The organism is Pseudomonas sp. NFACC05-1, assembly GCF_900100135.1.
Lineage (GTDB): Bacteria > Pseudomonadota > Gammaproteobacteria > Pseudomonadales > Pseudomonadaceae > Aquipseudomonas > Aquipseudomonas fluorescens_Q.
Genome location: NZ_FMTR01000018.1, coordinates 1 through 57,671, shown reverse-complemented (window position 1 = coordinate 57,671; position 57,671 = coordinate 1). Strand labels below are relative to the sequence as shown.

Below are 57,671 nucleotides of genomic sequence, written 5' to 3'. Positions count from 1 at the left end.
GCGCGGCAGCGGCGGCCGGTGCGGAGGTCGCTACGGGTTTGGGCTTCGGTGCTTCGACGTCACGCCCCTCACCGCATCCTGCCAGCACCAATACCGCAATAACCCAAGCCAATTTGCGCACAACGTTTCCCCCGGAAGACATGAGGCACGGATTTTAGCACCCGTGCCCTTCAAGATCGCCGCAAACAGTGCTCAAAACACGAGAATCCTGCCCGGCGTCTCTGTATAGTCGCACCCTGGGAATTAATGCTGCGTCTGCGCGTCAGAAAGAGGCACCCACATTGTGACACTTAGCACTAATCTATAAGCAGTACCGACATCTGCACTGTCTGAATCAGGTGCCCTATAAAGTAATCAAGGAGAACACCATGCTGATACTCACCCGCAAAGTCGGTGAAAGCATAAACATTGGTGACGACATCACGATCACCATTCTGGGCGTTAGCGGCCAACAAGTCCGGATCGGCATCAACGCCCCGAAAAACGTTGCGGTGCATCGTGAAGAGATTTATCAGCGTATTCAGGCAGGCCTTACCGCCCCTGACAAACCGCAAACTCCCTGAGCCTTGCTGCAGTCCGTAGCCAGCCCGTTTGCATCGTCGCAATGGCTGGCTAAAGATTCTGGTCGACCGTGCCTCACCCTGCCCCCATCTTTTTTCGTCCAGCCCGTTGAACCGATACTAATGACATGGCGCTTAGCATGGCTGTCAGACGTTTCGTTTTAATGATGACGAAGCAGGCGTTCGCGGCCGGTCAACCCAGGCTCACGCCGCGCGCCATGCCCGTGGCGGCGATCACCATCAGGATCAGCAACAAAGCTTCGATGTGACTGATCCGTGCAAACCGGCCGGCTTTCGAGGGATCGATCGCAGCCCCTTTGCCCAGCGCCATCCGCCATTTGATCAGGGCGATCATTGGCGCGATTTCAAGTAACAGGATCAGCAGGAACAAAGTCATCTTCAGGTGAAACAGCGGTTGGTGCAGGTAATAATCCGTGCCCTTTTCGTACCCCGCAAAAGCGCGCATCCCACCGGTCACCAGCAGCACCAGCGCCGACAGCCCCCACAGGTTGTCCGCCATCAGCACATTTCGAACCGCATCCACACCACCCGCCAGGCGTCGTAGCGCCGTGCCGCGCGTCAGCACCGCCCAGAACCCGAGGGCGAACGCCAAAAGATGTATTGCCGCCAGAGACCAATGAGCCAACATGGAAGAGCCCTGTCAGAGAACGTCGAATCGACCTGACAGTACTAGCTCATAAAGGAATGATTGCCAGGCTAAGCACAAAAAATTGTGGGAGCGAGCTTGCTCGCGATGGCAATCTTTCAGCCAACATGATTGTTGACTGATCCGACGCTATCGCGAGCAAGCTCGCTCCCACAGGGGTACGGCGAGCTTTAGAAGATCTAGTCCGCCAGGCGCCAGGTCGTCCCGCCCTTGCCGTCTTCCAGCACCACGCCCATGGCGGTGAGCTGGTCGCGGATGCGGTCGGATTCGGCCCAATCCTTGTTGGCGCGTGCAGTCAGGCGCGCCTGGATCAACGTCTCGACTTCGGCGGCGTCCACGCGGCCTTCGGCACCGGCCTGCAGGAAGTCATCGGCTTCGAGCTGCAACACACCCAGTACACTGGCCAGTTCTTTCAGGCGAGCCGCCAGACCGGCCGCCGCATTGAGATCACTCTCACGCAGGCGATTGATCTCACGCACCATCTCGAACAGCACCGCGCACGCTTCCGGTGTGCCGAAGTCGTCGTTCATCACTTCGGTAAACCGTGCAACGAACGCTTCGCCACCGGCCGGCGGCACGCTCGGCAGGCCTTTCAACGCATGATAGAAACGCTCCAAGGCACCCTTGGCGTCCTTGAGGTTGTCTTCCGAGTAGTTGATGGCGCTGCGGTAGTGGCTCGACACCAACAGGTAACGCACGACTTCCGGGTGGTACTTGTCGAGCACGTCGCGGATGGTGAAGAAGTTGTTCAAGGACTTGGACATCTTCTCGCCGTTGATCCGGATCATGCCGCAATGCATCCACGCATTGGCGTAGGTCTTGCCGGTGGCCGCTTCGCTCTGGGCGATTTCGTTTTCGTGGTGCGGAAATTCCAGGTCACTGCCGCCGCCATGAATGTCGAAGGTCTCGCCCAGGCAGCAGGTGGACATCACCGAGCATTCGATGTGCCAGCCCGGACGCCCGGCGCCCCACGGCGACTCCCAGCTCGGCTCACCCGGCTTGGCGCCCTTCCACAGCACGAAGTCCAGCGGGTCTTCTTTCGACTCGTCGACTTCGATACGCGCGCCGATGCGCAGGTCTTCGATCTTCTTGCGCGACAGCTTGCCGTAGCCCATGAACTTGGCAACGCGGTAGTACACGTCGCCATTGCCCGGTGCGTAGGCGTAGCCCTTGTCGATCAAGGTCTGGATCATGCTCAACATGCCAGGGATGTGGTCCGTGGCACGGGGCTCCAGGTCCGGCTTGAGGATATTGAGGCGCGCCTCATCCTCGTGCATGGCCTTGATCATGCGCTCGGTCAGCGCATCGTAAGGCTCGCCGTTTTCGCGGGCACGGTTGATGATCTTGTCTTCGATGTCGGTGATGTTGCGCACGTAGGTCAGGTCATAACCGCTGAACCGCAGCCAGCGGGTCACCAGGTCGAAGGCGACCATGCTGCGACCGTGACCAATGTGGCAGTAGTCGTACACGGTCATGCCGCAGACGTACATGCGGACCTTGTTGCCATCCAACGGCTTGAAGACTTCTTTGCTCTTGGTGAGCGTGTTGTAGATCGTAAGCACGGTGTTTCCTTAAGACTTGATCACTGGCCCCACGAATCACGCAGGGTCACGGTACGGTTGAATACCGGCTGACCTGGTTTCGAGTCCTTGATATCCGCGACGAAGTAGCCTTCGCGCTCGAACTGGAAACGGTCTTCCGGCTGTGCATTGCCCAACGAGGGTTCAGCACGACAACCGGTCAGCACTTGCAGTGAGTCAGGGTTGATGTTGTCCAGGAAACTCGCGCTGTCTTCGGCCTTCTCCGGGTTCGGAGAGCGGAACAGGCGATCGTACAGACGCACTTCGCACTCGACGCTGGCGGCGGCCGGCACCCAGTGGATCACGCCCTTGACCTTGCGACCTTCCGGGTTCTTGCCCAGGGTGTCGGGATCGTAGGAGCAACGCAGCTCGACGATGTTGCCGTCGGCGTCCTTGATCGCTTCGTCGGCGCGGATCACGTAGCTGCCGCGCAGACGCACTTCGCCGTTCGGCTCCAGGCGCTTGTAGCCTTTTGGCGGCTCTTCCATGAAGTCATCGTGGTCGATGTAGATTTCACGGGCGAACGGCAGTTTGCGCACGCCGAGTTCTTCTTTTTGCGGATGACGCGGCAGTTCGAGGTTTTCGACCTGGTCTTGCGGGTAGTTGGTGATCACGACCTTCAACGGACGCAACACGCACATGGCGCGCGGGGCATTCGCATCCAGATCCTGACGGATGCTGAACTCAAGCATGCCGAAATCGACCACACCGTCGGAACGGTTGGTGCCGATCATCTCGCAGAAGTTGCGGATCGACGCCGGCGTGTAGCCGCGACGACGGAAGCCCGACAGCGTCGACATGCGCGGGTCGTCCCAGCCGTTGACGTGCTTCTCGTCCACCAGTTGCTTGAGCTTGCGCTTGCTGGTGATGGTGTAGTTCAGGTTCAGGCGGCTGAATTCGTACTGGCGTGGGGTAGCCGGCACCGGCAGGTGCTTGAGGAACCACTCGTACAACGGACGATGGCTTTCGAACTCCAGGGTGCAGATTGAATGAGTGATGCCTTCGATGGCGTCCGACTGGCCGTGGGTGAAGTCATAGTTGGGGTAGATGCACCATTTGTCGCCAGTCTGGTGGTGATGGGCGTGGCGAATGCGGTACATGATCGGGTCGCGCAGGTTCATGTTCGGCGAAGCCATGTCGATCTTGGCGCGCAGCACCCGAGCGCCGTCCGGGAACTCGCCGGCGCGCATACGGGCGAACAGGTCGAGGTTCTCTTCCACGCTGCGATCACGGAACGGGCTGTTCTTGCCCGGCTCGGTCAGGCTGCCACGGTATTCCTTGGCCTGCTCGGGGGTCAGGTCGCACACATAGGCATTGCCGGCCTTGATCAGTTCCACGGCCCAGTCGTGCAACTGGTCGAAATATTGCGAGGCGTAGCGCACCTCACCGGACCATTGGAAACCCAGCCACTTGACGTCGCTTTCGATCGCGTCGATGTATTCCTGATCTTCCTTGGCCGGGTTGGTGTCGTCGAAACGCAGGTGCGTGACGCCGCCGAACTCCTGGGCCAGGCCGAAATTCACGCAGATCGACTTGGCATGGCCGATGTGCAGGTAGCCGTTGGGCTCTGGTGGGAAGCGAGTGACGATCTGTGTGTGCTTACCCGAGTCCAGGTCCGCCTGGATGATCGGGCGCAGGAAATTGACCGGCACGGCCGGGCCGGTCTTGGAATTCGAGGTAGGGTCGACAGTGGGCTTGCTCATAGGATCCTTGAACAGACAAGTGCGCGGCCGGGTGCGGCCTGATAAATCAAAGCCCGTATCATAGCCGATGCTGTCAAGCACCTGACAGGCCAGGCCGGCAAACGATTGAATTTAATCGACGGCCTGATGAAAAACAGCCTCGAAATTCGTGCCCGGCACGCTAAACTGCCCTGCCTGGCCGATTACAGCCAGACCGGTTGCGGGCAGTGACGCCCCGAAACCCACGAATTCCTTGAAAGAGTACCGACCATGAGCAAAGTCAAACTGACCACCAACCACGGTGACATCGTTCTGCAACTGAACGCCGAGAAGGCGCCGCTGACCGTGGCCAACTTCATCGAATACGTCAACGCCGGCCACTACGAAAACACCATATTCCACCGCGTCATCGGCAACTTCATGATCCAGGGCGGCGGTTTCGAGCCAGGCATGAAGGAAAAGAAAGACAAGCGCCCAAGCATCCAGAACGAAGCCGACAATGGCCTGCCGAACAAAAAGTACAGCGTTGCCATGGCCCGTACCATGGAGCCGCATTCGGCCTCCGCACAGTTCTTCATCAACGTGGCGGACAACAGCTTCCTCAACCACAGCAGCAAGACCACCCAGGGCTGGGGCTATGCAGTGTTCGGTGAAGTGATCGAAGGCACCGACGTGGTCGACAAGATCAAAGGCGTTTCCACCACGTCCAAGGCCGGCCACCAGGACGTCCCGGCAGAAGACGTGATCATCGAGAAAGCCGAGAAAATTGAGTGATATTGCTGATTTCAGACTTGCATCTGGAAGAGGAGCGCCCGGACATCACCCGGGCGTTTCTGGATTTACTCGCCACACGCGCCCGCTCGGCGCAAGCGTTGTACATCCTGGGCGATTTTTTCGAAGCCTGGATCGGCGACGATGCCATGACGCCGTTCCAGCGTTCCATCTGCCAGGCCCTGCGCGAATTGAGCGACAGCGGCACGGCCATCTTCCTGATGCACGGCAATCGCGACTTCATGCTGGGGCAGGCCTTTTGCAAAGCGGCCGGCTGCACCCTGCTCAAGGACCCGAGTGTCGTGCAGTTCAATGGCGAGCCGGTGCTGCTGATGCACGGCGACAGCCTCTGTACCCGCGACGAAGGCTACATGAAGCTGCGGCGCTGGCTGCGCAACCCGGTCACGCTGTTCGTCCTGCGGCACCTGCCCCTGGGCAGTCGCCAGAAACTGGCGCGCAAACTGCGCAGCGAAAGCCGCACGCAAACGCGGATGAAAGCCAATGACATCGTCGACGTCACGCCCGAAGAGATCCCGCGGATCATGCAGCAATACGGCGTGAAGACCTTGATCCACGGCCACACCCACCGCCCTGCCATCCACAAGCTGCAACTGGATGAACACGCCGCCCGGCGCATCGTGCTGGGGGATTGGGACAAGCAAGGCTGGGCGTTGCAGGTGGATGAACAAGGGTTTGCGTTGGCGCCGTTTGGGTTCGCCCCGCCGCCACTGCTGCCTGCGCCTCACCCAACCTGAATCCCCCCTGTGGCGAGGGAGCTTGCTCCCGCTTGAGTGCGAAGCACTCAAAAAAGGGACTGCTGCGCAGCCCAGCGGGAGCAAGCTCCCTCGCCACAGGGATTCGGGGGAATTTCAAGTGAACAGCATGCCCACACACTGCACTTCACTTCGTGATCAATGCCCCGCCGAAGCCGGCCCAGCCTTCGCCGCAAACGGCGGCTTCGCCAGCCACACCAGCACGATCAAGCCCATGAACGCCCAGCCCAACAGCGTGAAGTAATCCACGGTGGAAAGCATGTATGCCTGGCTGGTAAGGACCTGGTCAAGCCGGGCATAAGCCGGTGTGCTCGCGCCGCCAAGCTGGTTGAGTGCCTCGCGGGTGGCCGGCTCGAAGGTGCTGATGCTTTCGCTCAGGTAGGCATGGTGCAGGTCGGCCCGGCGGATCCAGATCCAGGTGGTCAAGGACGCGGCAAAGCTGCCGCCCAAGGTCCGCAAGAACGTCGCCAGGCCCGCGCCGTCGGCGATCTGGTGCGGCGGCAAGTCCGACATCAGGATGCTCAGGGTCGGCATGAAGAACAGTGCCACGCCGATGCCCATGAACAACTGCACCATCGCAATGTGCTGGAAATCCACCTCGTTGGTGAACCCGGCGCGCATGAAGCAGCTCAGGCCGATGGCCAGGAACGCCAGCCCGGCCAATACGCGCAGGTCGAACCGGTGGGCGTACTTGCCGACGAAGGGCGACATCAGCACCGGCAGGATGCCGATGGGGGCCACCGCCAGCCCGGCCCAGGTGGCGGTGTAGCCCATCTGGGTCTGCAACCACTGCGGCAGGATCAGGTTGATGCCGAAGAATCCGGCATACCCCCCCACCAGCACGATGGTGCCGATGCGAAAGTTGCGGTAGGCGAACAGGCGGAGATTGACCACCGGGTGGCGGTCGGTCATTTCCCAGATCACAAACACCGCCAGGGCAATGATCGAAATCAGCGCACCGATGATGATGAAGTTCGATTCGAACCAGTCCAGGTCATTGCCTTTGTCGAGAATCACCTGGAGCGCGCCGACGCCGATGATCAACGTGATCAAGCCCACGTAATCCATCGGTTGATGGCTGGTGACCACCGGTCGCGCCTTGAGCTGCTGTTGCACCACGAGCGCGGCGAAGACGCCGATGGGCACGTTGATGAAGAAGATCCACGGCCAGCTGTAGCTGTCGGTGATCCAACCGCCGAGGATCGGCCCGGCAATCGGCGCCACCACCGTGACCATCGCCAGCAACGCCAGGGCCATGCCGCGCCTGGCCGGCGGGTACACGGCAATCAGCAGGGTCTGGGTCATCGGGTACAACGGCCCGGCCACCAGCCCCTGAAGTACGCGAAAGCCAATCAGCTCCGGCATCGAGGTGGAAATACCACACAAGAACGACGCGAGCACGAACAGCATCGTCGCCCACAAAAACAGCTTCACCTCGCCAAACCGCCGGCTCAGCCAGCCAGTAAGCGGCAAGGCAATGGCGTTGCTCACCGCGAACGAGGTGATCACCCAGGTGCCCTGCTCCGAGCTAACGCCCAGGTTGCCGGAAATAGTCGGCAAGGCGACGTTGGCAATGGTGGTGTCGAGCACTTGCATGAACGTCGCCAGCGACAGCCCGATGGTGCTGAGCAACAGGCTGGGCGGCGTGAAAGACGCGTTATTGCTCATTGCGAAATCCTATGAAACGAAGGTGGCGAAATCGTTCGGGGCAAGGCACAGAACCTGTGGGAACACACTGCCGTTCATCAAGGTCGCTTGAACCACCGTGGCGAGGGAGCTTGCTCCCGTTGGCTGCGCAGCAGCCCTTTTTGTGAGCGCTTCGCACTCAAGCGGGAGCAAGCTCCCTCGCCACAGATTCAGTGGTTACCTTGAATGAACTGTGGTGGTGTGGGAGCGAGCCGCCCGGAGCAAGCTCGCTCCCACAGGTTCATGCCATGACTGGCTAGCGCTGCGCGGTCTTGCTCGCAGCCGCACTGTTGTCGTGGATCAGGCGCGCGATCATCGCGTCGGCATCGGTCAGTTGCTGATCGTAGACCTGGGTGCTGAACGAGGCTTTCTGCGGTGGTTGTTGGGCCAGTACCGGGCCGCTCTGGTCGTGCAGGTCGACGTTGACCAGGGTCGACAGGCCAATGCGCAGCGGATGCTTGGCCAGTTCCTGGGCATTGATGTGAATGCGCACCGGCACCCGCTGGACGATCTTGATCCAGTTACCGGTGGCGTTCTGCGCCGGTAGCAAGGCAAACGCGCTGCCGGTCCCGGCGCCAAGGCTGTCGATGGTGCCGCTGTACTTCACATCGCTGCCGTACAGGTCGGCTTCGATCTCCACCGGCTGGCCGATGCGCATGTCGCGCAGTTGGGTTTCCTTGAAGTTGGCGTCGATCCACAGCTGATCCAGCGGGATCACCGCCATCAACGCCGTGCCCGGCTGCACCCGTTGGCCGAGTTGCACGGTGCGCTTGGCGACGTAACCGGTGACGGGTGCGATCAAAGTACTGCGGGCGTTGGCCAGGAAGGCCTGGCGCAACTGCGCGGCGGCGGACTGCACGTCGGGATGAGACGACACCACGGTATCGTCGACCAAGGCGCTGGTGGTCTTGAGCTGTTGCCGGGCATTGGCCAAGGCGTTCTGCGCCGAGGTCAGGTCATCCCGGGCGTGAGACAGTTCCTCCTTGGAAATCGCCCCGCCGGCCGCCAGGTTCTTGCGTCGGCTGTAGTTTTCCTGGGCCTTCTGCACTTCGGCCTCTTGCGCATTGACCTGCGCGCGCATGCCATCGACGTTGCTGTACAAGCCACGCACCTGGCGCACGGTCCGTGCCAGGTTGGCCTGGGCACTTTGCAGCCCGACTTCGGCGTCGTTCGGGTCGAACTGCACCAGCACCTGGCCCTCACGCACCAGGTCGCCGTCGTCGGCCCCGATGCTCACCACGGTGCCGGTGACCAGCGGCGTGATTTCCACCACGTTGCCGTTCACATAGGCATCGTCAGTGCTTTCGCTCCAGCGACCATACAGTTCGTGCCAGGCCCAGACGCCCAGGCCCGAAAGAATGACCAGCAGCGTCAGTGTCAGCAGCATGACCTTGCGCTTGCGTGGATTGCCGTCTTGCGCATGTTCGGATTGAGTCGTTTCGGCAGTCGCCATGACAAGTACCTCGAATCAGTTATTTGGCGTGGTAGCGGCCGGGGTGGCCGCCGCCAGGGTCTGGGCCTCGAAACCGCCACCCAGGGCCTGCATCAGTTGGATCGACAAGTCGATCTGCTCGGCATTCAGGTTCGCCAGTTGGCGCTGGGCCTGGAGCAATTGCTGCTCGATGCTCAGCACGTCCAGGTAATTCCCGATGCCCGAGCCGTAGCGCTGGACCACCGTGTCGTAGGAGCTCTGTGCGATATCGGTGGCATGTTGCTGGGCACCGATCTGGCGAGCGATGTCACGCAATTGGTTGATGGTGTCGCTGACATCCCCAAGGGCCGTGACCAGGCTCTTGTTGTATTGCGCCACCGCCAGGTCGTAATCGGCGTCCCGGGCATCCAGGTCCGCCCGCAAGCGGCCGCCATCAAAGATCGGCAGCGACACCGTCGGCCCCACATTGAAGAAGCGGCTGGCCGAACCGAACATCGCATCGCCCAGCAACGACCGGGTTCCGGCGGCTGCGCTCAAGTTGAGATTGGGGTAGAAGTTGGTCTTGCCGGCCTCGATGTTCTTGCTCGCCGCCTCTACCCGCCAGCGTGCCGCGACCAGGTCCGGACGACGCCCCAGCAACTCGGCCGGCAGGTTCGACGGCAAGGCGACCGCGCTGGCTTGCAGCACGTTGGGCCGGGGGATTTCATGGCCGCGGTCCGGACCTTTGCCCAGCAACACCGCCAGGGCGATCTTGGCGCTTTGCAGGCGTTTCTCTGCGTCGATCAGGGTGGCGTCGGCGCTGGCTTCCAGGCTTTCGGTCTGTTGGAACTGATATTCGCTGTCGATCCCGGCAGTGAGGCGGCGCTTGCCCAGGTCGAGCATCTGCCGGGTGCGCTTGAGGTCCTCGGAGGCCAGGTCATAAATAATGTGGGCCTGGCCCAGGTCGCTGTAGGCCCGGGCCACGTCGGCGGCCAGGGTCAGTTGCGCGGCCTGGCGATCGATCTCGGCGGCGCGGGCCTGGCCGAGGGCGGCTTCCCAGGCGGCACGCTGGCCACCCCAGAGGTCGAAGTTGTAATTGAAGTCCACACCTAACGTGCGCAGGGTGCTGTACGCCCCGCCCTGCCCTTGCGGGTCCTGGTCACGGGACAGGCGCGAACGGCTGGCGCCGCCGCTGGCATCGAGAGTCGGCAGGCGCGCCGCGTTGGCAGCATAGGCCGCGGCACTGGCCTGATGCACCCGGGCGCTGGCGATCTGCATGTCCGGGCTATCGCGCAGGGCTTCACGGATCAGGCCGTCGAGTTGCGGGTCGCCGAGGCTCTTCCACCAATCGCTTTTCGGCCACGCGGCCTGCGACAGCGTGACACCGTTCAGGGATTGCCCGGCCTTGAGGCTCTGGGCCTCCAGGCTGACGCCTTCGGTCTTCAGGCCGCTGTAGCTGGCACAGCCCGCCAGGCTCATGGCCAAGACCACCAGGCTTAATCGGGTACGCAAGGTTTTACACTTCATTTTTCCCCCATTCGCGACACGGTGATGGGGTCACCGGCGGCGAGCAGAATTTTCTTGAGGATCTGTTCGAGGGTTTGCAGCTCCTCGGGGCTGATGGCGCTGGCCAACTGGTTCATGGCCTCGGCACCGATAAACGGCAGGCGATCGGCAAGGGCCTGGCCGGCTTCGGTCAGCACCAGGCGCACTTGCCGGCGGTCCTGGGCGGAGCGTTCACGGGCCAGGAAACCTTTCTGTTCCAGGCGATCGAGCATCCGCGTCATCGAGCCGCTGTCCAGGGACAGGTAGCGACACAGCTCGGCCGGCGTCTCGATGCCGTACTGGGCCATGATGATCAACACCTTGAACTGCGCGGCGGTGATGCCGACGGGTTCCATATGAGTGTCGATGATCCGGTCCTTGAGCAGCGCGGTACGGCCGAGCAGCATGCCGAGATGGCAATTGTGAAAGTTGTCTGGAGTGAAATGCTTCATCTGACCACCGTTTGCTGCCTAGGCAGTGAATGTATGTCGAGATATTACTGCTTAGGCAGCGAATGTCAAACAAATAGTTAGCTTGCTACGCACTAACAGCCAAAACGCAGATGAACCTGTGGGAAGACAAATGTGGGAGCAGCTTGCTCGCGATAGCGGTGTGTCAATCAACGAAGGTGTTGAATGTCATACCGCTATCGCGAGCAAGCTCGCTCCCACAGGGGGTTGGGGAAAGGTTAGAAATCGCGCTTGTAGAAGATGTCCAGCGAGCTGGCGACGCCGCTTGCGGCTTCGAGGTAGACCTTCTTGCTGAGCTTGTAGCGCAGGGCGATGGTGTTGGCCGGTTCGAACACGCCAACGCCGTAGCGCAGGCTGAGTTTTTCCGACAGGTTGCCGCTGGCGACCACGCTGGTGGCATTGCCGCTGCCCTGGGTGTCGAGCTGGAAATCCTCGATCCCCAGGTTATTGGCCAGGCTGGTGGTCACGCCCGAGCTGCCCATCAACCCCAGGCCCAACGCCGCCTGGGCGAGCATGTTGTTGTCCTCGCCGGTGGTGCTCAGTGGCCGGCCCAGCACCAAGTAGGACAATGCCTGCTCCTGGCTCATGGCCGGTTCCGAGAAGATTTGCGTGGTCGGTTGCTCGGCGCTGCCGCTCAAGCGGATGCCGGCGATCACGTCGTCGGTCTGGCGGATCGCTTCGATGTCCAGGTAGGGCTGGTCGATGGGCCCGGCGAACAGCAACCGCGCCCGTCGCACCGTCAGCCGTTGCCCGTAGGCCCGATAACGACCGTCGTTGAGCCAGAGCTCACCGCGGGTGTCCATGTTGTCGCCAATGTGAACCTGGCCCTGCACGTTGGCGGTCAGGCCGAATCCCGAGAACGCGAGTTTGTCCTGGCCGACGATCACGTCGATGTCCATCGCCATGGCCAGCGGTGCCTTGCCCTCTTCGATCTGGTGGCCGACGATCACCGTGTCATCCGACACCTTGACGGTGGACGGCGGCAGTTCGCGAATGGTGATCTCGCCTTTGGGCACCAGGACCTTACCGACAATGGCAAGCTGCTCACCGTGCAGGGTGATGTTGAGGTCGGGCGCCACGTCGAGCACCGCATAAGGCTCGACGGTGACCGGCAGTTGCGAGCCCTTGAGGGCCAGGTTCATGGTCAGGGCGTCGCCCCAGCCGATGTTGCCGTTCAGGCTGCCCTGCCCGCTCTTGCCGCTTTTCCAATTGCCATTGAGCTGCACCGCTTCGCCGGTAATCGTTGCCCGCATCTGCAAGGCTTCGAGGCTGACCGGCAGTTCCGGGCCAGACACTTCGCCGTCGCTGAGCACCAGGTTGCCGTTGACCTGGGGCGCGAGCAAACCACCGGACAAGGTCCCGCTGCCGTTCAGATGACCGGTGAGGGTTTCCACCATCGGCACGAATGGCCGGGCCACGGACAGGTCCAGGCCGGTCAGGCGGAACGAGCCGCTGATGGGTTTGCTGGCGAGCATGGGGTTGATTTGTGCCTGGAGCATCAGTTCGCCGAGCCTGGCGCCGGCGAAATTCAGGTCGGTGTCGATGCGCTTGGGGGTCAGGCGGCTGTTGAGCGTGAGGGTCTGGTACGGGAAGTCCAGCCATTGCGCCTTATCGCCCTCCTTGTCCCGAATCCGTAAAGTACCGCCGCTGGCGTCCACCAGGACCCGGCCGTTCGGGCCGCTGGCCGGCAGGTCCAATTGCAGGTCCGCGTTGAGCCGGCCCTGCCAGGCAAAATCCTTGGGCATCCACTGGGCCAGGCTTTCGATGGGGAATTGCTTGAGGTGATAGCGCAGCTTCGGCTCCGGCATCAGCCGCTGGTCTTCACCGCACAGGCTGGCATCAAAGGAACGCCAGCAATGAGCGCCGACGTTGAGCGTGCCATCGGCCAGGCGCTCCAGTTTCGCCGGAGCTTGCAGGCGCCAGGCTTGGCCGCCGGCCTGCACGTCGCCGCTGGCCAGGCGCCCGCGCCAGTTGCCCTGGTCGAGCGCGCCATCGAGGGCCAGGGTCGTGTCGAGCTGCGGCCCTTGCAGGTCCAGGTTGAGCTTCTGTTGTTTGATATCGCCCTGGCCGCTGACCGTCAGCACGCCCAGCGACGTTTCGCCGACGCGGATGCCGCTGGCCTTGAGGTCGAGCTTGCCACGCTGGGCGCTGTCGAGGGTCGCGTCCAGGTTCAGGCTTTGCAGGCGGTTGTCCTGGAAGGCCAGTTGCGTGCCTTGCAGGCCGAGCTTGCCTTGGGGGGCCTTGAGCGTGCCGGCCACGTCGACACGGCCAACGACTTGACCGCGCAATTGCGGCCAGAGTTGAGCCAGGCGTGCGAGCTTGATGTCGATCTGGCCGGTCAGTTTCTCTTGCAGGCTGGCACTGCCGTTGATGCGGTTATCCCCCAGGCGAATGTCCAGCGCGCTGAGCGTCCACTGCTCGCCAGCGCCGCTGGCCTTGGCCTGGAGCACCGCTGGCTGGCCGCGCAGTTTGCCCTTGAGGTCCAGGTCCGCGTCAAGATCGAGGCGGTCGTTCTTCATCGTCCCTTTGCTGCGCAATGGCCCGGCCAGGGTCCCGGGCAGTTCGCCAAGCCAATACGCCGGGTTGATGGCCGACAGTTGCAGCGCCGTGTCCCAGGCAATGCCATCGGCAAATTGCAGGCTCAGGTGCCCTTCGGCCTTGCCCTGCCCCGCCGCGAGCTTGAGCTGCGGCAAATGGATTTGCGTCAGGTCGCCGCTGAACGGGCCGCCCAGGCTGAAGGCCCCGGCGGGTCCGTCCAACGCGGCCTGGAAGTTGCCCAGGTATTGGCCATCGGTGTAAGAGACTTCGCCGTCAAAGCTGCGCAACGTCACCTGTGGCTCATCGATCAGCGGATAGAGGCGATGCCAGGGAAAATCCAGCCAGGCAACCTTCGCTTCGGCGCGCAGACCTTCGCGCCAGTCCAGTTGGCCGCTGAGTTTCAGGCTTTGCTGAGCGCCGGCATCCAGATCCAGGCCGGCGATCTGCGCGCCATTGGCGTCCACCGTGCCTTGCAGCAACAACGCCACCGACCCTTTTTCGGCGGGCAGCGTCGCTTTGCCGAGCAGTTGATAGCCGTTTTTCAGATCGCCTTCGCCGGTCAATTCCAGCTGATTGAGCACCAACGTGTCCGGCAGATCGGCACTGGCCTTGAAGCCGTCGGCGCTGATGCGCACCTTGGCGGGCAGGTTGTCCGCCAGCGGTTGCAGTTCACCGCTCAACTGGCCTTGCAGGTAACCGCTGCTGTCGGCCTTGAGGTTGAGGGTCTTGAGCAGGTTGCCGTCGACTTTCAGGTCCAGCGCCCAGGGCATGGTGCCCGGCGCCGGCAAGGTCAACCGGCCCTCGGCGCTCAACGGCCAGTCGCCTCCCGGTTTCAGCAGGCCGGAGAGTTTCAGGCTCAGTTCATCGCGCTGCAATTGCACCGAATCGATCTGCATGCCCTCGGCGGTCCAATGGGCAACCAATTGCAGCCCTTTGAGCTGCTCGCTGCCGTTGAACGACAGGCTGCCGACCTGCACATCGCCCAGTTCGATGGCGAGCGGCAAATCCAGGTCCGGCAAGCTGATCGGGCCGCTGCTCGGTTCATCGGCAGAGGCAGGCAATTGCAAGGCGACCTGGTCGGCCTTGAGCTGTTCGATGCACAGGGTCATGCGCGCCAGGCACAGCGGCGACCAGGCGAATATCAGCCGATCCACCTCCACCCGACTGGCGTCCTGCTGCCACAGCACATGATCGGCGCTCCACTGCCCGCCCAGCCGGCCCTGGAAGTTCTCCACGGTCAGCCCCGGCACCAGGCCAAGGGCCCAACGGCTGCCGAATGCGGTGCCCAGCACAACGCTCAAGGCCAGCACGACCGCCACCAGCACCCCGGCGAGCGCCAGCAGCGTTATCTTCAAACCACGCGTCACAGCTCAGGCCCCATGGAAAAGTGCAAGCGGATGCCGCCGTCGTCGTCCATCGCATGGGCCAGGTCGAGGCGGATCGGCCCCACCGGCGAAACCCAGCGCACGCCGACGCCCACGCCGGTCTTGAGGCTTGGCAGTTCCAGGCTGTTAAAAGAGTTGCCCTGGTCGATGAACGTCGCCACTCGCCATTTTTCCGCGATGGAATATTGATACTCGAGGCTGCCGGCGACCATGTAGCGACCACCGATACGGTCGCCTTCGGAGTTTTCCGGCGACAGGCTCTGGTAGTCGTAACCCCGTACGCTCTGGTCGCCACCGGCAAAAAAGCGCAGGGATGGCGGGATGGATTTGTAGCCATTGGTGGCGCTGCCGCCGATCTGCGCCCGCGCCAGCAAGCGATGCTTGTCGAATACCGTGGTCAGGCCCTTGACCATGGCGGTGCCATATAAAAGATTGTTGTCCGAGCCGAGCCCTTCCTTGGCGACCTTGGTGTCGAACTGCAAGCGGTAACCGTTATGTGGATCGATGCGGTTGTCGCTGCGCAGGTAGGAATAGCTGAGGCCCGGCATCAGCAATGTGCTCAGGCCCGCATCGTCGCCGAGGCGATATTCCTCGCGCTGCCACTTGAGCGACACCACCCGCTGCCAGCCGCTGGGCAACTTGCTGTGCCATTCCGGGCCCACGGTGAGCAGTTTGCTGAGGCTGTCGGTGCCGGCCAGTTCTTCATATTGATAACCGCCGGCGTAACGTATCTTGTCAGTCAGCGGCGGATCCAGCGGCACGTCGTACCACAAGCCGACGTTCTGCCGGGGCGCCGACACTTCCGCTTCCCAGCCATAACTGTGGCCCTGGGGATTGACCCAGTGGCGCGTCCAGTTGGCTTTGACCCGTGGGCCGACATCGGTGGAAAACCCCAGGCCCAGGCCCATGGTGCGCGGCTTGCGCGTATCAAGCTTGACCGCCACCGGGATCACGTTGTCGGTGGCCGTCGTCGGTGCGGCATCCACCCGGACACCTTCGAAATAACCGCTCGATTGCAGGGCCTGGTTGAGCTCTGCAATGAGTTCGGAGTCGTACGCCGTGCCGGCCTTGAACGGCACCATGCGCTGCAGCAGGTCTTCGTCGAACGGCGTGTCGCCCTCAAAACTCACCGGGCCCAAGGCATAGCGCGGGCCGCTGTCGTAAATCAGTTCGATGTCGGCGATGCCCGCCTGGGGGTCAACCAACAGCTTCTGCCGAGTGAAGCGCCCACTGAAAAAACCATAACGCGAAGCCTGGTTCTGGATGATTCGCTTGGCGTCTTCGTAGCGACCATGGTTGAGCACCGCGCCGGGCTTGAGGGCGGCGTTGCTGGGTACGCGAAAGGCTTTGAGCGATGCCGCCGGGCCATCAATGCGCACGGTGACGTTGCGCAAATGCACAGGCTCGCCGGGGTCGATGGTCAGCACCAGTCGTGGGTCCTTGCCGCCCTTGACCTCACTGTCGATCTGCGGCTGGTAGTAGCCCAGCGCCTGGGCGGCTTTGCGCGCCTGCTCCTCGGCACCACGGCTGAAGCGCAGCAAGGCCTCCTCGTCACGATCACCCACACCGCCGATGTAACCTTCTACGTTGGCCTTGAGTTCATCGTTGGACGGCTTGACCCGTACTTCCAATTCACTGTTTGCCAGCGCCACGCAGCTGAGGGACAGCAAGAGCGCGCCACTGGTCATTCTTCCTGGGAGGTTCATGGCGCGGATGCTATCACGAGCGTAGGTGCTTGATAGAGCCGGACATTTCGCAAAAGTTCGGCCGACTATGCCGTTGCGCTTTGCAGAACCTGCGGGTTGGCGTGGAAGAACACATGCTCGCGGATCGGTCCTACCGCCACTTCGCCGATTTCCTCATAACCCTGGCGTTTATAAAACTCAAGGTAACGTGGGTTGCCGGTGTCCAGCACCACGCCCTGGGAATGCTCGTCCACCGCACACCAGTTATGCACCGCCTCGAGCAACTGTTCACCGAAATGCTTGCCCTGGAACTGGGGATGCACACCTAGCAGAGGCAATACATGGACCGCATCCGACGGCAGGCAGGCCAGCACCGCCGCGTGGTATTCCAGGTAGCGCCGCGTGCAGCGAAAACCAGTACTCAGGACCATGCGCAGGCGCCAGGCCCAGCTTTCGGTGATGCCCAGGCGCCGCTGCGGCGGAGCGATCAGGGCGATGCCAATCAGGCGGTCGTTGACCAGCAAGCCGATGGCCGGCAAATCCTGGAGAAAATGCTGCTTGACCAGCTCACGCACCGTGGCCCGTACCCGCTGTTCATAACCGGGACGCTCGGATTCGAACAGGTAGCTGAAGGTCGGCTCGTGGCGATAGGCCTGATACAGCAACGAACGGGCTTCACGGGAATAACCACTGTCGAGCATATGGATGTCGGCGATGGCGGTGGCGGTTTCGGGCATGGCGTTGGATCTCCTGGGGCGAGGCTCGGTGAGGCCCTGCTCTTATTGAGTACGAACCCGATAGGGTCGTGATCGTTCCTACATGCAAAGGACATTAGCAGCGCATTTGTCCTACTGCCACGCTGGCTCCCTTCCCACATGTCAGCTAGCATCGCAGTTTTGCCAGGACAGCCGACCATGAAGATCGTCTCCTTCAACATCAACGGGCTGCGCGCCCGTCCCCATCAGTTGGCGGCGCTGATCGAGAAGCACCAGCCGGACGTGATCGGGCTGCAGGAAACCAAGGTCCACGACGAACAATTTCCCCTGGCCGAGGTGCAGGCCCTGGGCTACCACGTGCATTACCACGGGCAAAAGGGTCATTACGGCGTCGCCCTGCTCTCCCGCCAGGCGCCACTGAGCCTGTACAAGGGCTTCGAGGGCGACGACGAGGACGCCCAGCGGCGCTTCATCTGGGGCACCTTCGCCGATGCTAACGGCGTGCCGGTGACCATCATGAATGGTTATTTCCCACAAGGTGAAAGCCGCGACCACCCGACCAAATTCCCGGCCAAGGAACGTTTCTACAGCGATTTGCAGCAACTGCTGGAAAGCCGCTTCAGCAACGATCAGCCGGTGGTGGTGATGGGTGACGTGAACATTTCCCCGGAAGACTGCGACATCGGCATCGGCCCGGACAACATGAAGCGCTGGCTGAAAACCGGCAAATGCAGCTTCCTGCCGGAAGAACGTGAATGGATGGCGCGCCTGAAGAACTGGGGCCTGGTGGACAGCTTCCGCCACCTGAACCCGGACGTCACCGACCGCTTCAGCTGGTTCGACTACCGCAGCCGCGGTTTCGAGGACGAGCCCAAGCGCGGCCTGCGCATCGACCTGATCCTCACCTCCCACGGCCTGCTGCCACGGGTCAAGGATGCCGGCGTGGACTACGAACTGCGGGGCATGGAAAAACCGTCGGACCATGCGCCGATCTGGTTGCAGTTGAGCTGATCGAGTCCCCTGTGGAGCTTGCTCGCGATAGCGGTCCAGCCGTCACATTGGTCTTGAATGTGCCGCCGTCATCGCGAGCAAGCTCGCTCCCACATTGTATTTGGGTACTCCGTCGCACCCCTGTCACCTTTCAGTAACCTGACTGACTTAATCTTCCGGCACTTCCTCAGGTTCAGAAGGTGCCGGCATGCGGCTGTGTGTTGTGGTTTTCATGGGCCTCTGGCTGCCGTTCTTGGCATGGGCCGGCCATTTGCCCATTCCCGAACAGGGCCCAGCCTTGCGCCTCCAAGGCTCCAATACCATCGGCGCGGCGCTGGGGCCGGCTTTGGTCAGAGGTTTGATGGAAGATCAGGGCCTGCTCAGGGTCAGCAGCGAAATCACCGGGCGCGACAACGAGCAGCGCATCGTCGGCCTGACCGCCGATGGCCGACGGGTGGAAGTCGACATCGCGGCCCATGGTTCGAGCACCGGTTTCGCCGCCCTCAAGCAGGCCAGCGCCGACCTGGCGGCCTCTTCCCGGCCGATCAAGGACAGCGAACGGAAGGAATTATCGTCCCTCGGCGATCTGAAAAGTCCCACGGCCGAGCAGGTCATCGCCATCGATGGACTGGCGATTATCCTTCATCCGCAAAACCCGTTGCGTCAGCTCGACACCGTGCAACTGGCACGAATATTCAGCGGCGAGGCGAAGATCTGGGAAGCGGTGGGCGGCGTTGGCGGGCCGATTCATCTGTATGCCCGGGATGAACAATCTGGCACCTACGATACCTTCAAGGAATTGGTGCTTGGCCGACACGGTAAGCGGCTGGATCCCACAGCGCGACGCTTCGAATCCAGCGAACAATTGTCCGACGCCGTCAGCCAAGACCCGCAAGGCATCGGTTTCATCGGTTTGCCTTACGTACGCCAGGCCAAAGCCTTGGCGATTGCCGACGGTGATTCCCAACCCATGTTGCCGTTGAACAACCTGATCGCCACCGAGGACTACCCCCTGTCCCGCCGGCTGTTCTTCTATTTACCTCCCCGGGAAACCAACCCCTGGGCCACGGCACTGGTCGAGTTCACCCAAAGTGACAAAGGCCAGGCCATCGTCGCGGCCAACGGGTTCATCGCCCAAACCGTCCAGGCCATGGCCGTCACACCCAATGCATTGATGCCCGAGGGTTACCAGGCCCTGAGCCGCCATGCCCAGCGCCTGACGGTGAATTTCCGCTTTGAAGAAGGCAGCGCCAGTCTCGACAACAAGGCCCACCAGGACCTGGGCCGGGTGCTCGACTACATCCAGAAACACGGCAAGACCGAGCGCCGCGTGACGCTGGTGGGTTTCGGCGACGCCAAGGACGACCCGGCGCGGGCGGATCTTCTGTCCAAACTGCGGGCCATGGCGGTTCGACGTGAACTGGTCAAGTACGGCGTGACCTTGCGGGAAGTGCGCGGCTTCGGCGCGCTGATGCCGGTGGCGGCCAATAGTGAAGATGAAGGAAGGATCAGGAATCGGCGGGTGGAGGTTTGGGTTTACTAGGGTCCAAAGGCCGGACACCTCTCCCACGGCAAACCTCATTCCCGTGGCGAGGGAGCTTGCTCCCGCTGGGTGGCGAAGCCGCCCCAGAATGGACTGACGCGGTCTTTCCGGTGGACCGCATCAGCCGTTTTTACGACTGCTTCGCAGCCGAGCGGGAGCAAGCTCCCTCGCCACAAGAGCCGTGTGTTTATCCCGCTGATTTCGATGTAGGACCAAGCTCCGTCGCTTTGCGCCATTACCTACAACTACGCCAGAATCCGCCGGCTTGTACGCCTTAGGGTCGGGCACAACGTCGAAGCGCGCTAGCCGCTGCAGCTCGCTCCCACAGGACGACATAGCGCGTTATCGCCCCGCCAACTCCATGATCATCCGCGACAACAGATAAATCCTTGGCACCACACTCTCGACTTCGGCGTATTCCTCCGGCGTATGAATGTTGCCACCGACGATGCCAAAACCGTCCAGCGTCGGCGTGCCAACCCCGGCCGACAGACTGGCATCCGCCGCTCCACCGCTACCTTCTTCAGTCAGTTTGCGCCCCAGTTCGCCATAGATGCCTTGGGCCATGGCCATCAACCGGTCCGACTCCGCCGTCTGCGGCATCGGTGGCAGGCCGCGCTTGAGGCTGGTGGTGACTTCGGTGTCGGCGATCAATTTGTCCTGCGACACCCGGGCCAAGTCTTTTTCGATGCGGTCGAACTCTTCCGGCACCGCCGCCCGCACATCCGCCTTGGCGCTCGCCTGGTCGGGGATCACGTTGGTCCGGTCGCCGGCCTTGATCACCGTGAAGTTGATGGTGGTTTTCTTTTCCGCGTCGCCAAGCTTGCCCAGTTGCAAGATCTGGTGCGCGGCTTCCATCGCCGCATTGCGCCCCAGTTCCGGTGCGACACCGGCGTGGGACGCCTTGCCCTTGACCTCCACCAGCGCCGTGGCACTGCCCTTGCGCCACACCACCAAGCCATCGGCCGGGCGCCCCGGTTCAAGGTTGAGGGTCACGTCATGGGCCTTGGCGATTTTCTTGATCAGGTCGGTGGCGGCGTCCGAGCCGGTTTCTTCGCTGGCGTCGAGCAGGAAAGTAATCTGTGCGTAGTTCTTGAAGTCCAGGTTCTTGAGCACCTTCAAGGCGTAGATCCCGGCGACGATGCCGCCCTTGTCATCCATCACCCCCGGCCCATAGGCCCGGCCATCCTTGATGTGGAAGGGACGCTCGGCGGCCGAGCCTTCCTTGAACACCGTGTCCATGTGGGCCATCAGCAGGATTTTTGCCTTGCCGGTGCCCTTGAGGGTCGCCAGGATGTGCTGGGTACCGTCCGAGTCAGGCACCTTTTCGATGGTGGCGCCCAACTTCGTCAATTCATCGATCGCAATATCACCGACCTGGGTCAACCCCGGCACATAGCCTGAGCCAGAGTCGATGTTCACCAACCGCTCAAGCAGTTTCAGGGCCTCGCCCTTGTACTGTTCGGCGTCGCTCAGGACTTGTTGATGGGGTTGTGCGAAAGCATCGGGGGCGAAGGCGCCGAGGGCCAGGCTCAGGCCAAGACTGACGGCCAGACGGGAGCGAAGAGCGGTCATCATCATGATTTCATCCTTGTTCCGTATCGAAAGAGTGCCATAGGCACCCTACCCGACAATGGGTCAAGGCTCTAGACCGCAGGTGGCCACCTCAGGGAGACATGACCGATTCCTCCGACACCTGCCGATGCCGGAAACAAGTGACTCGGTTGCGCCCGCCGGTCTTGGCCTCGTAAAGCGCCTGGTCGGCATCATTGAGCCAATGGGTGGCATCGCCATAAGCCGGGTTGAAGGCTGCCAGGCCAATACTCAGGCTCACCTTCAGCGCCGGGTTCTGTTCATAGCTGAGCGTCGCGAAGCGCTCGCGCAACCCGTCCATGGCCTGCACGGCGTTGTGGAGCGTCAGGTCCGGCAGGATCACACAGAACTCGTCCCCGCCATAACGCCCGACCACATCGGCGGCGCGCAGGTTTTGCTTGAGCATCTTGCCAAGCTGGCGCAGCACGACGTCGCCGGCGACATGGCCATAGGTGTCATTGATGGCCTTGAAGTGATCGATGTCGATCAGCGCAATCGCGCCGCGCCCTGCCCCGTCATTCGAGTGACGCTGGCAGCGCTGGAACTCCTCGTTGAGACGATCTTTCCAGGCGCCATGGTTAAGCAAGCCGGTCAGGCTGTCGGTGCGACTCAGGGCCAGCAATTCGCGCTTTTGCCGGCCCAGCGTGTAGGCCTGGCGATAGCAGAACCAACCCAGTGCCATCGGATACAGGCACAGCAACGGCAAACACGCATATATCTGCGCCGGGCTGGTCATGGGCACGCTGGTCAGCGGGAAGATCAGCACGCCCACGACAATGCCGGCCACTTGGGCCAAGGCCCCAATGAGCAGGAAACGCAGGCCACCAATGGCGACATTGTTCATCGCCATCATCGCCAGCGTGACGGCCGCGGGCAGCGGGTTGAACTGCATTGCCGCGACCCAGAAGCCGCCAAGCACCGCATCGATCAATAAATTGAGGTGTTCGGCGTGGTAGGGCATCGAGCAACGTCGGGCCCACCAGTAGGACAAGTGTGGCCAGAGCAGGCCATTGAACAGCATGAACCCCCAGACCCACGACGCCGGTTCGAGAGGAAAGATGGCAGCACTCACCAACAGCAACCCCAGCGTCAGGCCCAGAATGCGCGATATATAAAGCCTCCTGGCCAGCGTCCGTCCCTTTTTTCCCGTGTTTTGCATAGGAACCTCTGCACCGCGGGTTTCCCAAGTCATTGGGACGGGGGGTAGCTTGGAGTCTATCAGGGCGGCATCAAATAGCCACCACTGAATGAAGGGGTATTTATTCTCCTTCAAATGTCGGGCTTTGCCGCGGATTTTGGCTATACATGAGTCATCCAGCGGTTGTCATAGCAAGTAGCAAAGCAAATGCGTCACGTCATCGCGATGTCCTCGGGTTTCAGCTTCACTTAGAGAGTATCTGACCCGTCGGCTCAGACTGGCCGATCACATTCTGTCCTGATCCATGGAGGGCAAAACATGCTGGTGTTGTGGGTAGTCCTTGCCGTGTTTATCGCCTGGAGCTGGTTGACGTATCCAGGCATCGGCCATGTGCTGTACGACATGGGCATGGCGCTGGAGGCACGTCTCTACCGGTTGCACAAGATCACCGTCCCCATCAGCGAGATGACCGTCTCGACCTGGCAAGGCGGGCCCTATGAAGCATCCGGCAGCATCCTGATGCTGCATGGCTACAGCGCCGACAAGAATCTCTGGCTACGCTTCGCCCGGCATTTTGTCGGCGACTACCGGGTGGTGGTGCCCGACCTGGCCGGCCATGGCGAAACCGGCTTCAAGGCCGGCGGAGGCTATGACATCCCGACCCAGGCCCGGCGGGTCATCGAGTTGCTCGACGCCTGCGGCCTGGACAAGGTCCATGTGATCGGCAATTCCATGGGCGGTTACCTCGCCGCATGGCTGGCGGCCACGTCGCCCGAGCGCGTGCTCACCCTGGCGCTGATCGATCCGGCCGGTGTCACCGCCCCCCAGGCCAGCGACATGGAACGCCACCTGGCCGCCGGGCATAACCCGTTCCTCGTCGACTCGCGGGACGATTTCGCGCCGTTCTACGCAATGACCATGGCCTCCCCGCCCTGGGTGCCCAGCGTGGTACTGGCGGCAATGGCCGAACGTTACGAACAGCGCCGCGATGAACTGGCGGAGATCTTCGTCGATTTTCGCGCCAGCCCGCCGATGGAACCGCACCTGGCCGACATCCGCGCCCCGTCGCTGCTACTCTGGGGGCGCAAGGACCGCCTGATCGACGTCAGCAGCGTGCCGGTGTGGAGCAAGGGCATCGCCGATTTGCGGGTGGAAATCTGGGACGGTATCGGCCACATGCCCATGGTCGAACGACCGGGGAAAACCGCGGCGCTGTATCGGGAATTTCTCAAGGGGTTGGGGCAGTGACGGCAATGTATAAAACAAAATGAACGCCCTGTGGGAGCGAGCTTGCTCGCGATAGCGGTGACACATTCAACGGGGGATGCAAGCTGCCCCACCGCCATCGCAAGCAAGCTCCCACAGGGATTCCAGCCGACCCAGAGGTATCGACTTCATGAACATCCTCTACGACGAACACCTCGACGGCCCCTTGCCCAAGGTGGACAAACAGGCCCTGCTTCAAGCCTTGCAGGCACAGATTCCGGACCTGGACATCCTGCACCAGGAGGAAGACCTCAAGCCCTATGAATGCGATGGCTTGTCGGCCTACCGCACCACGCCCCTGCTGGTGGCATTGCCCAGGCGCGTCGAGCAGGTGCAAGCGCTGCTCAAGCTCTGCCATGGGCTGGATGTACCCGTGGTCGCCAGGGGTGCCGGGACCGGTCTGTCCGGTGGCGCCCTGCCCCTGGAAAGCGGCGTATTGCTGGTGATGGCGCGGTTCAACCAGATCCTGCACATCGACCCCGACGCCCGCACCGCGCGGCTTCAACCCGGTGTGCGCAACCTGGCGATCTCCCAGGCGGCGGCACCGTTCGGGCTGTATTACGCACCGGATCCCTCATCGCAAATCGCCTGTTCCATCGGCGGCAATGTCGCGGAAAACGCCGGTGGCGTGCACTGCCTCAAGTACGGCCTGACGGTGCACAACCTGTTGAAACTGGAAATCCTCACCATCGAAGGCGAACGCCTGACCCTCGGCAGCGAAGCCCTGGACTCGCCGGGCCTGGACTTGCTGGCGCTGTTCACCGGTTCCGAAGGTTTGCTGGGGGTGATCACCGAAGTGACGGTCAAATTGCTGCCCCGGCCCCAGGTCGCCAAGGTGCTGCTGGCCAGTTTCGATTCGGTGGACAAGGCCGGGCGAGCGGTGGCCGACATCATCGCCGCCGGGATCATTCCCGGCGGCCTGGAAATGATGGACAACCTGGCGATCCGCGCCGCCGAGGACTTCATCCACGCCGGCTATCCGGTGGAGGCCGAAGCGATCCTGCTGTGTGAACTGGATGGGGTCGAGGCCGATGTCCATGACGATTGTGAACGGGTCCGCCAAGTGTTGGAGCAGGCCGGTGCCACCGAAGTGCGCCAGGCGCGGGACGAGGCCGAACGGCTGCGGTTCTGGGCCGGGCGCAAGAACGCCTTCCCGGCGGTGGGGCGCCTGGCGCCGGATTATTACTGCATGGACGGCACGATCCCGCGACGCGCCTTGCCCGAAGTACTGCAGCGCATCGCCAGCCTCGGTGCCGAGCATGGCCTGCGCGTCGCCAACGTCTTTCACGCCGGCGACGGCAACATGCACCCGCTGATCCTGTTCGATGCCAACCAGCCCGGCGAACTGGAGCGCGCCGAAACCCTGGGCGGGAAAATCCTCGAACTGTGTGTCCAGGTGGGCGGCAGCATCACCGGCGAGCACGGTGTGGGCCGGGAAAAAATCAATCAGATGTGCACGCAGTTCAACAGCGACGAACTGAACCTGTTCCACGCGGTAAAAGCAGCGTTCGATCCCCAAGGCCTGCTCAACCCCGGCAAGAACATCCCCACCCTGCACCGCTGCGCCGAATTCGGTGCCATGCACATCCATGGCGGGCAACTGCCGTTTCCTGAACTGGAGCGTTTCTGATGAGCCGCGAAGCCGACCAGGACGCCAGCGACCTGCTGCTCGAACAGGTCAATCGCGCCCGGGCCAACGCCACGCCGCTGCGTATCCAGGGGTCGAACAGCAAGGCCTTCCTGGGGCGCGAAGTGGCTGGCGAAGTGCTGGACACCCGCGTGCATCGTGGCATCGTCCACTACGACCCCACCGAACTGGTCATCACGGCCCGGGCCGGCACCCCGCTGCGGGAACTGCTTGCCGCCCTCGACGCCGCCGGGCAACGGCTGCCCTGCGAACCGCCAGCATTTGGCGATGACGCCACGGTCGGCGGCATGGTCGCCGCCGGGCTATCGGGGCCGCGTCGTCCATGGGCCGGTTCGGTGCGCGACTTCGTCCTGGGCACGCGCCTGATCAGTGGCCACGGCACGCTGTTGCGTTTCGGCGGCGAGGTGATGAAAAACGTCGCCGGCTACGATCTGTCGCGCCTGTTGGCCGGCAGTTTCGGTTGCCTGGGGGTCATCACCGAAGTTTCCTTGAAGGTCCTGCCCAAACCCCGTCACAGCCTGAGTATCCGCCTGGAACTGGACAGCACCGAGGCCTTGGGGAAACTCGCCGAATGGGGCCGTCAGCCCCTGCCCATCAGCGCCGCCAGCCATGACGGCGACTGTCTGCAGCTGCGCCTGGAGGGTGGCGAAGGCTCGGTCAGCGCCGCTCATCAGCGTTTTGGTGGCGAGGTGATCGACGATCAATACTGGACGGCACTCAATGAACATCAGTTGGCCTTCTTCGATGAAGGCGTGCCGCTGTGGCGCCTGTCGCTGCCCAACCATACCGGGCCGCTCACCCTGCCGGGCGCGCAACTGATCGACTGGGCCGGTGCCCAACGCTGGTTGAAAACCGAGGCCGACACGGTGCAAGCCCTGGCCCATGAAGTCGGCGGCCATGCCACCTGCTATCGTCAGGGTGCCAGCGACACACCGTTCCAGCCACTGGCCCCGGCGCTGCTGCGCTATCACCGGCAACTCAAGGCCCAGCTCGATCCCCTGGGACTGTTCAACCCTGGTCGGATGTACCCGGAGCTTTAGTGCCCTGTGTCGCAAATGCGCTCCTTTTTTGACGAGTGGCTGTTGTCGTCAGGCAAGGCGCCGCGACGCGTCATAGCTCGCGATGGCGAGGAGCGGCAACGCAGCATGACGACAACAGACGCCGTCAAAAAGGAACAGCATTTGTGATACAGGACACTAACTATGCAGACTCGCTTCAGTGAGGAAAGCAAAAACCTGCCCCGCGCCGAAGAAGCCGAACGGATCCTGCGCAGTTGCGTGCATTGCGGTTTCTGCAACGCCACCTGCCCCACTTACCAATTGCTCGGCGATGAACTGGACGGCCCGCGCGGACGCATCTACCTGATCAAGCAAGTGCTCGAAGGCCAGCCGGCGACAGCCAGCACCCAGTTGCACCTGGATCGCTGCCTGTCGTGTCGCAACTGCGAAACCACCTGCCCGTCCGGTGTGGATTACCACAACCTGCTGGACATCGGCCGGGCGGTGGTCGACCAAGCCGTACCGCGCCCCGCCGACCAACGTGCGCTGCGCCTGGGGCTGCGAAGCCTGGCCGCCAGCCCCGAGCGGTTCAAGGCCCTGCTGCGTCTTGGCGCGGTCTTCCGTCCGTTGCTGCCGGCGAACCTGACCGCCAAGTTGCCCCGCCCTTCCCCGTCTCACGGCGAACGCCCGCCTCTGCGGCATCGGCGTACGGTGTTGATGCTCGAAGGTTGCGTGCAACCGGGCCTGTCGCCCAACACCAATGCCTCGGCAGCGCGAGTGCTGGATCGACTCGGCATCAGCGTGATCCCCTGTGCGCAGGCCGGCTGCTGCGGTGCGCTGGAGTATCACCTCGACGCTCAGGCCACCGGATTGGACCGCGCCCGACAGAACATCGACGCCTGGTGGCCGCACCTGGAAAACGGTGCTGAAGCCATCGTCCAGACCGCCAGCGGCTGCGGGGCCTTCATCAAGGACTACGGGCACCTGCTGGAGCATGACCCTGCCTATGCCGCCAAGGCCCAGCAGGTGACTGAACGGGCGCTGGACCTGGTGCAAGTGCTCGGCAAGGAACCGCTGGAACAGATCTGCGCGGCCAGGAACCAGCGCATTGCCGTGCATTGCCCCTGCACCTTGCAGCACGCGCAGAAACTCGGCGGCAGCATCGAGGCACTGCTGACGCGGCTGGGTTTCAACCTCACCGAGGTGCCCGACGGCCATTTGTGTTGCGGCTCGGCGGGCACCTATTCGCTGACCCAGCCCGCCCTGGCGCGGCAATTGCGCGACAACCGCCTCAATGCGCTGGAAAGTGGCCAGCCGGAGCTGATCGTCACCGCCAACGTCGGCTGCCAGAACCACCTCGACGGCGCCGGGCGCACGCCCGTGCGGCACTGGATCGAGCTGGTGGATCAGTCCCTGGCAGAATGAAGTCCTGAAGATTCTTCGTTTGCCGGGGCCGGCGAAGGCTGCGATCTTTCGTCCAACTTTCCCACAGCCCTCGCCAGGAATTCTTACGATGAGCTTCGTCAGCCCCGACCTGATCCGCCAACGCTTCTCTAGAGCGATGTCTGACATGTACCGCGACGAGGTGCCGCTGTATGGCGCCCTGATGAAGCTGGTGGAGCACACCAACGCCCAGGTGCTGGCCGAAGACCCGATCCTGGCCGCACACCTGCGCAGCACCGGCGAACTCGAACGCCTGGACCTGGAACGCCACGGCGCGATCCGCGTCGGTACCGCCGCCGAGCTGGCGACCCTGGGGCGTCTGTTCGCGGTCATGGGCATGCAGCCGGTGGGCTACTACGACCTCACGCCTGCCGGGGTGCCGGTGCATTCCACCGCCTTCCGCGCCGTGCACGAAAGCGCGTTGCAGGTCAGCCCGTTCCGGGTGTTTACCTCGCTACTGCGCCTGGAACTGATCGAGAACGCCGAGCTTCGGGCCTTTGCCGAGTCAGTGTTGGACAAACGGCAGATCTTCACCCCCAGAGCCCTTGAGCTCATCGAACAGGCCGAATACCAGGGTGGCCTGAGCGAGTCCCAGGCTGAGGACTTCGTCCTACAAGCCCTGGAAACCTTTCGCTGGCACCACAGCGCCACGGTCACCGCCGAGCAGTACCGACAACTGAGCGCCCAACATCGGTTGATCGCCGATGTGGTGGCGTTCAAGGGCCCGCACATCAATCACCTGACACCGCGCACCCTGGACATCGACATCGTCCAGGCCCGGATGCCCGTGCACGGCATCACGCCCAAAGCCGTGATCGAAGGCCCGCCTCGCCGCCAATACCCGATCCTGCTGCGCCAGACCAGCTTCAAGGCCCTCGATGAGCCGGTCAGCTTCACCGATCAATCACAATCCCAAGGCAGCCACAGCGCTCGTTTTGGCGAAATCGAGCAACGCGGCGCCGCCCTCACGCCCAAGGGTCGTGCGCTCTACGATCGATTGCTCAACGCTGCGCGGGATGCGTTGGGGGATTTCCCCAACGAGGCCAACGCCGAACACTACAACACGCTGATGAGCGAGCACTTTGCCCAATTCCCCGACAACCACGATGAGCTGCGTCGAGAAGCACTGGCGTACTTCCGTTATTTCGTGACGCCCAAGGGCCTCGCCGCCAAGGGCAGCGTCGAGCGCACGGCCTCGCTGGAACGCCTGTTGGAGCAGCAATACCTGCGTGCCGAACCCTTGGTGTATGAAGACTTCCTGCCGGTCAGCGCCGCCGGCATTTTCCAGTCGAACCTTGGCGATGCTGCCCAGAGCCACTACGCCGGGCAGTCCAATCGCCACGCCTTTGAAGCAGCGCTGGGGCGGGCGACCATCGATGAGTTGGGGCTGTACGCCCAGACACAACAGCGATCCATCGATGAGTGCAGGGCTGCATTGGGCGTGTAGGAATAAGCCGAAGGACAAAACGGCAAAAAACTGCCTGAGAGGCATGCACGCGGCGCGCCTTTCTTGGCCTGCCGACCCGGGCATCGCGGTGCCTGGTGGAACCGCGAGGCACTGCAATGGGCCGGGCAAGTCTTTGAGCGCTTTCTGGTCTGTTTGGAGGAAGGATCAGCCCGATACAAAATCAACTTATTGATATTTAAAGTTTTTTTAAAAATGGCATAGCTCTTGATAATCGTCAGGCCACCTCGGGCGAATCCAGTCCCAGGCCCCATCGTTATCCAGGAAGGAGAGCATCCATTGGCTACCCCCGCGTACATGACCATTACAGACAACAGTCAAATATTACTGACCGAGAAGGCGTTTACCGCCGACTCGGTGGGTAACATTTATCAGGAAGGTCATAAAGACGAAATCATGGTGCAAGGTTTCCAGCATCAGGTGACCATTCCACGAGACCCCCAGTCCGGTCAGCCAACTGGTCAACGCATACACCAACCCTTGGTCATCACTAAAGTCTTTGACAGAACCTCACCGATGCTGCAGGAAGTCCTGTGCCGCGGCGAAACCCTGGCCAAAGTTGAAATCAAGTGGTACCGCACTTCAGCCTCCGGAACCCAAGAGCATTACTACACCACTACGCTGGAGGACGCGATTATCGTCGAAATCAAGGACTACATGCTCAACTGCCAAGACCCGGCAAATTCACATTTCACTCACTTGCAAGATGTGCACTTCTCGTACCGCAAGATCACCTGGAATCACATAGCCTGCAGCACGCTGGGCGTCGATGACTGGCGTGCACCGGCCGCCGGTTAAGTCCGCGCACTCGTCAATGCACCGGCCAGGTCTGCTGGCCGATGTGCATTGAAGTAAACAGGGATATTTTCCCTCAGAGGTGTTCGCCCAGTGCGACGGCCTCGGCAATCCATGCACTGGTAAAGAGCCTGACACTGGGCGAACGGCACAATATTAGTGGAACTTGCAGGATATTTCCGCGAGTCCATTTAAATAATTATTTATCCTTGATGCGCCACCTCAACCACGGCGACCGGTTTTCTGCGCATCGGTCTCTCCCGCTTCCGCATCCCCCTGCTGCTGTTTGCGCTTGGCGGGATCGTTGGGGCGCAAGGCGTCGTTGTCGCGTTCCACTTCGCCAGGCATCGCCGGCTCGTCAGGGTTGTGCGGCGTTTGATCGGAACGGTGGTTCATGACGAACTCCTTGGTTGTTCAAGCCTGGCAATCAGGCATCAGGGTCGGCGACTTCTTCAGCGACGTTGGCATCGGGGGAGCGCTGGTGCAGTTGCTCAGCCTTGGTCTTCAGCGCCTGCCACTGCGCCAGGTCGATGGCACCCTGGCCGAACAGGTCATTGGCCACTCGCATCAGCTCGGTGAAATGAACGTCGGGTGATTGTTGCCAATAGGCCTTGTCGTCGAACAGCCGCTGCCAATCGGCCAGCGACGGGGGTTTGAGGTCATCGCTCATGACGGGCTCCTGCGAGGCATTCATAAGGTATGAGGGCTGAGATTCGTGGGGAGTTCCGGCGATTCTCAGTAGCCGGTCATTTCCAGGTAGCCGTTGCCGACGTGGCTACCGTTCAATCGCACCGGCCCTTCCCAATAAGGAATCTGCAAGTTCATCCAGGCGTTGGGGTTCAAGGGTTGGGTCGTCACGTCGAGCTGCCTGGCAGGGATCTTGATCGACCAGCGCACCGGCATCGACCGCCCGGCGACCTTGGCGCTTTCCAGTGGCGCCAGGCTGATCTCCCCGGCGTGCAGGGTTTGCGCGTGGCCCAGGGCATCGATCCAGGTGCCCGTGAGATACGGCGCGCCGTCCTTGTGGCGCATGCGGTAGAGCATCAGGTGCTCGCCGTTGTCCAAGTGCAGGGAAAACCAATCCCAGCCAGTCTGGTTTGCGCTCAGGGGCTGGCTGCTCCATTCGCGGTCGAGCCAGGCCGGGCCGCTGACCGCGTAACGCTGGCCATCGATTTCCAATTCACCGCTGGCCTGGAAGAACGGCTGGCTGTAGTAGTACGACGCCTGCTCCTGTTCGGATTTCTGGCTGAAACCTTGATCGCCCTGCAACACCAGCGGCCGGCTCGACGTCAGCCGCAATGCATAGCTGAAGCGCGGGTCCCGGGCCTGCAATTGCATATCCGCCAGCGGGTCGACGCCCGTCGTTCGAGTGCCGAAGCGCCAGTCGTCGATCCAGGCCTCGAAGGGTGTCGTCCGTACCCCGGCCTGCCCCACCCCGCCTCGTGCATAACGTTCGGCGGCATGGTGCACGGTGGCGGATGTGACCGCCGCGTGGCCGAGCCAGATCGTCTGGTTGCGCCAGCCGCCGGCCTGGGGCGCGGCATTCAAGGCGCTGCGAAACAACGTCCATTGCACGCCGAACTCATGCCCCTGGGCATCCTTGAGATTGGCGGTGACGTACCACCACTCGATACGAAAACCTTCATGAGTCCCGTGGTCGGCGGGGAAACTGAATACCCGCCCAGGCACCACCGGGGTGAAGGCCACAGCCTGGTCGCCGAGGCCGGCAAAGCCCTTTGGCGCTGGCGCGGAGTCATCACAACCGCTGAGCAATGCCAGCAGCAACAACACGCCGACTCTAATCTTCATGGGCAAAGGTCCTCAGCAAATCCGCCGGCTGCGTGCGGTACAACGCATACAGCGGCCAGGCCGATGCCAGCAGCGTGGCGAGCATCGCCAGGGCCAGCAATTGCACCAATTGCAACGGGAACACCCGCAATGGCAGGCGCCAACCGAAAGCCTGCACGTTGATCACCGTGTCCAGGCACCAGGCCAGGGCGATGCCCAGCGGCAACGCCAGGACCAAGGTCAGCAGCGCCAGCAGCCAGGTCTGGCCGAGGTTGAGCAGCATCAACTGCCGACGCGTCACCCCCAGCGCCCACAGCGGCGCCAACTGAGCGAGGCGACTCTGGCTCTGGGTCAGCAGACTGATGAACAACGCCACCCCGGCCACCGCCAGGGTCAGGCTGTTGAGGGCAGCGGTGGCGGCGAAGGTTCGCTCGAACACCTGGGTCGACCAGCCCTTGAGCCGGGCCTGGTCGACGATGCGGCTGTCATCCAGGCTGAACCGGTCTTGCAACGCTGTCAGTAGCGCCGGGATCGCGGACGGTTCGATGCGCAGGTTGAAACGGTTCGGCGTCAGGTTCGGCCAGTGCGCCAGCAAGTGATCGACGTTGACCAGCACATGGCCCTTGGGATTGCCGTAGTCGGCGTAGATGCCAACGATGCGCAGTGCCCATGGCCCCTGGGGTGTCGGCAGGGTCAACTGATCGCCGGTACTCACCTTGAGACGCCGTGCCAGTTGTTCGCTGAGCATGAGGGTGTCGGCGGCGGCCAGTTGCTCCCACGGCTTGTCGCCGGCCGATTCCAGCAGCGGCCAATGCTGTCGATAGTGGGGGTGATCGATGATGCCGTGGATATCCGTCGGCCAGCCCTGCAACGGGACCGAGACTTGCCAGAGGGGAACGACGGCAGTGATCGCCGGTTGTTGCTTGAGCCAAGCGTGCAGTTCGTCCGCCTGGGCCGGGGTCTGCGGGTTGATATACAACTCGGCGGTCAACCGTTGTTCGAGCCAGTTGCTGAAGGTCTGGCGAAAGCCGGCGGTCATGCTGCCGGCGCCGATATTGGCCGCCAGCGCCAGCAACAAAGCCATCAGCGCCAGGCTCAATGTCGGCAATTGCTGGCGACAATCGGCAAGAAACCACTGCCCGAGCACCGAGCGGCTGCGCCTCGACAACCGCTTCAGCGCGCTGTTGAGCAACACCGGCAAGGCCAGCGCCGCGCCCAGCAACAAGGCGGTCATCAGGACAAAACCACTGGCCAGGCTATCGCCCCAGATCAACGCCGATGCGGCAATCAATGCCGCCACCGTCGCCACCCAACCCTGGCGTCGCAGCCATCGGGCATGGGCCTGATGCCAGGCCTGGGGGTTGGCCAGCGCCAGCAAGGGCAGGCGCGCCGCCCGCAAAAGACTGTCAGCCCCGGCCAGCAGCGCACCGAGCAGACTCAGACCGACACCGCTGAACCACCACCACGGGCTGAGGTTCAAGTGCCCGGCCACTTCGGCGCCATACAAACCTCTCAGGCTCGCCGCGACATCGGGCAACAACAGGCTCGCCAGCCAATAGCCGCTGAGCACCCCGGCGATCCCGCCCAGCAAGGCCAACGCGCCCAGTTCGATGGTCAGGCTGGTGACCAGCACCCGCGCACTGACACCACAGGCGCGCAGGGTCCGCAACAGACTGCGGCGTTGCTCCAGGGCCAGGCCGATGGCCGCGTGAACGATGAACAGTCCCACCACGAAGGATAAAAACCCCAAGGCATCAAGGTTCAGGTGAAAACTTTCGGTCAGGCGCGACAGGTTGTTTTCTTCATCGGCGTGCTTGAGTTGCAGGCGACCGGTGAACGCTTCCGGTAATGCGGCACTGAACGTGGCGGGCAACAACAGTCGCGACAGTTGCTCTGGCAACCCGAGTACCTGTTGGGCAAAACCGATGTCCATCAACAGCACGCCCGGCGCCATGTCCTCCTGGGCATGCAACGGCGGCAGGGTTTGCCCATCGACACTCCGGGGTCGGTCGCCCTCGGTCAGCCCCAGGGCTTGCAAGGTTTGCGGGGCGATCCAGGTGCGGCCGGGGTCGGTAAAGAACGCCACCACCTCAGTCATCTCCCGCGCCTGCCCCGCCAGCGCGGCACCGGGCGGCAGCGACACCGGGTCGATGCCGGTCAGTTGCAGGCGCTGATCCTCGTGGTCCTTGAGCAGCACCCGAGCCTGCAACACTGGCGACACCGGCCAGCCCTGACGCCGCAGCTCGACAAACCATTGCTGGGGGAAGGTGCCACCACCGGGTGCACTGAGGCTGGCCTGGGGTTCGCCGCCGATCAATTGGCTGGCCCGAGCGTAGCTGTCCCGGGCCTGACTGTTCAGCGCTTGCACGCCAGTGAGCAGGCTGGTTGCCAGCCACAGGCCGGTCAGCACGCTGAAGAATTGCACCGGGTGTTGGCGCCAATGGCTGAGCAGGGCCTTGAGGGTCTGGCGAAAAATCATCACCCCTGGGTCACCTGCGCCAACTGCCCGCCGTGCAATACCACGCGCTGGGCCAGGCGAGCTGCCACCCGTGGACTGTGGGTCACCATCAGCAGGCTGGTGGGGCTGCCCTCCAGCAGTTCCAGTAGCAGTTGCAGGACTTCGTCGCTGGTGGCTTCGTCGAGGCTGCCGGTGGGTTCATCGGCCAGCAACAAGGGCGGTCGCGAAGCCAATGCCCGCCCCAGCGCTACCCGCTGTTGCTGGCCGCCGGACAGTTGCTCGGGATAACGCCGCAACAGCCCTGAAAGCCCGAGCCGCTGTACCAGATGGGCTTGCCACGCTGCGTCATGACGGCCGCACAGACGCGCCTGGAACGCCAGGTTGTCCTCCACCGACAAGCTGCTGATGAGGTTGAACTGCTGGAATACCAGGCCGATTTCCGTGCGTCGCCAATTCGCCAACTGGCTTTCACTCATGCCATCGAGCCGATACTCGCCACTGCGAATGCTGCCGCGATCGACCTTGTCCAGCCCAGCGACCAGGTGCAGCAGGGTGCTCTTGCCACTGCCCGACTCCCCCATCAGCGCCAGACTGCTGCCGGGCATCAGTGTCAGATCGATGCCTTGCAGCACTGGCAATGGGCCCTGAGGCGTGGGATAGCTTTTGTGCACTTGGCGGACTTCAAGCATGGAAAGGCTCGACGGGTGGACTTGAGGTTCAGGATAGCGGAGTTGAGTGATGGGCCCCATCGGCCAATACAGCTGTGCGTCCCCATTTCGCTGGTGAACCTTGGTATTTGCTTGTCGGATGGGGGTGTATATCCGTTGCTGCGGTAACGGCGACTTAGGGTTCCGCCCTGACGGCGGGTCACTTTCGAAAAGCGCGAAAGTAACCAAAGCGCTTCTGCCCCACCACTCGGTGCCTCGCCTAGGCTCGGCATGCCCTCACTCCGGCATTGCTCCGTGGGCCCGCCGCGAAGGGCCATCCATGGCCCAGCGCAGCTATCCCGGCATCCATGCCGGGATGCCCACTCCACAATGCCTGCGTTCGGCCAGCGTGGTTAACGGGGCGCCGAGATCAACGTCCATCGCGAGGCGGCCTGATAGCCGACCTGGTTCTTGGTGGGACCGCGTTTCTCCTGTGGGAGCGGGCTTGCTCGCGATAGCGGTGGCTCAGCCACATAGATGCCGGCATTTTCCTCGCTGTTGCTGTTGCTGTTGCTGTTGCTGTTGCTGTTGCTGTTGCTGTTGCTGTTGCTGTTGCTGTTGCTGTTGCTGTTGCTGTTGCTGTTGCTTTGGATTTTGATCTCGGCGCCCCGTTAACCACGATGGCCGAACGCAGGCATTGCGCAGTGGGCATCCCGGCATGGATGCCGGGATAGCCGCGCTGGGCCATGGATGGCCCTTCGCGGCGGCCCACGGAGCAATGCCGGAGTGAGGGCACACCGAGCCTAAGCGAGGTGCCGAGTGGTGGGGCAAGCCTTTTTTGCTTACTTTTTTTGGCGTTTGAAAAAAAGTGAGTCGCCGTCAGGGCGAAACCCTAAGTGGCCGTTACCGCAGCAATGGATATGTACTCAATCAACAAGAACTCAGCTCCAGTCAACGCCCCACCGCCATCTCCACCTGGCCGGACTGCGGTGTCACGATGTCGCCCAAGTCGATGTGTTTCCAAGCCGGCTTGGCCCCCAACCGCGCATTAAAGCGATAGTTGAAAGTGAAATCATCATCGGTTGGTTGGCTCAGGGATTTCCCATAGGCCGATTCAACCCCGGCCGGGTCGTAACCCATCAACTGCAACAGCGTCGGGAAGATGTTGTAGTGGCTCGAACGGTCCTTGTTCCGGGCCCAGGCATCACGCCAATCAAGGGTGTGCAATTGGCTGCCCTGGATCACTACCAACGGCACCAACCCCTCCTCCGCCACCGGGTCACCGCCGCAATGGGTGTTGAGCCCGGGGTTGCCACGCTCGTGCAGGTCCTGGCCGTGGTCGGAGGTGTAGATCAGCACGGCATGGCTCAAATCGGCCTGCTGGAAGATTCGCTTGAAGAACTCGCCGACGTTCCACAGCAAGGTGTTCTGGTAAGCATTGCGATACAGCAACCAGTCATCTTTCTGGCCGTTGAAGCCATCGCGGCTAGCGGTGTCGGCCACCTCCTGGAACTGCCCTCGCGGCAAGGCCGGGCGGTAGTTCATGAAGTCGTCGGGGTATTTGTCGTGTACCGGGAAATGCGCCCCCACCTTGTTGATCACCACCAGTTCGGCCTGGTTGTCGCCCAGCAGTTCGATCAACTTCGCCGCAGCCGCCATGTCACGGTCGCGCACGCTGGCCTGGTCGAATTGGACGAATTCGTCGATGTCCTGTTTTTCCAGCTCGGTCATCAGGTTTTGCAGGTAGCCACCAGTGCGCTGGGCGTCGATGTAGACGGTACGCAAACCCGCCTTTTTGGCATATTGCCAAATCGACGGCCGGGTGCTGTTGATGCGTATGTAGTCGGCGCGCGTGCCGCCATAGCGCAGGGTGACGTTGGTGTCGGCGCTGCAATTGGCGATGGAGGCCGCATAACCGAAATTGAAGATGTCCACGCCCTCCGGCGGCGTCTTCAGCCCGGTGTGCACGCCGAATGGCGCGTTGATATCCAGGTAATTGCCGCCAATGCTTTCATCGATGATCAGCACGATATCCTGCTCGATCAAAGACGACCGTCGCACCAGGGTGACCGGCTCCCGGGGACCGATGGTGCTGTGCAAGGACTCGTAGGCAAACAGATTCAAATAGGCCAACGGCGTGTACATCACCGGCAGGCCGCGCGCGCCCTCGCCCGCCCGCACGAACAACACGCCACTGAGCAACAACATGCCCAGCACCGGCGCCGCTATCGGCAGATAACCGGGCAACCGCACCGACCGCCGAGGCTTGAGCGCGATGCCGAATAACAGCAGCAAGCCGCTGATCACCGCGCGGATAATCACGTCGCGGTACTGATAAGCCGCCTCCTGGATAAATCCCCCCGAGTACACCAGCGAAACGAACTGGCTATAGGTCAGGTAACTGTCCGTGACCCGGGTGTACACCTCGAAAAACACCGCTGAAACAAACATCGCCAAGGCAAACACATGCCTCACCAGGGTCTGGCGTATGTAGGCACTCATCCACAGCGCCAGCACCAGCACCGTGAACATGGCGCCGAACAGCAACGTTGCGAACCCCAGGCCCAACGCGGTGAGACGGTCGAGGTAATAGTCGTATCCCTTGAGCAGGTACAGAACCAGCAGCAGTTCCTTGAGGTAACGGGCCATGTTTTCCTCGACCAGATCGCCGTATCCAAAGCACTTCGTTCCTGCACGTTAGCAGCCGATTTTCAAAGCGCAAGAAATGCTTCATCCGAAGCACGCGTCAAAAAAAAGTTACCCCAAAAATGACACGAAAATACGTCACAGAATGTAAAAATCTATGGATTACTACCGTTTATCGCTTTGTCAAATCCCCGTAAAGCCCAATAAAACAGCCACTTTACTAAGACAGTCAAGGACTTGATATCAAAAGGCCCGACTTCACTTGAATTGCCAACACTGACAACTGTCATTTTGCTGACACGCTTTTCTGAAGCTGCGCTATACCCCTCTAAACAGTTTCATCCGAGTTACATCATTCGGTTTGCGAGGCGCGCCAAAAATGGACGTGAGTGTATTTGGTACGGGGTATGTCGGGCTGATCCAGGCCGCCGCCATGGCCGACGTCGGACATCGCGTTTTGTGCATCGATATCGACCCGAACAAAATCCGGCAACTGCAACAGGCCGTACCGACCATCAGCGAGCCGGGGCTGTCCAGCTTGCTCGAAGACAACATCAAGGAAGGACGCTTGTCGTTCAGCTCCCAGGCCAGCGACGCAGTCAATCATGGCGAGCTGATTTTCATCGCCGTCGGCACCCCCGCCGATGAAGACGGCTCGGCAGACCTGAGCCATGTGCTGGCCGTCACCCGGCAAATCGCCGACTTCATGGACAGCGACCGCACCCTGGTCATCAAATCCACGGTGCCGGTGGGCACGGCCGACAAGGTGGCCGAATGCGCCCGCCAGGCGCTGGCGCAGCGGGGCCTGAAACAGTTGAACGTACGCGTGGTGTCCAATCCCGAGTTCCTCAAGGAAGGCAGTGCGCTGGCCGATTGCATGCGCCCCGACCGGATCATCATCGGCACCGCCGACCCGCTGGCCCGCGACCAGATGACGGAGCTCTACGCGCCCTTTTGCCGCAACCACGAAAAACTGATGTTCATGGACAACCGCAGCGCCGAACTGACCAAGTACGCCGCCAATGCCATGCTCGCCACCCGCATCAGCTTCATGAACGAACTGGCCAACCTCACCGAACGGCTGGGCGCCGACATCGAAGCCGTGCGCAAAGGCATCGGCTCGGACCCACGCATCGGTTACCACTTCATCTACCCCGGCTGCGGTTTTGGCGGCTCATGCTTTCCCAAAGACCTGCGGGCCTTGCTACACACCGCCGAACAGAGCGGCATGCCACTGCGCTTGTTGCGCAGCGTCACCGACGTCAACGACAGCCAGCGGCACATCCTCTTCGAGAAACTGGCGACGCAATTCCAGGAGGGCCTGGCCGGCAAATCGATTGCCATCTGGGGCCTGGCATTCAAGCCCAACACCGATGACATGCGCGAAGCCCCCAGCCGCTACCTGATGGAAGCGCTGTGGCGCGAAGGCGCCCGCGTCCACGCCTATGACCCGGAAGCCATGTCCGAATGCCGGCGCCTCTACGGCTATCGCAAGGACCTGAACCTCTGCGCCACCCGCGACGACACCCTGGAAGACGCCGACGCCCTGGTGATCTGCACCGAGTGGAAGAATTTTCGCGTGGTGGACTTCGACCTGTTGGCCAGCAAGTTGCGCGCCCGGGTGATCATCGATGGCCGCAACCTGTACAACCCCGAACACCTGGCCGCCGCCGGACTGCTGTATCGCGGTATCGGGCTGCGGCACACCGTGCCGGGCACCCCGCTACCCGGGCCGCAAGCATGAACATCCTGGTCACCGGCGCGGCCGGTTTCATCGGCGCCCACGTCGTGCTGCGACTGCTGCGCGACGGCCATCGGGTGTGCGGGCTGGACAATTTCAACGACTACTACGACCCGCAGCTCAAGCACGACCGCGTGACCTGGGTGAACGAGCAGGCCGGCGAATTTCCCCTGGCGCGGATCGATCTGGTCGACGCGCCGGCCATCGATGAACTGTTCCAGGCCCGGCGCCCGGACGTAGTGATTCACCTTGCCGCCCAAGCGGGCGTGCGCTACTCGCTGGAAAAACCACAGGCCTATGTCGACAGCAACATCACCGGGTTCCTCAATATTCTGGAAAACTGCCGCCGCTATCCGGTCAAGCACCTGATCTACGCCTCCTCAAGCTCGGTATACGGCGCCAATTCGCGCACGCCTTATTCGGTGCAGGACAACGTCGACCATCCGCTGTCGCTGTACGCGGCCAGCAAAAAAGCCAACGAACTGATGGCCCACAGCTACAGCCACCTGTTCGGCATTCCCTGCACCGGCCTGCGCTTCTTCACGGTGTACGGCCCTTGGGGCCGGCCAGACATGTCGCCGATCCAGTTTGCCCGCGCCATCGTCGAAGACCGTGTGCTGCAGCTGTTCAATCACGGCGAGCACCAACGCGATTTCACCTACATCGACGACATCGTCGAAAGCATCGCCCGCCTGCTCGACCGTGCGCCCCAGGTCACGCCCCTGTTGGATCACGAACAACCGGACCCGGCCACCAGCCGTGCGCCCTGGCGGATCTACAACATCGGCGGGCAGCACCCGGTGGCGCTGCGCACCTATGTCGCACTGCTGGAAAAGCACCTGGGACAAACCGCCCGCATCGAACTGCTCCCCCTGCAAGCAGGAGATGTGCTCAACACCTGCGCCGATGCCAGCGACCTGGCACAGGCCACCGGTTTCAAGCCGTGTATCGAACTGGACGACGGCCTGGGCCGCTTCATCCGGTGGTTCCTCGATTACTACGCACAGCCTGCCCACGCACCGCTCGCAACTGAACGCTTGCGGCCCAACCTCAGCGGAGGAATCCATGACCCGACATGAGCAAGTCATCGAGATCAACGCCCCTGGACGCGACAAGCGTGTCGATCCCGACCACCGCAGGCGCCTGGACGCGGCCATCCACCGCCAGGGTCGAGGTTGGTTGACCGGTCGCGACGGCGGCCGGCCCTGGACGGTCTCGCGCACCAATCGCGTGGTGGCCTGCCTCGGCGCGCTGGCGATCCTGCTGCTGTTATGCCCGCTGCTGCTGGGCCTGGCGCTGCTGGTCAAGTTCTCCAGCCCCGGTCCCGTGCTGTTCGTGCAAAAGCGCACCGGGTATCGCGGCCGAGTCTTCGGCATGTACAAGTTCCGCACCATGGTGGCCGATGCCGAGGCGCTCAAGGAGTCGCTGCGCCACCTCAACAAACACGGCGCCGATGCCATCGACTTCAAGATCGACAACGATCCGCGCATCACGCCCATCGGCCGGTTCCTGCGACGCAGCAGCCTCGACGAACTACCGAACCTGATCAATGTAGTGACCGGCGACATGCGCCTGGTGGGCCCCCGGCCGACCTCGTTCAACGCCTATCGCTACAAGGACAACCATCTTGTGCGCCTGAGCATCTACCCCGGCATGACCGGCCTTTGGCAGATCTCCGGGCGCAGCAATATCGACTTCGACCAGCGTGTGGAATTGGACCTCAGCTATATCGCTGAACAAAGCCTGTGGCTGGATTTGAAGATCCTGATGATTACCCCCTTCAAAGTGTTCAGCGGCCACGGAGCGAGTTAAATGGACGGTTCAACCAATATCCTGACCATAGCCAGCCCGAGCGAGACCAACCTGACCTCGACCGTGCTCGACCCTTCCCTGCGGATCCTGCTCTTGACGTCCGCCAACACCGGCACCGGAACCAGCACCAGCGCGATGGCGCTGGCCGCTCAACTGGCGCAGATGAGCAACGGTCGCGTACTGCTGGTGGATGCCAGCCAGTCACCGCGCAACCTCAGCCAGCAACTGTCGTTGCACAAGGAGCGCGGTTTTACCGATCTGTTGTTCAACAGCCTCGCCCCGCCCTTGCTGCAGGACTGCGTGGTGCAGGCGTCCAGCCTGCCCTTCGACGTGTTGCCCCACGGGCGCCTGGGCCGCAATGCCGAACGCTTGAGCCCCGAACGACTGCGCCCACTGTTCAGGCAACTGGCGGCGCAATACCGCTTTGTGGTGATCGACGCCGACGCGGTGTATTCGGCCAGCGACACACTGGTGCTCAGCACCCAGGTCGACGGCGTGGTGCTGGTGGTGCGCGGTGAAGACACCCGCTGGGAAGTGGCCCAGGCCGCCCGCCAGCGCCTGTCCCAGGCCGGCGCGAAAGTGGTGGGCAGCGTGTTCAATCGCCGCAAGTACTACATGCCCAAGTGGCTCTACAACAACCTGTAAGCCTGCAAAAGGATGACGAGATGAACGCCAGAATGCTTGTCCTGCTGTTGCTGCCGCTTGCCGGTTGCTCCAGTACCAGCGATACCCGCTCGATGCCGGTGCAGATCCTCACGGCCGCGCCGGCCAACGCCCAGGCCACCGACATGCCGAAGGTCGAACAGACCTTGCGGCCCCAGGATGTGCTGGATGTGATCTTCCACATCGGCACGACCTCCTCCCAGGCCTATCGAGTGCAACCGGGCGACCAGGTTGCCCTGAACTTCACCGCCGCCAGCCAGCTCAATGGCACGCAACAAGTGATGCCCGACGGCACCATCGAACTGCCGGGCGCCAACACTTCGGTGAAAGTCGCCGGATTGACCACCGACGAGGCGCGCCTGGCGGTGCAGCGTGCCTATGACCAGAAGATGCTGTTCCAACCCAATCGCAACCAATTGACCGTCCTGGTGACCAGCCCGCTCTCCGGCGAGGCGAACCTGCGCAACACCCTGACCCACCCGGCCACGGGCATGAGTCGGGAAATCATCGTGGGCCGGGATGGCTACGCCAGCTTCCCGGAAATTGGCTCGGTGCCGTTGCAAGGCATGACCGTCACCCAGCTGGAGACCTTCCTCAACGAGCGCTACGCCCAACTGCCCGGCCACATGACCGTGGATGTGCTGCTCAAGTCCACCGCCGGCAACGAGATCTATGTACTTGGTGAAGTGGCCCAACCCGGCGCCTATGCGATCCGCCGGCCGATCTCGGTTCTCGAAGCCCTGACCCTGGCCCGTGGCACGAACGTCAAGGCCCGGCTCGACTCGGTGATGATCATGCGCCGCAACGGCAACCAGGTCGAAGCCCGTCACTACGACGTGGAAAAGGCCTTGAGCGGCGACGCCTCGCAGATCGCCTACCTGCAGCCGGAGGACATGTTGTACGTGCCCAAGACCGGACTGGCCAAAGCCGGCGAAACGGCCAGGCAACTGGCCGACGTAGTGCTGTTCCAGGGCGTGGGGTTCGGCTTCGGCTACCGCGTCGACAACAAAGGCAGCGACAACTGAAACTCAGGTGACCGATCATGAACCCCAAGGAAAACTATCTGCACGAGTTCTTCAGGATCTTCTTCGCCAACAAGCAGTGGGTGAAGCGTATCTTCCTGATTTTCGCCGTGATCGCCCTGGTGCTGCCGTTGATGCTCAAGCAGAGCTTCGATATCACCGCCCAGGTGATCGTCCAGTCGAAGAAACTCTCCCAGGGCGACGCCACCACGTCGCTGAACCAGGAAAACGCGACCTTCATCCCGCCGTCCCTGGCGGACATGGAAACCGAAAGCAATATCCTGCGCTCGCCAGCGTTGATCCGGCAGACCATCAGCACCCTGCGCGACCAGGGCGAATACACGCCCAGCCCGGGCATCTTCAACAAATGGGTGAGCGATCCCTTCAAGCGTTACATCACCCAGCCCCTGCGCGAGTACGCCATCAACCCCCTGCGCGATGGTCTGGGGCTGGAAGTCGATCCGGTGCGCGACACCGTGCTCGATACGCTGACCGACGAGGCCATCGAAAACCTGAAGATCGAGACCCTGCCCGGCTCCAACGTCATCTCCATCGTCTACAGTTTCGGCGACCCGGCCCAGGGCACCCGGTTCGTGGCGCAACTGCTGCAGAACTACCTCAGCAGCCGCCAGGACCTGCAATCGATCGAACTGCCGCAGACGTTCTATGAGCAGAAGAAAGCCCAGTACCAGACCCGTCTCGACGGCCTGGAAAGCAACCGGCTCGGGCTGCTTGAAAACATCGGATCGTCCGATCCCAAGGAAGAAGTCACCTTCCGCCTGAACGCCATCAATACCGAAGAGCAGGCCCTGAACCTGTACCAGGATCGCCTGCTGCAAAGCCAACGCTGGCTCGATTACCTCAAGACCAGTCTCGCGGCGGCGAACAGCTCGCGGTTCAACGACTACACCTTCCCGTTCACCTTCACCACCACCGTGGACAACATTGCCTTCGAAGACCGGGAAATCAGACAGCTGGGCGAGCAACTGACCAGCCAGGTCAGCCGCTACATGAATGACCTGGCGATCTTCCAGCCCAGCAGCGAACCGATGCTGCTGGCCCGGGAACAGATCGTCCGCACGCGCCAGCAGTTCCTGAAGGTGGTGAACAACCGCATTCAGGAACGCACCACCGATCTGGCGGTGGTCAGTTCGGTGATCAATCAGAAGATCGAACGCATCGCCGCCTTCAAGCAGCGCATCCATCAATTGCAGGAAACCCAGAGCAAGCTGCGGCAGATGGACACCGAGATCAACGCCCTGCATGCGGCCTTCTCCACCTACGCCCAACGGTTCGCCGAAGCCAGCACCGCGCGTTCGCTGGACAACGACCTGTCCAACGCCCGGGTCCTGAGCCCGCCGTTCGAACCAACCGCTGCGGCCTTTCCCAAGCCGATGCTGATCATTGTCTTCGGCATGTTCAGCGGCCTGCTGCTGGCGATTGCCCTGGTCTATGTGCGTGAGTTCTTCGACCATCGCTTCAAGCACCCAGCACAAATCACCCAGCAACTGGATGTGCCGGTGCTGTTGGTCATCAACGAGCAGTCCCCCGACAAGGTCAACCCGCACCGCAACTGGAGCCTGCCCAGCCTTGTCCATTGGGTGCGAAATTGAACGCGCCGTTCGGCCCGACCCGCCACAGCAGTCCCCTGTCGATCATTCATCTGCTCGACAGCGGCGGCTTCTATGGGGCCGAGCGGATGCTGCTCGATCATTGCCTGGCGACGCCTGGGCAGCACCAGGTGCTGTTCCTGGCGGCGCCCCCCACCTTGATCAAGCGTTTTCGCCAGGCCGGGGTCGATTGCCGTCATTGCGCCAGTTGGGCCGAGTTGTTGCAGCACTTGCGCCAGCGCCGGGACGAGCGGCCGCTGATCAACACCCACAACTTCAAGGGGCTGTTGTTCGGCTGGTCCGCCGCCACGCTGCTGGGCCTGCCGCTGGTGATTACCCAGCATGGCTTCACCCCACGGAGCCCCAAGCAGCGCTTCTATACCTGGCTGAGCCTGCAACTGTGCCGCACCGCCTCGGTCAAGCGCGTGGTCTGCGTGGCCGAGAGCATCGCCACGCTGCATCGCCGGGCCAGCGTGCAGGCGGAAAAACTCGACGTCATTCCCAACGGCCTGCCAGCGGCCAGCACGCCGCTGGCCCATCGCGCCGACAAGCAACGCTGGCGGGTCGGCTACGTCGGCCGCTTGAGCAGCGAGAAAGGTCCTGACCTGTTTCTCGACGCCATGATTCCGCTGTGCCAGAAGCATGCATCGCTGCACGCGGTGATGCTCGGCGACGGCCCTGAGCGCCAGGCGCTACTCAAGCGCATCACCGACGCCGGACTGCCCACGCGTATCGAACTGCCAGGCTACCAGACCGACATGAACGCCTGGTGGAGTCGCCTCGACGCCCTGGTGATCAGCTCGCGCACCGAAGGCACCCCGATGATTCTGCTCGAAGCCATGCAGGCCGGCGTGCCGGTGGTGGCGTTCGGCGTCGGCGGCATTCCCGACGTATTGCAGGACCGTCATAACGGCCTGCTCGCGGCACCGGCCAACAGCGCGGAACTGGCAGCGCAGATCGAAACACTGTTCAGCGAACCGCCCCTGGCGCGGATCCTGGCCGATAACGCACGCCGTACCCAACGGGACCGCTACGACCTGCGCACGCTGGCCGAATGCTGGTCGCAGCTTTACATCCGCACGGCACGGGAGGCTCGCTCATGATTGTCCCGCTCTCGATCGTCAGCCTGCTGGGCCTTGTGTGCCTGGCGTTGCTGGCCAGCCCTTATCCGTTCCTGGCACCGGGCGCGGTGCTCGGCCTGGTCGGCGTCGCCCTGCTGTACCGCAAGCCCGGCTGGGGTTTGCTGGGCATTGCCGCGCTGGTGCCATTCGAAGGCCTGTTCAAGGACAGCGCGTTTTCCGGCAGCAAGTTCCTTGGCCTGGCGCTGATCCTGATCTTGATGCTGCAACTGGCGGTGCACCAGATTCCTGCGACACGCTTGCGCAGCAATATCTGGAAGCCGCTGATCGGCTTCATGGTGCTCTATGGCCTGAGTCTGTTGCTCTCGGAAAACATGGACCTGTCCCTGACCCACCTGCGAGAGCTGACGGTGGGGCTGATTCTCTTCGTGATCACCCTGCTGATCGGTCGCGAACTGAACCTGGACCTGTTCGCCCGCCTGATGACGGTGAGCGTCTCCACCACGTGCGTGCTCGCCATGTTCTCGGCCCAATATCAGGATCAGGGCCGCGCTTCCGGCCTGCTGGAAGACCCCAACGTCTTTGCCCTGTTGATTGCGTTCACCGTACCGCTGGCCTTGTGGCTGGTGCTGCGCAGTCCGAACCTGTTGCACCGATTGTTCTGGAGCGCAGGGTTCATCCTGTTGCTCGGTGGCATGACCAAGACCGAGTCGCGCTCCGGACTGGTGGTGCTGTTGCTCAGCCTGATGATCGGGCTGTATCACTACCGCGCGCAGTTGCCGCGTATCCGCCCACGGCACCTGGGTTTCGCCATGCTCGGGCTGGCGATCATCATTCCCCTGGCAATCGCCGTGATGCCGGCCGGCTACGTCGCCCGCATCCAGTCATTGAGCATCCTCAGTGCCGGCGCCAGCGCCCACAAGGACGAGTCCCTGGGCCGCCGCGCCTCGTACATCCTGGTAGGCAGCCAGATGATCCGCGAGAACCCGATACTCGGGTCAGGGCCCGGAACCTTTCCCCTGCACTACGCGCCCACCGGCTATGCCAAGGCGTTCTCGGCCAACCGCAAGCTGGGGGATCTGTATCGCCGGGCCCATAACACCTACCTGGAAATCTTCAGCGAAATCGGCGTGCCGGGCGGGCTGATGTTCGTCGGCATGATTGGCCTTGGCCTGTACAACCTGCTGCATGCCCGACGCCTCTGGCTGCAACGCCGGGACTGGGCGCAAGCCGACCTGCTGACGCACCTGGGCATGAGTTTCCTTTCGCTGGCGTTGTTCCTGATGTTTCTCAGTGCGCCGAACCACAAGTTGCTGTGGATCATGCTCGCCCTCACCAGCGTGTTGCGCTACGACGCCGAACGGGCCGCGCCACTGGAGGCTCGCCCATGAGCCGGGTCAGCATTGTGATCCCGATGTACAACGAGGCGCGTCACATCGGCCGCACGCTGTTGGCTGCGCAGGAAGCCGCGCGCCAGGCGCAGCTGGAGTGCGAATTGATCGTGGTGGACAACGGTTCCGACGACGCTGGCCCGCGCATCGCCAATGAGTTGGGCGCGCGGGTGCTGATCGTACCCGGCGTGCACATCGGCGCCCTGCGCAACCGCGGTGCCGCCGTCGCCAGCGGCGACTGGCTGGCGTTCATCGACGCCGACATCGAAATGCCGGCCGACTGGCTCAAGCTGTTGCTGGAGCTCGAAGGCCACCAGGGCGATGTGCTGGGCCTGGACCTGGACACGCCCCGGCAGGCGCCGTGGTTCGCCGAAGCCTGGCAGCGCCGCAGCCAACGCCCGGCATCACGTCTCCTGCATCGGGTGCAGTGGCTGCCCAGCGCCAACCTGTTGATGCGCCGCCGTTGGTTCGAACGGGTCGGCGGCTTCGACGAGAGCCTGCGCACCGGTGAAGACAAGGACTTCTCCTGGCGCCTGCGCCAGGCCGGAGCGCAGCTGTTGCTGGTCAATGAAAGCGTGGCCTTGCATTGGGGCTACGAAGGCAGTTGGCGCGAGTGGATGAGCAAAGAGCTGTGGCGCCAGGGCAGTCATTTGCAGCTGCTGCGCAGCCATGGTCCGAGCCTGCGCCTGCTGCGCTTCCCGGCGCTGTCCATTGGCGCCTGGGGCTTGGATTTGCTGACGTTGGTGGCGCTGCTGCAGGGGCAGCTGCGTCTGGCGCTGATGCTGTTGCTGATCACCTCGCTGCCGGCCTTGTTCCTCAGCCTGCGCCAGAGTCGGCGCGACCTGCGCCTGACGCTTCAACTGTGGGCCTTGCATGGGGTGCGCCTGCACCTGACCGGTGCCGCACTGCTGCTCAATCTGTGTCATTGGAATGCCAGGAGACCTGCCCGTGGCTGAATTCATTTACTGGTCGTGCCTGTTGCTGCCGGTGTACGCCTACCTCGGTTATCCCTTGATGTTGAGCCTGCTGGCGCCGCTGTTTCCGGTGCGGCGCTACGGCAAGGCGCTTCCGATGGACGTGAGCATCGTCATTGCCGCCCACAACGAGGCACGGCACATCGAGGACAAGTTGCGCACCTTGCTGGCCCAGGATTATCGGGCCCACTCATTGCGAATCATCCTCGCCAGCGACGGCTCCACCGACGACACGGTGGCCTGCGCACGCAAGGTGATCGACCCGCGCATCACCGTGCTCGACCTGCCGCGCCAGGGCAAGGCCGCCGCCCTCAATACCGGTGTCGCCCACAGCAGCGGCGAGATCCTGGTGTTCACCGACGCCGATAATCAATGGGCCAACGACACCCTCAGCCATCTGCTGGCGCCCTTGGGCGATCCGGAAGTCGGCGCCTGCGCCGGGCACATGGAAATCCCGGTGCCGGGCAAGGGCCTGAGCCTGGGCGACAGCCTGTATCGCCATTACGAAGGCTGGTTGCGTCGGGTGGAGAGTCGCACCGGTTGCATGGTCTCGGCCGACGGCGCGTTGCTGGCTTTGCGTCGGGTGCTGTTCCAACCGATACCGGCCCAGGTCAACGATGACTTTTTCCTCAGCACCTGCGCGCCAGCTGCCGGCAAATCCATCGTCTATGCCCCCAAGGCCCGGGTGACCGACCAGGGCGTGGACGAAGCCGACAAGCAATTTCGCCGACGCCAGCGGGTCACCGTTGGCGGGTTGCAGAGCCTGGCTCAGCGCCGGGAACTGCTCAACCCACTGCGCCATGGGCTCTACGCCATCGGCTTGATCAGCCACAAGTTGATCCGCCGCCTGGCGCCGGTGTTGCTGCTGCCGCTCTTGCTGAGCAATGCCTGGCTGTGGAACGACCATCCGTTCTATCGCCTGAGCCTGGTGGCGCAACTGCTCGGTTACGCCATGGCGCTGATCGGATTGATGGACGCGCGCCACCGCCTGCCCCGGCCCTTTCGCCTGGCCGCATTCGTGCTGGTGACGCTGGCGGGCATGAGCATCGGGCTCTGGCAGTTCCTGCGGGGCCAGCGCTATAGCCAGTGGAACCCCGAACAGAACCGCTGAGGAGGACGGCCCATGTCAATCAAACAAGTCTTCAAGCGCACCGGCGGCTGGCTGTACCTGAACACGTCCCTGGGCCGCCACCCCCTGCGTGGCGCCGGCGTGATCCTGATGCTCCATCGTGTACTGAACAACGACCGCGCCGCCGAACTGCCCCACCGCAACGAACTGTGCGTGGGGCCCGAAGCGTTTGAACATTTGCTGATCTGGCTCCTACGGCATTTCGAGTGCGTGCCGCTGATGACCTTGTTGCTGGCCGATCCCGAAACCGTTCCGAACCGTCCGCGAGTGGCCCTGACCTTCGACGACGGGTGGCGCGACAACGCCATGAACGCCTTTCCGTTGCTGCGCCAATACCAGGTGCCGGCGAGTATTTTCCTCTCCACCGATTTCATCGGCAGTCGCCAGCACTTCTGGTGGGAAAGCATCGGCGAAACCCTCTGGGGCAGCCATGGCCAGGTGGCACGGCGCTCATTGATCGAGCACTTGCAGCACGTCGGTCGACCGTTGCCGGTGCTGCTCGATGACATCGACGACGAGCGCCGCAGCCTGGCGCTGCTGCATTACCTGCAAAGCCTCAAGAGTCTCGATACCCACACGCTGAGCGACCTCACCGACGCCTGCCCCCAGGGTTCCCAGCCCCAGGCCCTGGACTGGCCCCAGGTGCGCATGCTTGAAGATTCCGGGCTGATCCGCTTCGGTCCCCATGGCGCCAGCCACGCGATCCTGACCGGGCTGGATGACCAGCGCCTGCACGAAGAACTGACGCGCAGCTGGATCGCCCTGGAAAACGGCTGTGCCCATCCGTTGCCGGTGTATTGCTACCCCAACGGCGATCACGATGCCCGGGTACGCCAACAGGTGGCGGCCCATGGGTTTGCCTTCGCCCTCGGCACCGAGGCGGGGCTGTATCGCAACGACGGTGACCCGCTGAACCTGCCGCGCTTCGGCGTCAGTCAGAGCAATGCCCATCACCCTGAATTGCTGGCCTGGCGCATTCGCCGCGGGACACGCCCATGAGCCGCGCTCATTACCTCAAGCACTTGGCACTGAGCATGGGCACGCGCCTGGCGATGATCGGCCTGCGCCTGCTGCGCAATGTGCTGCTGGCGCGGATTCTCGGGCCCAGCGAACGCGGGCTGTTTGCCTTGCTCAGCACCCTGCCGGACCTGATCAGCGCCGCCACCAGCGGTGGGCTGAATGGCGCCGTGGGTTATCAGGCGGCGCAGCAGCGCTCGATGGGGTTGTTGCTCAGCCAGGTACTGGTCTTCGGCTGCCTGTTGGCCGGCTTGCTGACCTTGCTGGTGGTGGCGTTGGTGCGCGAGTTCGGCGGCGAGCTGGACATCACCACGCAATTGGGATTGCTCGCCTGGCTGCTGTTGCTGGCCGTGCCGTTGACCGTGCTCAAGAGCGGTCTGCTGACGCTGCACAACGCCTCCGGCGGCGTGGGTGCCTTCAATGCCTTGCGCCTGATGGAATCCCTGGCGCCACTGGTGCTGTTCCTGGTGTTGTTCTGGATGTGGAAAGATGCGGCCCTGGAAGCGGCGCTGATCAGTTGGCTGGCGGGCCTGAGTCTGGTGGTACTGGCCGGCTGGATGTGGTTGCGTCGCGATCATGTGGTGACCCTGCGCTGGGATCGCACCCATCAGAACGAACTGCTGCGCTACGGCGCCCGCAGCCATCCGGACCTGCTGTTCCAGCAAGTGCTGCTGCGCTCGGACTTCCTGTTCATCGGTGCCCTGCTGGGCAGCACGGCCCTGGGTCACTACGCCATGGCCAGCGCCGCCGCCGAATTGCTGCTGATCGTGCCAGAAGCCGTCACCACGCCGCTGATGAAACGCCTGTTGCAGCAGGACCGCGACATGCAGCGCCTGACGCCCCTGGCCTTGCGCCTGACCGCCACGGTGATGCTCGGCGCCTGCCTGAGCATGGCGCTGATCGGCCAATGGCTGATCGTCACCCTGTTCGGCGCCGCCTACCAGCCGGCTTATCCCGCCTTGCTGGCGCTGCTGCCGGGGCTGTTCGGGCTGTGCTACGCGAGCATCCTGCGCCTGGACCTGCTGGGCAAGGACCGCCCCGGCACGGTTTCGCTGCTGATGGGCGTGGGCGCGCTGCTGAACCTGGCGCTGAACCTGATCCTGATTCCCCGCTACGGCATCGTCGGGGCCGCCGCCGCGTCTTCAATCGCCTACCTGGGCGTGACCGTGGCGCTGCTGGCCATGTACTGCCGCCTCAGCGGCGTGGCGCTGTGGCAGACACTGATCATCCTGCCCAGCGACTTGCTGCCGATGCGCCAGATGCTGTTGGGGAAATCGACATGAGTGTGGTTGCCTGCCAAACCGCCATTGCGAATAAGCTCGCGATCGGGCCAGTGCAGCATTGGTGGAAAGTGGCTGCAGGCCTGTGCCTTTGGAGCCTGGCCTTTTTGGCCCAGGGCGCGGTGATGCAATGGACCGGCATCCGCGACGGCAGCCTGTACCTGCAGACCGACCGCCCGGATTACGTGACTGTGCGCTGGGTGCCAGCCTGGCAGGCCAACGCCAATAGTGAGCACCTGTACCTGCTCAACGGCCAGGGGCGACTGGTGGGTACGCGCTTGATCAAGGCCGCCCAGGAACGTGGCGAGCAGCAGTGGCCCTTGCTGCCGGGGGCCGCCAGCTATCGACTGGAAATTCCCGGCTACAGTTTCCGTCGCTACACCGTCGAGCACGACGCCCATACCCAAGCGATGTTCGCTCCGGCCAAGGTGCATTTCAGCGCTGAAACCCATGACGGCGATGAGTTGTACTTCAAGGTCGCCCCCGGTGAGCAAGCCATGCTCGCGGGCAAGTTCCACGGCGGTGTGCGCAGCCTGCAAGCCCGTCGCGTCGCCGATGGCAAACAGCTGCAATTGAACCTCAAGCCATACCCGGCCTATTGGCAGTTCGACCAGGTCGCCCTGCCCGTTGCCAACGTCGAGCAAACCTGGCGCTTGCAGTTGCAGGGCAACGGCAAGGCGGCGTTCTGGCTGGACGGCACGGCGAACCTGTTCGCCCAGACCGCCGAGCATCTGCACCCGCTGCGCCAGGACCCGGGGCAAGCGCACCTGAAACTCTATGGCGATGTCCTGGGAACAACTCCGAAACTGGGTATGTCCCTGCCCTACGCCATGCCCCCGCCCTCCGCTTATCCGGTAATCGATGCCCTCAAGCCCCAGGCCGCCACTTATTACAGTTTTGTCGACGTTACCGCTGCCAAGCCGGACCATGAAGATGGGTTCCGGCGCCTGTACCAGGACCGCTTCGGCATCACCCGGGACATCACCCTGCTGGCCGGTAGCGCACGCAAGGCCGACCTGCAGGCCGACCGCGTCAGCAACAGCGGCTTGCAGGCCTGGCTCAAGTCGACCCGCGCCATGGGCGGCAAAGGTATCCACTACCTCAGTTTCGCCGATGAGCCGAACCTCAACTACCCGGATTTCGCCAGTTTCAAGCAGGTGTTCGAGAGCATGGCCAGTCAGGTTCGCGCCGTCCCCGCCAACGCCCGCGCCGGGGTGCGCATTGCCATACCGGCCAGCTCCCGGTTCACCAATGGTCCCCTGGCGGAAAACGCCGCTGACCGGCGCGGGATCGACTGGGCGCGACGCTTGCTGGCCGAATCCAGTGACCAGATCGACGCCTTGGCCTGGCATGAATGGATGATCCGCGACCTGCTGGCGACCCGGGTCTATCGCAACAGCGTGCGCCGCGCCGCGAATCTGGTGGGCCTGGACAGCAAGGGCCGGCCGAACAAAGCCTTGCTGCTGGACCAGACCAACATGTCCAGCGGCTCGAGCCTGAGCCCCTACGACCAGGAAACCCATTACGCCGCCCTGTGGTGGACGTCCGTGGTGATCAACGCCTCGGCGGACGGTTGGCTGGACATGCTCAACTGGTTCCAGTCCGCCGACGAACCGGAGTACCCAAAAGGCATGGTGCGAGTGCTGGACAACCAGCGCTTGGAACTCAAGCCGGTGGGCCTGGCCCAGCAATTCATCCAAGCGCATTGGCTCGAACAGGTGTTGCGCCTGGATAACGACGCCTTCGAAGTCGACGTACTGGCCATGGCCACCGACGCAAGACGCAGCCTGCTGGGCGTAAACAAAAGCACGCGCCTGCAACAGGTCAGCCTGGACGGCGTGCCCTGCCCCCAGGCGAAAGCCGAGTTGGCGTATTTCGGCCCCGACAACCATAGCCGCAGCGCCCCGTTCAATTGCGAGGCCGGGCAAATCCACTTTCGCCTGCCAGGAGAAACCCTGTTTGCCCTGAGCTGGACCGCTTCCGTTTCCCCCCACCCCGCCACCCGTCAGGAGGCACCATGAACGTTCTGCAGAAATTGCGTGATCGCATCCAGAAAAAAGGCCTGCGCGCCGTCCTCAAACAGCTGTTCAGACGCTACGTGTTTCTCCACTCGCAACTGGTATGGCTGGAGCACGATGTGCGGACCCCACTGCCCCCGCATAATCTCAAGGCCTACCCGCCGATGCGCCTGGAGTTCATCACAGTCAACAATGCCGACGCTTTTGCCCGGTATTTCGGCGACCGCGTCAAAACCATGCACGAGCTGGCCGCCGAAGGCTACACAGGCTTGATGTACCTGGACGGTCAAGGCGACACCGTGGGGTTCGCCTGGGGCAGCACGCGAGACTATTTCGACCGTCATTTCTATCGCTGCAACTTCCCGATCAACCCCGGCGAATACTTTCAGTTCGGCGGCGAGATGACCCGCGCCTACTGGGGCTCCGGGATGTCGGCGGACATGCAGCTGGAGATGTGGAAAGTCATGGCGGACAAAGGCTGCGACACCATGGTCGATGTCTGCGACATAGAGAACATCCCAGCGATCAAGATGCATATACGCATGGGCTTCCAGGAACGCGGCAAGATCACCCATGTGTATCGCCTGTTCGGTCGCTGGCGTTTTTTCCGCGACACGCTTTACAACGGCTCGGCACTGGACGCCTTCCGTAAACCGGCCCAGCCGGTTGCATCGACTGCAGCGGCCTGACGCCCATGGCGATCCGGTTCCAATGGTGTCGCTCCCTGGGCGCCGAGGACTTTCCCATAGCGGCCTATGACCAGCTGCGAACCCAGGTGCCCGACGCTACGCCCTTCAACACCCTGGCCTGGTTGCAAGCGGCGGAGTTCGCCCTGCTGCCGGAGCAGCAGTTACAGGTTTTGCTGGGCTGGGAAGACCAGGCGCTGTGCCTGTGCCTGCCCCTGGTATCGGGGCGTGAGCGTATCGGCGGGCTGCGGTTCCGGGTGTTGCATCACTTGGGTTATCCATTGGCCGACCGCATCGCCTTGATGATGCGCCTGGACGCCGAAGGCATGGGACAGGCGCTGATGCAGATCCGTCAGCACTTGCCCCACGCGCTGCTGCAATTGAACGAGGTGGTCGAGCCGGTCGGTGAGCAAAGCGTCCTCAGTGCCTGGATGACACTGAGTTCCACCGGAGAACGACGCCTGAGTTGCCGGGTGCCGGTGCATTTGATCAGCGACAGCGACCATCAGGAAATCTCTGGCGACCCACGCTACAAATTGCGCCGCGCACGCAAGCGAATCGCCGCCTGTGGCGCCGAGATCCGCCGGGTGAAACCGGATGCCATCAGCATGGGGCAGTTGTTGCGCAACCTAGCCGAGGTCGAGGCGGCCAGTTGGAAAGGCGAGGAAGGCGTCGGCATCTTCGCCGACCCCAGGCGCCGGCAATGGATGAACCACGCCTTCACCGCCCTCGCCGCCCAAGGCCTGGTGCGGGTGGTGATGCTGGAGCTGAACGGCGAATGCATCAGCTATCGCCTCGGTTTACTGGATCAGGGACGGCTGTATGACTACAACCTGGCGTTCCTGCCGCAGCATGCCGACCTAGGCAGCGGCCGGGTATTACTCGAAGAGTGGATTCGCTGGGGGCTGGACGAGAACTGGCACTGGATCGATGCCTCGCGCGTCAGCCTGGAGAACTCCAGCCATCAGCTACACGAACGCATGACTGGCCAACTGGAACACTGGCGCTGGAGTTTTTACTCCTGGCAGCCCGGTGGCTTGCTGCTGGGGTTTGCCTTGCGGCTATGGAAAAGCTTGAAGCCATGGTTCGGCAAACGCCGGAGCAAACCGACCGCGACGACGGCATCGTCCCCTCCAAAGAACCAGGAGAAGACGGATGCCGCGCCAAGTGATCGTCAACGCTGACGACTTCGGCCTCAGCCTCAGCGAAAACGCGCTGATCCTGCGGGCCTTCGAGACCGGAGTGATCAGTTCTACCACGGCCATGGCCAACATGCCGGGTTTCGGTCAGGCGTGTGAAATGGCCCGGCAACCGTTGCTCAACGGCCACGTTGGCTTGCATTTCAACCTCAGCTACGGCCTGCCGCTGGGCCAGGCGATCACCTCACGAGCGGTTTTTTGCGACGCCAGTGGCCAGTTCGACCTGAATCTGTCGCGTTATTGCCTGCGCCTGGGCTCAAAGGATCTGGCGGCAGTGGAAGATGAACTGCAAGCGCAATGGCAACACTGCCTGGACCACGGCCTGCGACCCAGCCATCTCGATTCCCATCAACATGTGCACAACATCTGGCCCATCGGCGAACTGGTGGCCCGCTTCGCCGCCAGGCAAGGCGTGCCCATACGCCTGGCGCGCAACCTGGGGGCAAACTTGAACCTGCCCAAACGCATCTTCAAGACCCTGCTCAACCGGCGCATGCGCAGCCTGTGCGGCGCGACAGCGGACTACGTCTGCACCCCAGCCGACCTGGACCACGCCGCGCCACCGGCATATGGCTCGCTTGAGGTCATCGTGCATCCGATGCAATTGGACGGGGATTTTGGCGATGCCAGCTTGAGGCCAGGCGAGTCGTTGACCCAAGTACTGCACAAGCGCCTGGCGGGCGTGCCCAAGGTCGCATACGGCCGGAACGCACGGGTGTTGACGGTGGTTGAGTACGGGGATGTGCACTGACAGGAACGCGGTGTTTACCTGTGGCGAGGGCGTTTGCTACCTCGCCACGGTCGTCCGAAATCCCTGCGCCGATTCCGGAGAATCTGCTACAAGGCATCTTCTGTTTCGAGTTGCGAATTGCGTCGATGCCTTTACCTTTATTCTCTCGCCTTCGGCGGCGCTGGCTGGCCTTCCTTGTCATGAGCGCAATGGTGGTCGGACTGCCGGTGGGCTGTGCAGTGCTGCAACATAAGGAACGCGAGCTGGTCTTTCGCATCGAGCCGGGGACGGCGAGCTGGTTCAGTGGGCTTCCCAGCGGCGTGCAGGAATTCGATCTCAAGCCCAAGAGTTTCAAGGCCGGGGAAAATATCCACGGCTGGTGGTGGCCGGCCGAACGCAAGAACGCACCGACGATCCTGTACTTGCACGGTGTGCGTTGGAATTTGACCGGCCAGTTGTTTCGTATCCAGCAACTGAGGGCGCTGGGTTATTCGGTGCTGGCTATCGATTATCGTGGCTTTGGCAAAAGCCATGGGGATCTGCCGTCGGAAGCCAGCGTCTATGAGGATGCACGCATCGCTTGGGAACGCCTCAAGGTACTGCAACCGGACCCGGCCCTGCGGCTGATCTACGGTCACTCTCTGGGCGGTGCCGTCGCGGTGGACCTCGCTGCGCAGTTGGGCCAGGAGGCCGCGAAGAATGGCGCTGCCCAGGTCCGAGGCCTGATCATCGAATCCACGTTCACCTCCTTGGGCGATGTCGCCACCGCAATGGCAAATACGTCCCTGCCGGTGCGCTGGTTGTTGTCGCAGAAATTCGACTCCATCGACAAAATCGGCGAGATCAACATGCCGCTGCTGGTGGTCCATGGTTCTGCCGATCGTTACGTCCCGCCGCGCTTCAGCGAGCAACTGTTCAACGCCGCCCGGGAGCCCAAGCGCCTGCTGCTGGTGCCGGGGGCGACGCATAACAACAGCATGAGCCTGGCGGGCAAAAACTACGGGCAGGCATTGAATGCCCTGATGAAAAGCCCACCATCGCCCGTGGCCGGAAACGCCCTGGCCAGCCCGGCCAAAGCGGGTTGATCACTCTCCCTTCAGATCACCACAATCCCCAGTGGGAGCCGAGCTTGCTCGCGATAGCGGTGCAAGCGCACGATCGAGTAGGAGGCGGATTTGCATCCGCCGTCCTCTCACACCACCGTACGTACGGTTCCGTATACGGCGGTTCAGGTTATGCAGATAAGCCGTTGATCGTGTCCAGTATCGAGACCAGTCCGAGTTGGTTCCACAGTTTCTTCGGCAGCGCCTGATTCATATGCGACGCCCCCGAGTTCCACCATGGGCCGCGGCCATTCGACGTTGACTTGCAGGCACGAGCTTCGCCAAGCCCCAAGCGCATTAAGTTGCGCGCCCTCGTCGAGGGCTGCTTCC

At 62.5% G+C, this 57,671-nt stretch carries 48 protein-coding genes and 1 pseudogene (1 of these 49 running past the window's edge); 29 read left to right on the top strand and 20 right to left on the bottom strand.

The annotated features are described in order from the left end of the window. Positions 1 to 121, bottom strand: the start of a protein-coding gene (locus BLO97_RS22440) for a penicillin-binding protein activator LpoB (protein WP_092348256.1). 245 nt of this gene lie to the left of the window's left edge; only the first 121 of its 366 coding nucleotides appear in the window; its start codon is at positions 119 to 121; the stop codon falls past the left edge of the window. Positions 122 to 368: 247 nt separating this feature from the next. On the opposite strand from BLO97_RS22440, the gene csrA reads away from it, so the two are divergent. Further along, positions 369 to 563, top strand: coding sequence for a carbon storage regulator CsrA (gene csrA / locus BLO97_RS22435; RefSeq protein WP_003179932.1), 195 nt, complete (start codon positions 369 to 371; stop codon positions 561 to 563). 190 nt (positions 564 to 753) lie between these two features. On the opposite strand, the gene BLO97_RS22430 is transcribed toward csrA, so the two are convergent. The 3 genes from BLO97_RS22430 to BLO97_RS22420 form a co-directional block, all read right to left on the bottom strand. Next, a complete protein-coding gene (locus tag BLO97_RS22430) occupies positions 754 to 1,209 on the bottom strand; it encodes a DUF2214 family protein (protein WP_092222641.1) in 456 nt (151 codons plus the stop codon). Between the two features lie 197 nt (positions 1,210 to 1,406). After that, positions 1,407 to 2,789, bottom strand: a complete 1,383-nt coding sequence (gene cysS, locus BLO97_RS22425; RefSeq protein ID WP_092348253.1) for a cysteine--tRNA ligase — start codon at positions 2,787 to 2,789, stop codon at positions 1,407 to 1,409. A gap of 20 nt (positions 2,790 to 2,809) precedes the next feature. After that, positions 2,810 to 4,510 (bottom strand): glutamine--tRNA ligase/YqeY domain fusion protein, encoded by a 1,701-nt coding sequence (locus BLO97_RS22420; RefSeq protein WP_092144365.1) that lies wholly within the window; start codon positions 4,508 to 4,510, stop codon positions 2,810 to 2,812. A 249-nt stretch (positions 4,511 to 4,759) separates the two neighbouring features. On the opposite strand from BLO97_RS22420, the gene BLO97_RS22415 reads away from it, so the two are divergent. Next, positions 4,760 to 5,263 (top strand): peptidylprolyl isomerase, encoded by a 504-nt coding sequence (locus BLO97_RS22415; protein WP_092222638.1) that lies wholly within the window; start codon positions 4,760 to 4,762, stop codon positions 5,261 to 5,263. Continuing rightward, positions 5,260 to 6,015 (top strand): UDP-2,3-diacylglucosamine diphosphatase, encoded by a 756-nt coding sequence (gene lpxH, locus BLO97_RS22410; protein WP_092348250.1) that lies wholly within the window; start codon positions 5,260 to 5,262, stop codon positions 6,013 to 6,015. The genes BLO97_RS22415 and lpxH overlap by 4 nt, the downstream gene beginning before the upstream one ends. 156 nt (positions 6,016 to 6,171) lie before the next feature. Here lpxH and BLO97_RS22405 read toward each other — a convergent pair whose 3' ends face one another. The 7 genes from BLO97_RS22405 to BLO97_RS22375 all read right to left on the bottom strand — a co-directional run bounded on the left by BLO97_RS22405 (position 6,172) and on the right by BLO97_RS22375 (position 17,490). After that, a complete protein-coding gene (locus tag BLO97_RS22405) occupies positions 6,172 to 7,701 on the bottom strand; it encodes a DHA2 family efflux MFS transporter permease subunit (protein WP_092144359.1) in 1,530 nt (509 codons plus the stop codon). Between the two features lie 274 nt (positions 7,702 to 7,975). After that, a complete protein-coding gene (locus tag BLO97_RS22400) occupies positions 7,976 to 9,172 on the bottom strand; it encodes an HlyD/EmrA/EmrK family protein (protein WP_072339768.1) in 1,197 nt (398 codons plus the stop codon). Between the two features lie 15 nt (positions 9,173 to 9,187). After that, positions 9,188 to 10,657, bottom strand: coding sequence for an efflux transporter outer membrane subunit (locus tag BLO97_RS22395; RefSeq protein WP_092144357.1), 1,470 nt, complete (start codon positions 10,655 to 10,657; stop codon positions 9,188 to 9,190). Further along, positions 10,654 to 11,127 carry a MarR family winged helix-turn-helix transcriptional regulator gene (locus BLO97_RS22390; protein ID WP_058546840.1) on the bottom strand — a complete coding sequence of 158 codons (474 nt, stop codon included), beginning with the start codon at positions 11,125 to 11,127 and terminating at the stop codon, positions 10,654 to 10,656. Before BLO97_RS22390 ends, BLO97_RS22395 begins: the two co-directional genes overlap by 4 nt. 236 nt (positions 11,128 to 11,363) lie before the next feature. After that, positions 11,364 to 15,050 carry a translocation/assembly module TamB domain-containing protein gene (locus BLO97_RS22385; RefSeq protein ID WP_092348247.1) on the bottom strand — a complete coding sequence of 1,229 codons (3,687 nt, stop codon included), beginning with the start codon at positions 15,048 to 15,050 and terminating at the stop codon, positions 11,364 to 11,366. Then, positions 15,047 to 16,774 (bottom strand): autotransporter assembly complex protein TamA, encoded by a 1,728-nt coding sequence (locus BLO97_RS22380; RefSeq protein WP_092348244.1) that lies wholly within the window; start codon positions 16,772 to 16,774, stop codon positions 15,047 to 15,049. Before BLO97_RS22380 ends, BLO97_RS22385 begins: the two co-directional genes overlap by 4 nt. A gap of 65 nt (positions 16,775 to 16,839) precedes the next feature. Further along, on the bottom strand, positions 16,840 to 17,490 hold the full coding sequence (locus tag BLO97_RS22375) for a GNAT family N-acetyltransferase (protein WP_003203682.1): 651 nt from the start codon (positions 17,488 to 17,490) through the stop codon (positions 16,840 to 16,842). 177 nt (positions 17,491 to 17,667) lie between these two features. Between BLO97_RS22375 and xthA the strand changes: the two genes are divergently transcribed. After that, on the top strand, positions 17,668 to 18,480 hold the full coding sequence (gene xthA / locus BLO97_RS22370; RefSeq protein ID WP_003203684.1) for an exodeoxyribonuclease III: 813 nt from the start codon (positions 17,668 to 17,670) through the stop codon (positions 18,478 to 18,480). 187 nt (positions 18,481 to 18,667) lie between these two features. Continuing rightward, a complete protein-coding gene (locus BLO97_RS22365) occupies positions 18,668 to 20,002 on the top strand; it encodes a substrate-binding domain-containing protein (protein WP_092348241.1) in 1,335 nt (444 codons plus the stop codon). A 342-nt stretch (positions 20,003 to 20,344) separates the two neighbouring features. On the opposite strand, the gene BLO97_RS22360 is transcribed toward BLO97_RS22365, so the two are convergent. Next, positions 20,345 to 21,583: a M20/M25/M40 family metallo-hydrolase gene (locus BLO97_RS22360; protein ID WP_092348238.1), complete on the bottom strand. Its 1,239-nt coding sequence runs from the start codon at positions 21,581 to 21,583 to the stop codon at positions 20,345 to 20,347. An 85-nt stretch (positions 21,584 to 21,668) separates the two neighbouring features. Then, the gene (locus tag BLO97_RS22355; protein WP_092348232.1) at positions 21,669 to 22,754 is read right to left on the bottom strand and encodes a diguanylate cyclase; all 1,086 of its coding nucleotides are present in this window, start codon (positions 22,752 to 22,754) and stop codon (positions 21,669 to 21,671) included. 297 nt (positions 22,755 to 23,051) lie between these two features. On the opposite strand from BLO97_RS22355, the gene BLO97_RS22350 reads away from it, so the two are divergent. From BLO97_RS22350 to BLO97_RS22325, 6 genes are all read left to right on the top strand, one after another. Further along, positions 23,052 to 23,981, top strand: a complete 930-nt coding sequence (locus BLO97_RS22350; protein ID WP_072339780.1) for an alpha/beta fold hydrolase — start codon at positions 23,052 to 23,054, stop codon at positions 23,979 to 23,981. Between the two features lie 148 nt (positions 23,982 to 24,129). After that, positions 24,130 to 25,629 carry a glycolate oxidase subunit GlcD gene (gene glcD / locus BLO97_RS22345; RefSeq protein WP_063320373.1) on the top strand — a complete coding sequence of 500 codons (1,500 nt, stop codon included), beginning with the start codon at positions 24,130 to 24,132 and terminating at the stop codon, positions 25,627 to 25,629. Beyond that, the gene (gene glcE / locus BLO97_RS22340) at positions 25,629 to 26,687 is read left to right on the top strand and encodes a glycolate oxidase subunit GlcE (RefSeq protein ID WP_092348230.1); all 1,059 of its coding nucleotides are present in this window, start codon (positions 25,629 to 25,631) and stop codon (positions 26,685 to 26,687) included. The genes glcD and glcE overlap by 1 nt, the downstream gene beginning before the upstream one ends. Positions 26,688 to 26,849: 162 nt before the next feature. Next, positions 26,850 to 28,070 (top strand): glycolate oxidase subunit GlcF, encoded by a 1,221-nt coding sequence (gene glcF, locus BLO97_RS22335; protein ID WP_092348227.1) that lies wholly within the window; start codon positions 26,850 to 26,852, stop codon positions 28,068 to 28,070. An 88-nt stretch (positions 28,071 to 28,158) separates the two neighbouring features. Continuing rightward, positions 28,159 to 29,535, top strand: coding sequence for a 2-oxoadipate dioxygenase/decarboxylase HglS (locus BLO97_RS22330; protein ID WP_092348219.1), 1,377 nt, complete (start codon positions 28,159 to 28,161; stop codon positions 29,533 to 29,535). Positions 29,536 to 29,832: 297 nt separating this feature from the next. Continuing rightward, the gene (locus BLO97_RS22325) at positions 29,833 to 30,351 is read left to right on the top strand and encodes an Hcp family type VI secretion system effector (RefSeq protein ID WP_063320369.1); all 519 of its coding nucleotides are present in this window, start codon (positions 29,833 to 29,835) and stop codon (positions 30,349 to 30,351) included. A gap of 219 nt (positions 30,352 to 30,570) precedes the next feature. Here BLO97_RS22325 and BLO97_RS31715 read toward each other — a convergent pair whose 3' ends face one another. The 5 genes from BLO97_RS31715 to BLO97_RS22305 form a co-directional block, all read right to left on the bottom strand. After that, entirely contained in the window at positions 30,571 to 30,744 is a 174-nt protein-coding gene (locus tag BLO97_RS31715) for a hypothetical protein (RefSeq protein WP_170862016.1), read from the bottom strand. Positions 30,745 to 30,775: 31 nt separating this feature from the next. Beyond that, entirely contained in the window at positions 30,776 to 31,018 is a 243-nt protein-coding gene (locus BLO97_RS22320) for a hypothetical protein (RefSeq protein ID WP_063320368.1), read from the bottom strand. A gap of 65 nt (positions 31,019 to 31,083) precedes the next feature. Then, entirely contained in the window at positions 31,084 to 32,157 is a 1,074-nt protein-coding gene (locus BLO97_RS22315; protein WP_092348214.1) for a lipocalin-like domain-containing protein, read from the bottom strand. Next, positions 32,147 to 34,615 (bottom strand): ABC transporter permease, encoded by a 2,469-nt coding sequence (locus tag BLO97_RS22310; protein ID WP_092348211.1) that lies wholly within the window; start codon positions 34,613 to 34,615, stop codon positions 32,147 to 32,149. The genes BLO97_RS22315 and BLO97_RS22310 overlap by 11 nt, the downstream gene beginning before the upstream one ends. Next, positions 34,615 to 35,283 carry an ABC transporter ATP-binding protein gene (locus tag BLO97_RS22305; RefSeq protein WP_092144340.1) on the bottom strand — a complete coding sequence of 223 codons (669 nt, stop codon included), beginning with the start codon at positions 35,281 to 35,283 and terminating at the stop codon, positions 34,615 to 34,617. Before BLO97_RS22305 ends, BLO97_RS22310 begins: the two co-directional genes overlap by 1 nt. 495 nt (positions 35,284 to 35,778) lie before the next feature. On the opposite strand from BLO97_RS22305, the gene BLO97_RS31710 reads away from it, so the two are divergent. Further along, the gene (locus BLO97_RS31710) at positions 35,779 to 35,916 is read left to right on the top strand and encodes a hypothetical protein (protein ID WP_175489862.1); all 138 of its coding nucleotides are present in this window, start codon (positions 35,779 to 35,781) and stop codon (positions 35,914 to 35,916) included. Between the two features lie 276 nt (positions 35,917 to 36,192). Here the strand turns inward: BLO97_RS31710 and BLO97_RS22295 are convergent, their stop codons facing one another. Continuing rightward, on the bottom strand, positions 36,193 to 37,890 hold the full coding sequence (locus tag BLO97_RS22295; RefSeq protein WP_092144338.1) for a sulfatase-like hydrolase/transferase: 1,698 nt from the start codon (positions 37,888 to 37,890) through the stop codon (positions 36,193 to 36,195). 376 nt (positions 37,891 to 38,266) lie between these two features. Between BLO97_RS22295 and BLO97_RS22290 the strand changes: the two genes are divergently transcribed. The 17 genes from BLO97_RS22290 (at position 38,267) to BLO97_RS22210 (ending at position 57,323) form a co-directional block, all read left to right on the top strand. Next, the gene (locus BLO97_RS22290) at positions 38,267 to 39,631 is read left to right on the top strand and encodes a UDP-glucose dehydrogenase family protein (protein ID WP_063320363.1); all 1,365 of its coding nucleotides are present in this window, start codon (positions 38,267 to 38,269) and stop codon (positions 39,629 to 39,631) included. Then, positions 39,628 to 40,707: an NAD-dependent epimerase gene (locus tag BLO97_RS22285; protein WP_092348206.1), complete on the top strand. Its 1,080-nt coding sequence runs from the start codon at positions 39,628 to 39,630 to the stop codon at positions 40,705 to 40,707. Before BLO97_RS22290 ends, BLO97_RS22285 begins: the two co-directional genes overlap by 4 nt. Next, positions 40,694 to 41,440, top strand: a complete 747-nt coding sequence (locus BLO97_RS22280; protein ID WP_092144334.1) for a sugar transferase — start codon at positions 40,694 to 40,696, stop codon at positions 41,438 to 41,440. The genes BLO97_RS22285 and BLO97_RS22280 overlap by 14 nt, the downstream gene beginning before the upstream one ends. After that, the gene (locus BLO97_RS22275) at positions 41,441 to 42,085 is read left to right on the top strand and encodes a CpsD/CapB family tyrosine-protein kinase (RefSeq protein ID WP_063320360.1); all 645 of its coding nucleotides are present in this window, start codon (positions 41,441 to 41,443) and stop codon (positions 42,083 to 42,085) included. 20 nt (positions 42,086 to 42,105) lie between these two features. Further along, entirely contained in the window at positions 42,106 to 43,128 is a 1,023-nt protein-coding gene (locus BLO97_RS22270) for a polysaccharide biosynthesis/export family protein (protein WP_046063509.1), read from the top strand. A gap of 17 nt (positions 43,129 to 43,145) precedes the next feature. Beyond that, positions 43,146 to 44,738 (top strand): GumC family protein, encoded by a 1,593-nt coding sequence (locus tag BLO97_RS22265; protein WP_092348203.1) that lies wholly within the window; start codon positions 43,146 to 43,148, stop codon positions 44,736 to 44,738. Next, positions 44,735 to 45,838, top strand: coding sequence for a glycosyltransferase family 4 protein (locus BLO97_RS22260; RefSeq protein ID WP_092144330.1), 1,104 nt, complete (start codon positions 44,735 to 44,737; stop codon positions 45,836 to 45,838). Before BLO97_RS22265 ends, BLO97_RS22260 begins: the two co-directional genes overlap by 4 nt. Beyond that, the gene (locus BLO97_RS22255; RefSeq protein WP_092222614.1) at positions 45,835 to 47,205 is read left to right on the top strand and encodes an O-antigen ligase family protein; all 1,371 of its coding nucleotides are present in this window, start codon (positions 45,835 to 45,837) and stop codon (positions 47,203 to 47,205) included. Before BLO97_RS22260 ends, BLO97_RS22255 begins: the two co-directional genes overlap by 4 nt. Beyond that, positions 47,202 to 48,161, top strand: coding sequence for a glycosyltransferase (locus tag BLO97_RS22250; RefSeq protein WP_092222611.1), 960 nt, complete (start codon positions 47,202 to 47,204; stop codon positions 48,159 to 48,161). The genes BLO97_RS22255 and BLO97_RS22250 overlap by 4 nt, the downstream gene beginning before the upstream one ends. Next, a complete protein-coding gene (locus BLO97_RS22245) occupies positions 48,154 to 49,290 on the top strand; it encodes a glycosyltransferase family 2 protein (RefSeq protein WP_092348200.1) in 1,137 nt (378 codons plus the stop codon). Before BLO97_RS22250 ends, BLO97_RS22245 begins: the two co-directional genes overlap by 8 nt. A gap of 12 nt (positions 49,291 to 49,302) precedes the next feature. Next, positions 49,303 to 50,307 (top strand): polysaccharide deacetylase family protein, encoded by a 1,005-nt coding sequence (locus BLO97_RS22240; protein ID WP_063320354.1) that lies wholly within the window; start codon positions 49,303 to 49,305, stop codon positions 50,305 to 50,307. Continuing rightward, the gene (locus tag BLO97_RS22235; RefSeq protein ID WP_092348197.1) at positions 50,304 to 51,608 is read left to right on the top strand and encodes a lipopolysaccharide biosynthesis protein; all 1,305 of its coding nucleotides are present in this window, start codon (positions 50,304 to 50,306) and stop codon (positions 51,606 to 51,608) included. The genes BLO97_RS22240 and BLO97_RS22235 overlap by 4 nt, the downstream gene beginning before the upstream one ends. Positions 51,609 to 51,730: 122 nt before the next feature. Beyond that, the gene (locus BLO97_RS22230) at positions 51,731 to 53,626 is read left to right on the top strand and encodes a hypothetical protein (RefSeq protein ID WP_175489863.1); all 1,896 of its coding nucleotides are present in this window, start codon (positions 51,731 to 51,733) and stop codon (positions 53,624 to 53,626) included. Continuing rightward, complete coding sequence (locus BLO97_RS22225) at positions 53,623 to 54,312, top strand: GNAT family N-acetyltransferase (protein ID WP_063320352.1); 690 nt, start codon at positions 53,623 to 53,625, stop codon at positions 54,310 to 54,312. Before BLO97_RS22230 ends, BLO97_RS22225 begins: the two co-directional genes overlap by 4 nt. Positions 54,313 to 54,317: 5 nt before the next feature. Continuing rightward, complete coding sequence (locus BLO97_RS22220; protein ID WP_092348191.1) at positions 54,318 to 55,493, top strand: GNAT family N-acetyltransferase; 1,176 nt, start codon at positions 54,318 to 54,320, stop codon at positions 55,491 to 55,493. Further along, positions 55,465 to 56,259, top strand: coding sequence for a ChbG/HpnK family deacetylase (locus BLO97_RS22215; RefSeq protein WP_092222604.1), 795 nt, complete (start codon positions 55,465 to 55,467; stop codon positions 56,257 to 56,259). Before BLO97_RS22220 ends, BLO97_RS22215 begins: the two co-directional genes overlap by 29 nt. A 125-nt stretch (positions 56,260 to 56,384) precedes the next feature. Further along, positions 56,385 to 57,323: an alpha/beta hydrolase gene (locus tag BLO97_RS22210; protein ID WP_063320349.1), complete on the top strand. Its 939-nt coding sequence runs from the start codon at positions 56,385 to 56,387 to the stop codon at positions 57,321 to 57,323. A gap of 148 nt (positions 57,324 to 57,471) precedes the next feature. Here BLO97_RS22210 and BLO97_RS31785 read toward each other — a convergent pair. Then, positions 57,472 to 57,671 (bottom strand): annotated as a pseudogene (locus tag BLO97_RS31785) (group II intron reverse transcriptase/maturase); the annotation flags it as partial.

Excerpts from the sequence above, each read along its gene's own strand:
- csrA (WP_003179932.1), top strand. The coding sequence starts at position 369 with ATGCTGATACTCACCCGCAAAGTCGGTGAAAGCATAAACATTGGTGAC.
- BLO97_RS22430 (WP_092222641.1), bottom strand. The coding sequence starts at position 1,209 with ATGTTGGCTCATTGGTCTCTGGCGGCAATACATCTTTTGGCGTTCGCC.
- BLO97_RS22420 (WP_092144365.1), bottom strand. The coding sequence starts at position 4,510 with ATGAGCAAGCCCACTGTCGACCCTACCTCGAATTCCAAGACCGGCCCG.
- BLO97_RS22415 (WP_092222638.1), top strand. The coding sequence starts at position 4,760 with ATGAGCAAAGTCAAACTGACCACCAACCACGGTGACATCGTTCTGCAA.
- BLO97_RS22405 (WP_092144359.1), bottom strand. The coding sequence starts at position 7,701 with ATGAGCAATAACGCGTCTTTCACGCCGCCCAGCCTGTTGCTCAGCACC.
- BLO97_RS22400 (WP_072339768.1), bottom strand. The coding sequence starts at position 9,172 with ATGGCGACTGCCGAAACGACTCAATCCGAACATGCGCAAGACGGCAAT.
- BLO97_RS22395 (WP_092144357.1), bottom strand. The coding sequence starts at position 10,657 with ATGAAGTGTAAAACCTTGCGTACCCGATTAAGCCTGGTGGTCTTGGCC.
- BLO97_RS22390 (WP_058546840.1), bottom strand. The coding sequence starts at position 11,127 with ATGAAGCATTTCACTCCAGACAACTTTCACAATTGCCATCTCGGCATG.
- BLO97_RS22380 (WP_092348244.1), bottom strand. The coding sequence starts at position 16,774 with ATGAACCTCCCAGGAAGAATGACCAGTGGCGCGCTCTTGCTGTCCCTC.
- BLO97_RS22375 (WP_003203682.1), bottom strand. The coding sequence starts at position 17,490 with ATGCCCGAAACCGCCACCGCCATCGCCGACATCCATATGCTCGACAGT.
- xthA (WP_003203684.1), top strand. The coding sequence starts at position 17,668 with ATGAAGATCGTCTCCTTCAACATCAACGGGCTGCGCGCCCGTCCCCAT.
- BLO97_RS22365 (WP_092348241.1), top strand. The coding sequence starts at position 18,668 with ATGCGGCTGTGTGTTGTGGTTTTCATGGGCCTCTGGCTGCCGTTCTTG.
- BLO97_RS22360 (WP_092348238.1), bottom strand. The coding sequence starts at position 21,583 with ATGATGATGACCGCTCTTCGCTCCCGTCTGGCCGTCAGTCTTGGCCTG.
- BLO97_RS22355 (WP_092348232.1), bottom strand. The coding sequence starts at position 22,754 with ATGCAAAACACGGGAAAAAAGGGACGGACGCTGGCCAGGAGGCTTTAT.
- BLO97_RS22350 (WP_072339780.1), top strand. The coding sequence starts at position 23,052 with ATGCTGGTGTTGTGGGTAGTCCTTGCCGTGTTTATCGCCTGGAGCTGG.
- glcD (WP_063320373.1), top strand. The coding sequence starts at position 24,130 with ATGAACATCCTCTACGACGAACACCTCGACGGCCCCTTGCCCAAGGTG.
- glcE (WP_092348230.1), top strand. The coding sequence starts at position 25,629 with ATGAGCCGCGAAGCCGACCAGGACGCCAGCGACCTGCTGCTCGAACAG.
- glcF (WP_092348227.1), top strand. The coding sequence starts at position 26,850 with ATGCAGACTCGCTTCAGTGAGGAAAGCAAAAACCTGCCCCGCGCCGAA.
- BLO97_RS22330 (WP_092348219.1), top strand. The coding sequence starts at position 28,159 with ATGAGCTTCGTCAGCCCCGACCTGATCCGCCAACGCTTCTCTAGAGCG.
- BLO97_RS31715 (WP_170862016.1), bottom strand. The coding sequence starts at position 30,744 with ATGAACCACCGTTCCGATCAAACGCCGCACAACCCTGACGAGCCGGCG.
- BLO97_RS22320 (WP_063320368.1), bottom strand. The coding sequence starts at position 31,018 with ATGAGCGATGACCTCAAACCCCCGTCGCTGGCCGATTGGCAGCGGCTG.
- BLO97_RS22315 (WP_092348214.1), bottom strand. The coding sequence starts at position 32,157 with ATGAAGATTAGAGTCGGCGTGTTGTTGCTGCTGGCATTGCTCAGCGGT.
- BLO97_RS22310 (WP_092348211.1), bottom strand. The coding sequence starts at position 34,615 with ATGATTTTTCGCCAGACCCTCAAGGCCCTGCTCAGCCATTGGCGCCAA.
- BLO97_RS22305 (WP_092144340.1), bottom strand. The coding sequence starts at position 35,283 with ATGCTTGAAGTCCGCCAAGTGCACAAAAGCTATCCCACGCCTCAGGGC.
- BLO97_RS31710 (WP_175489862.1), top strand. The coding sequence starts at position 35,779 with ATGCCGGCATTTTCCTCGCTGTTGCTGTTGCTGTTGCTGTTGCTGTTG.
- BLO97_RS22295 (WP_092144338.1), bottom strand. The coding sequence starts at position 37,890 with ATGGCCCGTTACCTCAAGGAACTGCTGCTGGTTCTGTACCTGCTCAAG.
- BLO97_RS22290 (WP_063320363.1), top strand. The coding sequence starts at position 38,267 with ATGGACGTGAGTGTATTTGGTACGGGGTATGTCGGGCTGATCCAGGCC.
- BLO97_RS22285 (WP_092348206.1), top strand. The coding sequence starts at position 39,628 with ATGAACATCCTGGTCACCGGCGCGGCCGGTTTCATCGGCGCCCACGTC.
- BLO97_RS22280 (WP_092144334.1), top strand. The coding sequence starts at position 40,694 with ATGACCCGACATGAGCAAGTCATCGAGATCAACGCCCCTGGACGCGAC.
- BLO97_RS22275 (WP_063320360.1), top strand. The coding sequence starts at position 41,441 with ATGGACGGTTCAACCAATATCCTGACCATAGCCAGCCCGAGCGAGACC.
- BLO97_RS22270 (WP_046063509.1), top strand. The coding sequence starts at position 42,106 with ATGAACGCCAGAATGCTTGTCCTGCTGTTGCTGCCGCTTGCCGGTTGC.
- BLO97_RS22265 (WP_092348203.1), top strand. The coding sequence starts at position 43,146 with ATGAACCCCAAGGAAAACTATCTGCACGAGTTCTTCAGGATCTTCTTC.
- BLO97_RS22255 (WP_092222614.1), top strand. The coding sequence starts at position 45,835 with ATGATTGTCCCGCTCTCGATCGTCAGCCTGCTGGGCCTTGTGTGCCTG.
- BLO97_RS22250 (WP_092222611.1), top strand. The coding sequence starts at position 47,202 with ATGAGCCGGGTCAGCATTGTGATCCCGATGTACAACGAGGCGCGTCAC.
- BLO97_RS22240 (WP_063320354.1), top strand. The coding sequence starts at position 49,303 with ATGTCAATCAAACAAGTCTTCAAGCGCACCGGCGGCTGGCTGTACCTG.
- BLO97_RS22235 (WP_092348197.1), top strand. The coding sequence starts at position 50,304 with ATGAGCCGCGCTCATTACCTCAAGCACTTGGCACTGAGCATGGGCACG.
- BLO97_RS22230 (WP_175489863.1), top strand. The coding sequence starts at position 51,731 with ATGCAATGGACCGGCATCCGCGACGGCAGCCTGTACCTGCAGACCGAC.
- BLO97_RS22225 (WP_063320352.1), top strand. The coding sequence starts at position 53,623 with ATGAACGTTCTGCAGAAATTGCGTGATCGCATCCAGAAAAAAGGCCTG.
- BLO97_RS22220 (WP_092348191.1), top strand. The coding sequence starts at position 54,318 with ATGGCGATCCGGTTCCAATGGTGTCGCTCCCTGGGCGCCGAGGACTTT.
- BLO97_RS22215 (WP_092222604.1), top strand. The coding sequence starts at position 55,465 with ATGCCGCGCCAAGTGATCGTCAACGCTGACGACTTCGGCCTCAGCCTC.
- BLO97_RS22210 (WP_063320349.1), top strand. The coding sequence starts at position 56,385 with ATGCCTTTACCTTTATTCTCTCGCCTTCGGCGGCGCTGGCTGGCCTTC.